The 57,671-nt window shown below is 70.5% G+C and carries 41 protein-coding genes (2 of these 41 running past the window's edge); 30 read left to right on the top strand and 11 right to left on the bottom strand.

Going from position 1 to position 57,671, the window contains the following annotated elements:
- The 5 genes from IPJ78_08210 to IPJ78_08190 all read left to right on the top strand — a co-directional run.
- On the top strand, positions 1-829 hold the end of the coding sequence (locus IPJ78_08210) for a hypothetical protein (protein MBK7906534.1). 1,184 nt of this gene lie to the left of the window's left edge; 829 of the gene's 2,013 nt are visible here — the last part of the coding sequence; the start codon falls outside the window, past its left edge; it ends in the stop codon at positions 827-829.
- A 153-nt stretch (positions 830-982) separates the two neighbouring features.
- The gene (locus tag IPJ78_08205; GenBank protein MBK7906533.1) at positions 983-1,618 is read left to right on the top strand and encodes a DUF5612 domain-containing protein; all 636 of its coding nucleotides are present in this window, start codon (positions 983-985) and stop codon (positions 1,616-1,618) included.
- A complete protein-coding gene (locus IPJ78_08200; protein ID MBK7906532.1) occupies positions 1,618-2,319 on the top strand; it encodes a hypothetical protein in 702 nt (233 codons plus the stop codon). The genes IPJ78_08205 and IPJ78_08200 overlap by 1 nt, the downstream gene beginning before the upstream one ends.
- A gap of 11 nt (positions 2,320-2,330) precedes the next feature.
- Positions 2,331-2,717, top strand: a complete 387-nt coding sequence (locus tag IPJ78_08195; GenBank protein ID MBK7906531.1) for a hypothetical protein — start codon at positions 2,331-2,333, stop codon at positions 2,715-2,717.
- A gap of 83 nt (positions 2,718-2,800) precedes the next feature.
- A complete protein-coding gene (locus tag IPJ78_08190; protein ID MBK7906530.1) occupies positions 2,801-3,748 on the top strand; it encodes a DJ-1/PfpI family protein in 948 nt (315 codons plus the stop codon).
- Between the two features lie 38 nt (positions 3,749-3,786).
- Here IPJ78_08190 and IPJ78_08185 read toward each other — a convergent pair whose 3' ends face one another.
- Positions 3,787-4,644: a hypothetical protein gene (locus IPJ78_08185; GenBank protein ID MBK7906529.1), complete on the bottom strand. Its 858-nt coding sequence runs from the start codon at positions 4,642-4,644 to the stop codon at positions 3,787-3,789.
- Between the two features lie 91 nt (positions 4,645-4,735).
- On the opposite strand from IPJ78_08185, the gene IPJ78_08180 reads away from it, so the two are divergent.
- Genes IPJ78_08180 through IPJ78_08165 form a run of 4 tightly spaced genes read left to right on the top strand, consistent with a single transcriptional unit; the run spans position 4,736 to position 11,476 of the window.
- Complete coding sequence (locus IPJ78_08180) at positions 4,736-7,240, top strand: discoidin domain-containing protein (GenBank protein MBK7906528.1); 2,505 nt, start codon at positions 4,736-4,738, stop codon at positions 7,238-7,240.
- Entirely contained in the window at positions 7,237-8,379 is a 1,143-nt protein-coding gene (locus tag IPJ78_08175; protein ID MBK7906527.1) for a galactose mutarotase, read from the top strand. Before IPJ78_08180 ends, IPJ78_08175 begins: the two co-directional genes overlap by 4 nt.
- Positions 8,376-11,006 (top strand): hypothetical protein, encoded by a 2,631-nt coding sequence (locus tag IPJ78_08170; GenBank protein ID MBK7906526.1) that lies wholly within the window; start codon positions 8,376-8,378, stop codon positions 11,004-11,006. The genes IPJ78_08175 and IPJ78_08170 overlap by 4 nt, the downstream gene beginning before the upstream one ends.
- Complete coding sequence (locus tag IPJ78_08165; protein ID MBK7906525.1) at positions 11,003-11,476, top strand: nuclear transport factor 2 family protein; 474 nt, start codon at positions 11,003-11,005, stop codon at positions 11,474-11,476. Before IPJ78_08170 ends, IPJ78_08165 begins: the two co-directional genes overlap by 4 nt.
- 41 nt (positions 11,477-11,517) lie before the next feature.
- On the opposite strand, the gene solA is transcribed toward IPJ78_08165, so the two are convergent.
- Complete coding sequence (gene solA, locus IPJ78_08160; GenBank protein ID MBK7906524.1) at positions 11,518-12,663, bottom strand: N-methyl-L-tryptophan oxidase; 1,146 nt, start codon at positions 12,661-12,663, stop codon at positions 11,518-11,520.
- A 42-nt stretch (positions 12,664-12,705) separates the two neighbouring features.
- Between solA and IPJ78_08155 the strand changes: the two genes are divergently transcribed.
- The 7 genes from IPJ78_08155 to IPJ78_08125 all read left to right on the top strand — a co-directional run bounded on the left by IPJ78_08155 (position 12,706) and on the right by IPJ78_08125 (position 20,498).
- Positions 12,706-13,611, top strand: a complete 906-nt coding sequence (locus IPJ78_08155) for a c-type cytochrome (protein MBK7906523.1) — start codon at positions 12,706-12,708, stop codon at positions 13,609-13,611.
- Between the two features lie 70 nt (positions 13,612-13,681).
- Positions 13,682-15,289 (top strand): phosphoglycerate dehydrogenase, encoded by a 1,608-nt coding sequence (locus tag IPJ78_08150; protein ID MBK7906522.1) that lies wholly within the window; start codon positions 13,682-13,684, stop codon positions 15,287-15,289.
- Positions 15,286-16,662, top strand: a complete 1,377-nt coding sequence (locus tag IPJ78_08145) for an FAD-binding oxidoreductase (GenBank protein MBK7906521.1) — start codon at positions 15,286-15,288, stop codon at positions 16,660-16,662. The genes IPJ78_08150 and IPJ78_08145 overlap by 4 nt, the downstream gene beginning before the upstream one ends.
- Complete coding sequence (locus IPJ78_08140; GenBank protein ID MBK7906520.1) at positions 16,655-17,341, top strand: HAD-IB family phosphatase; 687 nt, start codon at positions 16,655-16,657, stop codon at positions 17,339-17,341. The genes IPJ78_08145 and IPJ78_08140 overlap by 8 nt, the downstream gene beginning before the upstream one ends.
- A complete protein-coding gene (locus IPJ78_08135; GenBank protein MBK7906519.1) occupies positions 17,338-18,450 on the top strand; it encodes an alanine--glyoxylate aminotransferase family protein in 1,113 nt (370 codons plus the stop codon). Before IPJ78_08140 ends, IPJ78_08135 begins: the two co-directional genes overlap by 4 nt.
- Before the next feature lie 108 nt (positions 18,451-18,558).
- On the top strand, positions 18,559-18,939 hold the full coding sequence (locus IPJ78_08130; protein MBK7906518.1) for a BlaI/MecI/CopY family transcriptional regulator: 381 nt from the start codon (positions 18,559-18,561) through the stop codon (positions 18,937-18,939).
- Positions 18,936-20,498 (top strand): TonB family protein, encoded by a 1,563-nt coding sequence (locus IPJ78_08125; GenBank protein ID MBK7906517.1) that lies wholly within the window; start codon positions 18,936-18,938, stop codon positions 20,496-20,498. Before IPJ78_08130 ends, IPJ78_08125 begins: the two co-directional genes overlap by 4 nt.
- A 7-nt stretch (positions 20,499-20,505) precedes the next feature.
- Here the strand turns inward: IPJ78_08125 and IPJ78_08120 are convergent, their stop codons facing one another.
- Complete coding sequence (locus tag IPJ78_08120; GenBank protein MBK7906516.1) at positions 20,506-22,197, bottom strand: alpha-amylase; 1,692 nt, start codon at positions 22,195-22,197, stop codon at positions 20,506-20,508.
- Between the two features lie 130 nt (positions 22,198-22,327).
- Here IPJ78_08120 and IPJ78_08115 point away from each other — a divergent pair, with 130 nt between their 5' ends.
- The 7 genes from IPJ78_08115 to IPJ78_08085 are packed head-to-tail and all read left to right on the top strand — an operon-like array spanning position 22,328 to position 37,421.
- Complete coding sequence (locus IPJ78_08115; protein MBK7906515.1) at positions 22,328-24,805, top strand: glycogen/starch/alpha-glucan phosphorylase; 2,478 nt, start codon at positions 22,328-22,330, stop codon at positions 24,803-24,805.
- Positions 24,786-27,032, top strand: a complete 2,247-nt coding sequence (glgB, locus tag IPJ78_08110) for a 1,4-alpha-glucan branching protein GlgB (GenBank protein MBK7906514.1) — start codon at positions 24,786-24,788, stop codon at positions 27,030-27,032. Before IPJ78_08115 ends, glgB begins: the two co-directional genes overlap by 20 nt.
- A gap of 20 nt (positions 27,033-27,052) precedes the next feature.
- On the top strand, positions 27,053-28,321 hold the full coding sequence (glgC, locus tag IPJ78_08105) for a glucose-1-phosphate adenylyltransferase (protein ID MBK7906513.1): 1,269 nt from the start codon (positions 27,053-27,055) through the stop codon (positions 28,319-28,321).
- Entirely contained in the window at positions 28,321-29,802 is a 1,482-nt protein-coding gene (glgA, locus tag IPJ78_08100) for a glycogen synthase GlgA (protein MBK7906512.1), read from the top strand. The genes glgC and glgA overlap by 1 nt, the downstream gene beginning before the upstream one ends.
- Positions 29,803-29,804: 2 nt before the next feature.
- Complete coding sequence (gene glgX, locus IPJ78_08095; GenBank protein MBK7906511.1) at positions 29,805-33,383, top strand: glycogen debranching protein GlgX; 3,579 nt, start codon at positions 29,805-29,807, stop codon at positions 33,381-33,383.
- A 58-nt stretch (positions 33,384-33,441) separates the two neighbouring features.
- Entirely contained in the window at positions 33,442-34,713 is a 1,272-nt protein-coding gene (locus tag IPJ78_08090) for an MFS transporter (protein ID MBK7906510.1), read from the top strand.
- The gene (locus IPJ78_08085) at positions 34,710-37,421 is read left to right on the top strand and encodes a cyclomaltodextrinase N-terminal domain-containing protein (protein ID MBK7906509.1); all 2,712 of its coding nucleotides are present in this window, start codon (positions 34,710-34,712) and stop codon (positions 37,419-37,421) included. The genes IPJ78_08090 and IPJ78_08085 overlap by 4 nt, the downstream gene beginning before the upstream one ends.
- A gap of 47 nt (positions 37,422-37,468) precedes the next feature.
- Here the strand turns inward: IPJ78_08085 and IPJ78_08080 are convergent, their stop codons facing one another.
- The 6 genes from IPJ78_08080 to IPJ78_08055 all read right to left on the bottom strand — a co-directional run bounded on the left by IPJ78_08080 (position 37,469) and on the right by IPJ78_08055 (position 50,607).
- On the bottom strand, positions 37,469-37,819 hold the full coding sequence (locus tag IPJ78_08080) for a DUF4377 domain-containing protein (GenBank protein ID MBK7906508.1): 351 nt from the start codon (positions 37,817-37,819) through the stop codon (positions 37,469-37,471).
- A gap of 60 nt (positions 37,820-37,879) precedes the next feature.
- Complete coding sequence (locus IPJ78_08075; protein ID MBK7906507.1) at positions 37,880-39,733, bottom strand: cyclomaltodextrinase N-terminal domain-containing protein; 1,854 nt, start codon at positions 39,731-39,733, stop codon at positions 37,880-37,882.
- Between the two features lie 16 nt (positions 39,734-39,749).
- Positions 39,750-44,450, bottom strand: coding sequence for a glycoside hydrolase family 97 catalytic domain-containing protein (locus IPJ78_08070; protein MBK7906506.1), 4,701 nt, complete (start codon positions 44,448-44,450; stop codon positions 39,750-39,752).
- 2 nt (positions 44,451-44,452) lie between these two features.
- Entirely contained in the window at positions 44,453-46,000 is a 1,548-nt protein-coding gene (locus IPJ78_08065) for an alpha-amylase family protein (protein ID MBK7906505.1), read from the bottom strand.
- An 82-nt stretch (positions 46,001-46,082) separates the two neighbouring features.
- The gene (locus IPJ78_08060; GenBank protein ID MBK7906504.1) at positions 46,083-47,663 is read right to left on the bottom strand and encodes a RagB/SusD family nutrient uptake outer membrane protein; all 1,581 of its coding nucleotides are present in this window, start codon (positions 47,661-47,663) and stop codon (positions 46,083-46,085) included.
- A gap of 13 nt (positions 47,664-47,676) precedes the next feature.
- Positions 47,677-50,607, bottom strand: a complete 2,931-nt coding sequence (locus tag IPJ78_08055) for a SusC/RagA family TonB-linked outer membrane protein (protein ID MBK7906503.1) — start codon at positions 50,605-50,607, stop codon at positions 47,677-47,679.
- Between the two features lie 295 nt (positions 50,608-50,902).
- On the opposite strand from IPJ78_08055, the gene IPJ78_08050 reads away from it, so the two are divergent.
- The gene (locus IPJ78_08050; GenBank protein MBK7906502.1) at positions 50,903-52,102 is read left to right on the top strand and encodes an amidohydrolase family protein; all 1,200 of its coding nucleotides are present in this window, start codon (positions 50,903-50,905) and stop codon (positions 52,100-52,102) included.
- Positions 52,103-52,258: 156 nt separating this feature from the next.
- Here the strand turns inward: IPJ78_08050 and IPJ78_08045 are convergent, their stop codons facing one another.
- Positions 52,259-53,662 carry a CHAD domain-containing protein gene (locus IPJ78_08045; GenBank protein MBK7906501.1) on the bottom strand — a complete coding sequence of 468 codons (1,404 nt, stop codon included), beginning with the start codon at positions 53,660-53,662 and terminating at the stop codon, positions 52,259-52,261.
- 9 nt (positions 53,663-53,671) lie between these two features.
- The gene (locus IPJ78_08040; GenBank protein ID MBK7906500.1) at positions 53,672-54,439 is read right to left on the bottom strand and encodes a VOC family protein; all 768 of its coding nucleotides are present in this window, start codon (positions 54,437-54,439) and stop codon (positions 53,672-53,674) included.
- 63 nt (positions 54,440-54,502) lie between these two features.
- On the opposite strand from IPJ78_08040, the gene IPJ78_08035 reads away from it, so the two are divergent.
- The 6 genes from IPJ78_08035 to IPJ78_08010 form a co-directional block, all read left to right on the top strand.
- Positions 54,503-54,802: a hypothetical protein gene (locus IPJ78_08035; protein ID MBK7906499.1), complete on the top strand. Its 300-nt coding sequence runs from the start codon at positions 54,503-54,505 to the stop codon at positions 54,800-54,802.
- Positions 54,799-55,041, top strand: a complete 243-nt coding sequence (locus tag IPJ78_08030; protein MBK7906498.1) for a hypothetical protein — start codon at positions 54,799-54,801, stop codon at positions 55,039-55,041. The genes IPJ78_08035 and IPJ78_08030 overlap by 4 nt, the downstream gene beginning before the upstream one ends.
- 48 nt (positions 55,042-55,089) lie before the next feature.
- The gene (locus tag IPJ78_08025; GenBank protein ID MBK7906497.1) at positions 55,090-55,377 is read left to right on the top strand and encodes a hypothetical protein; all 288 of its coding nucleotides are present in this window, start codon (positions 55,090-55,092) and stop codon (positions 55,375-55,377) included.
- Positions 55,378-55,391: 14 nt separating this feature from the next.
- Positions 55,392-56,276, top strand: a complete 885-nt coding sequence (locus tag IPJ78_08020) for an NAD(P)-dependent oxidoreductase (protein ID MBK7906496.1) — start codon at positions 55,392-55,394, stop codon at positions 56,274-56,276.
- A 49-nt stretch (positions 56,277-56,325) separates the two neighbouring features.
- Positions 56,326-56,523: a hypothetical protein gene (locus IPJ78_08015; protein MBK7906495.1), complete on the top strand. Its 198-nt coding sequence runs from the start codon at positions 56,326-56,328 to the stop codon at positions 56,521-56,523.
- An 868-nt stretch (positions 56,524-57,391) separates the two neighbouring features.
- Positions 57,392-57,671 carry the 5' portion of a hypothetical protein gene (locus tag IPJ78_08010; GenBank protein ID MBK7906494.1) on the top strand. The gene runs 2 nt beyond the window's last position, so the window shows 280 of its 282 coding nt (coding positions 1-280); the start codon lies at positions 57,392-57,394; the stop codon is cut by the window's right edge — 1 of its three bases falls inside, at position 57,671.

Genomic DNA, 57,671 nt, shown 5'->3' with positions numbered 1-57,671 from the left:
GCGCCGCCTCGATGCGGTCGCCGACTCGAACTTCGCCTACTGGCACTCGGCCACGTTCAACAACGACGGCACCAAGCTCCTCTTCTCGGACGAGTGGGGTGGCGGTGGCGGCCCGAAGTGCCGCGCCGGCGACAAGCAGGAGTGGGGCTCGGACGCGATCTTCACGATCGAGAATGGCAAGCTCGTGTTCCAGAGCTACTACAAGATCCCGACCGTGCAGACGGAGCAGGAGAACTGCGTCGCCCACAACGGCTCGCTCATCCCGATCCCCGGCCGCGACGTGATGGTGCAGTCCTGGTACCAGGGCGGCATCTCGGTCTTCGACTGGACCGACGCGGCGCATCCGAAGGAGATCGCGTTCTTCGACCGCGGCCCGATCGACTCGACGCGCATGGTCAGCGGCGGCTCGTGGTCGGTGTACTGGTACAACGGTGCCATCGTGAGCTCGGAGATCGCGCGCGGCATGGACGTCGCCGAACTCGTCCCGAGCCCCTACATCTCGCAGAACGAGATCGACGCGGCCAAGACGGTGCGCTGGAACTACCTCAACGCACAGGGCCAGCCGAAGATCGAGTGGCCGGCGAGCTTCTCGCTCGCGAAGGCCTTCGTGGACCAGCTGGAGCGCGGCCGTTGCCTCTCGGCCTCGCGCGTGAGCGCGGTGCGCCGCGAACTGGCCGCCGCCGAGCGCGCGTCGGGGTCGGCCCGTGCCGATGCCCTGCGCAAGCTCTCCACCGAGCTCGACGGCGACCGCGCCGGCTCGTGCGACCAGCCGAAGGTCGACATGCTCAAGAAGGCGGTCAACGACCTGCTGTCGCCTGTGGCCATGTAGGGAGAAGGCTCAAGGTCGAAGGATGAAAGGGCCCCCGGGTCGCGTGAGCGGTCCGGGGGCGCTCTCCTTTCCCCGCCTCCCCTCGCGCGGACGCGGGAATAGATTCGTGGCACTCCTCTCCAAGGCCTTTCCGTGAGCGATCGACTCGGCATCATGCTCCGCACCGGCACCGGCCCGGGCATCCTGCACCAGCTCACCGGCGTGATCGCGCGCCATGCGGGCGACATCACGACCGTCGAGATCCTCTCGGCGCGCGAGACCGAGACCGCGGTGTACTTCGAGATCGAGGTGCCGGGCGCACCCGACGCGATGCTCGCCGAGCTCACCGCACTGCCGATCGTCCATGGCGCCGACCGTGTGGCGACGCTCCAGTCGATCTACGGCAAGCGGCTGATCATCATGGGTGGCGGGGCGCAGGTCGGTCAGGTGGCGATCGGGGCGATCAGCGAGGCCGACCGCCACAACATCCGAGGGGAACGCATCTCGGTCGACACCATCCCGCTCGTCGGCGAGAAGCCGCTCGCCGACGCCGTGCGCGCGGTGGCGCGACTCCCGCGCGCGAAGGCGCTCGTGCTCGCCGGCTCGCTGATGGGCGGCGAGATCGAGCAGGCCGTCCGCGACGTCCGCGCGCAAGGGCTCCTCGTCGTGAGCCTCAACATGGCCGGGTCGGTGCCCGACGCGGCGGACCTCGTCGTCACCGATCCGGTCCAGGCCGGGGTGATGACCGTCATGGCGATCGCCGACACCGCGAAGTTCACGGTCGCGCGGCTGGATCGACGCGTCTTCTAGTGCTCACCGCCCTCCGGCCGACGCGTGACGTGGTCCGCGAGGCCCTCGGGGTTCTGGTCTTCCGCGCCCCGTCGCGACGCATCGCCGACGAGTGGCAGCGATTCCTCACGTTCGGCCTCGGGACCACGTGGCTCGCGGGGATCGGCCGCTATTGGGACAATCCCCGCGCCGAGTGGTGGCAGTGGCTCGGCCTCGGCTCGGTCGCGTACGTCTTCGTGCTCGCCACGCTGCTCTGGGTCCTGAACGCCCCGCTCCGCCCCGCGCGGTGGTCGTACCGGAATGTCCTGGTGTTCGTGACGCTCACGTCTCCCCCCGCACTGCTCTACGCCATCCCGGTCGAGCGCTTCATGACGCTCGAGGCGGCACAGTCCGCCAACGCGTGGTTCCTCGCGGTGGTCGCGATCTGGCGTGTCGCGCTCCTCTTCTGGTTCCTGCGCCGGGTCGCGGGCCTCACCGGCGATGCGGTCACGGTGGGAACGCTCTTTCCGATGACCTTCGTGATCGTGACGCTGAGCGCGCTCAACCTGGAGCGTGCCGTCTTCGAGTCCATGGCGGGATTGCGGCGGACCGAGGTGCAAGGGACCGCGGCCGATGCGGCCTTCGCGGTCGTGGTGCAGCTCTCGCTCCTCTCGGTCCTGCTCTTCCCGATCTTCGGGCTCTATTGGCTCTGGCTCGTGGCCAAGGCGCGCCGACGCCCGTAAGTTCTCCGGCGATGCATCCCCTTCGGACCCGCCGTCCGGCCGCCGCGGCGGCCTTCGCGCTCTTCGCCCTCTTCTGGGCGGCGACGATCGCCGAATCGTGGTGCCCGATGCACTCGGCGCGTGTGGCGGCTGCCATGGACGCGACCGCGCCGGCGGCGCACCACGGCGTGCCGCAAGGGTCCCAGCCTTCCGCTCCGACACCGGACAGCGCGCCCGACGCGTGTCAGTGCCCCGGCGATTGCAGCGGGGCGGTCGTCGTGCTGGTGCCGCCGGTCGCGACCGTTCGCGGTGCAGTCATCGCCGAGCACCGCGCCCCGCTGAGCCTCGTCCCGCCGTTCCGCGGGGCCGCGCAGGACCAACTCCGCCTTCCCTTCGCCAACGGCCCACCGGTCGCCTAGCCGAGTCGCCCCCCGCGACCTCCGCTGGCCGCGCACGCCCAGTCCGGCGCCGTGCGCGCACACTCATCGACCGTTGGAGTCCCATGACGCACGATTCCTCGGGCGCGCCGCTCAGCCGGCGCGCCTTCGGCACACGCATCGCCCTTGGCGCCGCCGCGCTCGCGGCCACGCCCGACCTCACCCATGCGCTCGGCGAGTCCGCGGGCGGCGTTCACGATCCTTCCACCGCGGGCGCTGCGACGCCCGCAATGCCCGCGACTCCTTCGCTCGCGCAGGAACAGGACCCGATGATGCGCACGATGCAGCGCTTCGTCGACGACCTGGCCGACGGGAACGCGCAGATGAAGGAGCGTATCGCGCCAAGCAGGCCGCGGCAGATCGCGATGATGGCGTACCCCGGCATGTATCCGCTCGACCTGCTCGGCCCGCTCACCGTCTTCTCGGACCTGCTCAACACGAACGTGCATCTCGTCTGGAAGACGAAGATGGCCGTGCCGGCAGGCCGCGGCGTGGTCGTGAACACGATCCCGTTCGCCGAATGCCCGGAGGAGCTCGACGTGCTGTTCGTTCCCGGCGGCACCGTGGGGACGATCGGTGCCCTCGGCGACGCGCAGGTCCTCGACTTCCTCCGCGCCCGCGCGCCGAAGGCGAAGTTCGTGTCGAGCGTCTGCACCGGGTCGCTCGTGCTGGGCGCGGCGGGACTGCTCCGCGGCTACCGCGCGACGTCGCACTGGCTGGTGCATGACCTCCTCTCGACGTACGGGGCGACGCCGGTGAAGGAGCGCGTGGTGCAGGATCGCAACCGGATCACGGCCGCCGGCGTGACGGCGGGGCTCGACTTCGCACTCTATGTCACCGCGCAGCTCGCGGGAGAGAACTACGCGAAGGCGGAACAGTTGAACATCGAGTACGACCCCGCCCCGCTGTTCGACGCGGGGAACGAGGCCGGCGCCGGTCCGCTGGTGAGTGGCGCGATGCGGCGAATGTACGCCACGGCGCGACAGGGTTTCGAAGCGGCCGTGAAGCGCTGAAGGAGAACGGTCGGGGGCGGCGCGGCGCCGTCCCCGACTCAGTTCGTCCGCAGGTAGGTCTTGCCGTCGGCCACGATCCGGTCGCCCTGGATCTGGAGCTCCAACGCCGACATCCCACGCTGTCCGCGCACGACGAGCGTGGTGCCGATGACGGTGTAGGTCCCCTGATCGTTGGCCGCGCTCGCGCCGCCGGCCATGCCGCCCATGCCGGGAGTGGTGACGCTCACGGCCGCGGACGACGCGTACGCGAAGCGGCCCCGTCCGTCGAACTCGACGGTCTCCTCGGCGCTCCGGGCCGTGCTCCCGAGGACGCTGCTCCCGCCATCGGCGCGCCCGCTGTACGCCATCCATTTGCCTCGCAGGGCCGCGACCGCCTGCTGGTTGACCACCGGAGGACCTGCGACCTCGAGGCCTTGCACGACGGCATCGAGGGCGGGGGCCAGCGCCGTGGCACCGCCTGCACGCGCGAAGCCCAAGACGACGACGCCGCTCCCTTGCGACGAGAGCACCGCGATCACGCGCGACTGGATCGGCATGCCGCTGCGATCCTGCCCCATATAGTCCGCGGTCATCGCGCGCATCTGCCGCACGGTGGAGGCGACCGGCTGGCTCGCGGGCATCCCCGTGACGCCGAGGAGCTGGAAGGCCTTGGGGAGCTCGAGCGCGACCTCGTCGAAGGTCTGGTAGGGGCCGGCAACGACGTAGACGAGCAGGTCGTTCGTCGCGGGCGCGAGCGCGTGCACGCGCCCCTGTTGCTGGGTGATGCGCCAGCCGGCCGGCAGCGCGTAGGTCGCGTTCCAGCCCTCGAGGCGCGGCGCGGCGGTCTGCGCGACCGTCGCGGCCGGCAGGCCGGCGGTGGACAGCGCGATGAGGAGCGCGACGCGGCGACGGGACATGAAGCCTCCGGGTGTCCCCTCGAACATTCACCTCCGGGCCGGATGCGCAAGGTTGCGCGGGGCCACGGGGAGCGGAACTTAGGGGAATCCCATGCGCCCCTCCCCGCTCCGTCGCACGATCGCCGCGTTCGCCGTCGCCGCCTGTTGCGGCGGCTGCACGCGCGACACGGCCCTCCTCGACCATCGCGCCCTCCTCGAGCGCCAGACCTGGTGGGAGAACCGCGACTTCGAGTGGTACGAGCGGAACATCCCGTTCTTCGAGTCCCCCGACTCGGCGCTCGACGCCACGTACTACTACCGGTGGGAGCTCGTCACGCGGCACCTGACCTACGGCGATCCGACCACCGGATACACCTTCACGGAGTTCATCGACCGGCCGTTCTGGTCGGGGGCGTACGGCGGCATCAGCTGCCCGCTCGGGCACCAGCTCTACGAGGTGCGATGGCTGAAGGACCGGCGCTACACCGAGGATTTCGCGCGCTACTGGTTCGAGACGCCCGGCGCGCAGCCGCGCAGCTACAGCAACTGGTACGGTGACGCCGTCTGGGCGACCTACCTCGTCCACGGCGACCCTGCGTTTTTGCGCTCCTCCCTGCCCCACATGCTCGCGCAGTACGAGGGGTGGATGCGCGAGCACTGGGACGCCGAACACCGAATGTTCGAATGGGACGGCCTCCACGACGGCATGGAGGTCGGCATCAACGCGATGCAGACTGCCGACACCGTAGAGGGGGCACGCGGCTTCCGCCCGACGCTCAACAGCTACCTGTTCGCCGATGCGCTGGCGATCGCCCGCGCGGCGAAGAAGTTCGGGGACACGGCGACCGCCGCGGAGTACGCGGCGCGAGCCCGCGATCTCAAGCAGCGCGTGCAGGACGAACTCTGGGATCCGGCGCGCGAGTTCTTCCTGCATCAGGCGGCGCGGAGCGAACTGAACGGCATCCGGCGATTCGATCTCGTGTACGAATCGGGCCGTTACAAGGGCGACCGGCACGGCCGTGAGCTGCTCGGCTACGTCCCCTGGCAGTTCAGCCTCCCTGATAGCGGCTACGAGGCGGCCTGGCGGTTCCTGATGGACACGGCGCACTTCGCCGCGCCGATGGGCCCGACGACCGCCGAGCGAGGGGATCCGCTCTTCGCCGTCTCGCGGACCTGTTGCGTCTGGCGCGGCAACACTTGGCCCTATGCGACCGCGCAGACCCTCACCGCGATGGCGAACCTGCTGAACGGGTATCGGCAGTCGTACGTGAGTCGCGAGGACTACGCGGCGTTGCTGCTGCAGTACGCGCGAGCGCAGCGGAAGAACGGGCGTCCGTACATCGCCGAGGCGGCGGACCCGTTCACCGGCTCGTTCGACGGGCACGACACCTACTACCATAGCGAGCACTACTTCCACTCCAGCTTCACCGACAACGTGATCACCGGGCTGGCCGGGCTCCGACCGCGTGACGACGACACGCTCGAGGTGAATCCGCTCGTCCCCGCGGCGTGGGACTGGTTCGCGCTCGATGACGTGTCGTACCGCGGGCATCGGGTGAGCATCCTGTGGGACCGCGACGGCCGGAAGTACGGGCGCGGGACAGGGCTCAGTCTCTGGGTCGACGGCAAGCGGGTCGCGCGGCAGGACTCGATCGGCCGTGTCACCGCGTCGCTTGGCGCCCCGCTCCCGCTCACGCCGGTGGACCGTCCGGTGAATCTCGCAGTGAACAACGGGCGCGGGACCTTCCCGCGCGTGCGCGCGAGCTGGAGCGCGCCGCGGACACCGCCGCACTACCTCACCGACGGCCATGCGTGGTACGACCGCGAGCCACCCAACCGATGGACGTCGGTCGGTTCACCCAACGCGGCTGACACGGTCACGCTCGAGTTCGGGATCGTGCGGCCGATCGAGGAGGTCGCGCTGCACGTCATCGACGACGGAGAGGGGATCCGCGCGCCGGAGACGATGGAGCTCCAGTACCTGCGGAACCGCGACTGGGTCAAGGTGCCGCAGCAGCGTCGCGTGCCGACCTCGCCCGAGGGGCGACGCGCCACGCGCATCGGCTTCCCGAGGACCGAGACCGGCGCGCTTCGCGTGATCCTCACGCCCCGCGATGGCGCGGCCGTCGGACTGAGCGAGTTCGAAGCGTGGACGCGCGTGCCGGCGCGATTCCCGGGACCGGTGGCGCGCCCGATGCCGGCGATCACCGCCTCGTTCACGAACCCGCGCGACCCTGCGGCGCAGGCCATCGACTCACGCATCGCCTACACCCGCTACTCGCGGAACCGATGGTCGGCGTACGGCACGCCGAACCCGAACGACTGGCTCGAACTCGCATTCGAGAAGCCGCGCCGTGTCGATCGCGTGGAGGTGCATCTCGTCGCCGACGGGCGCGGCCTCGTCGCGCCGACGTCGATGACGGTGCAGGTCTGGGACGGCACGGCCTGGACCGACGTACCCGTCACCCGGCGCAGCCCCGAGCGGCCCGAGGCGTGGGCGCAGAACTCGCTCTGGATCGCGCCGGTGGAGACTTCACGCGTGCGCGTCCTCTTCGCGCACGCCGCCCCGGGCGCGACGGCCGTGACTGAACTCATCGTGTGGGGAGACGAACCATGAGACGACACTTCGACATCCTGCTGGCGACCCTGCTGGCCGCGGCCGCCTGCCGCGGCGCTGACGATCAGACGAGGAGCGGATCGGTGACACGCGAACCCTTCGGCGCGACGGCGACCGGCGAGGCCGTCGAACGCATCACGCTCACCAACCGCCACGGCGTCACGCTGCAGGCGATGACCTACGGCGCGATCATCACGACGCTCCGCGTCCCCGACCGCACCGGCGCGCTCGGGGACGTCGTGCTCGGCTACGATTCGCTCGCGGCCTACGAGGCGTCGTCGCCGTACTTCGGTGCGGTAATCGGGCGCTACGGCAACCGGATCGCGAAGGGGCGCTTCACCCTCGCGGGCCGCGAGCATGTCCTCGCGGTGAACAACGGCCCCAATCACCTGCACGGCGGGCTGCGCGGGTTCGACAAGGTGGTCTGGGCCGCGGAGACGTTCCAGAACGACTCCGCGACGGGCATCACGTTCCGGTACGTGAGCAAGGACGGAGAGGAAGGCTATCCGGGCACGCTGTCCGTCGCCGTGACGTACACGCTGACCGACGCGAACGCGGTGCGGATCGAGTACGAGGCGTCCACCGACGCGGCGACACCGGTGAACCTCACGCAGCACTCGTACTTCAACCTCGCAGGAACGGGGGACATCCTCGGCCATGAACTGACCGTCGCGGCGGATCGCTTCACGCCGGTGGACTCGACGCTCATCCCCACCGGTGAACTGCGCGCGGTCGCGGGAACGGCCTTCGACTTCTCCACCCCGCACGCGATCGGCGAACGGATCGGCGCGACCGAAGAGCAGGTGCGATTCGGCGGCGGCTACGATCACAACTTCGTGCTGACGCGGGCCGATTCCGGACTCGTCCGCGCCGCGCTCGTCCGCGACCCCGCCTCCGGCCGCACGCTGGAGGTGCTCACGACGGAACCCGGCGTCCAGTTCTACTCGGGCAACTTCCTCGACGGCACGCTCACCGGGAAGGGCGGCACGGTCTATCGACATCGGTCGGGGTTCTGCCTCGAGACGCAGCACTTCCCGGATTCGCCGAATCAGCCCGGCTTCCCGAACACCATCCTCGAAGCGGGGCGTACGCTGCGGTCGACGACGGAGTGGCGCTTCGGCACGGACGCCGCGCCGTGACACGCGAGCGCGTCGTGGGTCGTGGCGCGCACATGGCGATCGGCGCCATGCTCTGCGCGACCGCCGTCTGCGCGTCGGCCCTCCCAGTTCGGGCACAGCAGCTGCCGCGCGGGATCCCGAAGTTCGCCCTGCCAACCTCGCCGATCGACCTGACGGGGCCGGCGCGACCGGGCACCTACCTCGCCGACGTCGGTCGGCGGGCCGCGCTCTTCGGCGACGAGACCGGCGGGTTCGAGGCGTGGACGTGGCCGGTGAAGCTCGTCCGTGACCTCTCCTTCGCCTTCCGCATCCCGGAGTACGATGAGCCCATCGACGGGCGCGCGATCGCCCAACGAGTGGAGGTGCACCCGGGCTACCGGACGATCGTCTACTCGCACGCGACCTTCACCGTGCGCGCGCACATCGTCGCCGCGCTCGATGCGCCAGGCGCGCTCATCCTCCTCGACGTCGAGAGCGTGCGGCCGCTCGAGGTGCTCGTCCGCATGCACGCCGACTTCAATCTCCAGTGGCCCGGCGGGTTCGGCGGACAGCACATCGGCTGGAACGCGGCACGGCGTGGCTTCCAGCTCACGCAGGGCGGCGTGGAGCGGATCAACGGCGTCGTCGCCTCCCCGGCGGCCACCGCCGGGACGCAGCACGCCTCGCACGACGCACCGGCATTCGGGTCGCAGTTCCGGATGGCCATCGACACCGCCCTCGCCCGCACGCACTTCCTCCCGATCGTCATCGCCGGCGGGATCATGCCGCGCGATTCGGTCTGGGCGATCGCCGACCGGCTCGTCGCCGACGCGCCGCGGATCGTGGCGGAGAAGGCGGCGCACTATGAGCGGGTCCGCACGACGCAGGTGAGCATCCGCACGCCGGACGCCGCGCTCGACCGGGCCTTCGAATGGGCGAAGGTCTCGCTCGACCGCCAGCGCGCCTGCAATCCCGACCTCGGCTGCGGACTCGTCGCCGGCTACGGCAAAGCGGGCACCGGCAACTTCCGGCCCGGCTTCGGCTGGTACTTCGGCGGCGACGCCGCGATCAACTCGTTCGCGATGGACGCCCTCGGCCAGTTCGACCTCGTGCGCGAGGGACTCACCTTCCTCGGCACCTACCAGCGCGAGGACGGCAAGATCCCCCATGAGATCTCGCACGCGGCCAAGCACCTGCCCTGGTTCACGGACTATCCGTACACCTGGTACCACGGCGACACGACCCCGTACTGGATCCTCGCCTGCGCCGAATACTGGCGCGCGAGCGGGGATCAGGCGTGGATCGACGGGATCTGGGAGAAGCTGTTGCGCGCCTACGCCTGGTCGAAGCGCAGCGACACCGACGACGACGGCCTGATGGAGAACCCGACCTCGGGCGCGGGCGCGATCGAGGTCGGGAACCTGCAGGACGCCTTGCACACCGACATCTATCTCGCGGGGGTCTGGGTCTCGGCCCTCGGCGGTCTGCGCGACCTCGCGCGGGCCAAGGGAGACACCGCACTCGTCGGCGAACTGACCGCCCTGCACGCGACGGCGAAGCGAAGCCTCGAGTCCCGCTTCTGGATGGAGCCGAGCCAGCGCTACGCGTTCGCGCTCCTGAAGGACAGCGGTGGGCGCATCGCGCTGAACGACGCACTGACCGTCTGGCCCACGACCGCCATCGCGTTCGGCCAGCTCGACGGTGACCGGTCGCGCGCGATGCTGGCGCAGGTCGCGAGTGCGGGGATGACCACCGACTGGGGCGTCCGGACGCTCGACCGCCGTCATCCGCTGTACGAACCGCTGCACTACAACAACGGCGCCGTCTGGCCGTTCGTGACCGGCTTCACCGCGTGGGCGCACTACGCCGCGCGCCGGGGCTGGGCGGGCTTCGACCTGTTGCGCGATGTCGCGCAGACCGGCGATGACTTCGCCCTCGGCGTCCAGCCGGAGCTGATGTCCGGCGCCTTCTATCGACCGCTCGACACGGCGATGCCGGACCAGTTCTTCTCGACGTCGATGATCATCTCGCCGCTGCTGCGCGGGCTGCTCGGGTACCGCGCGGAGGCGTCGAGTTGTCGCGTCTGGCTCTCCCCGCAGCTGCCGGCGCATTGGGACTCGCTGACCGTCGAGCGACTGCCGGCGGGCTGCGGGACACTCGACGTGACGATGGTCCGTACCCGCGAGGGACTGACGCTCACGCTCCGGCGACAGGACGGCACGCGTCCGGTGACCGTCGCGCTCTCCCCTTCGTTGCCGCTCGGCGCGACGATCGACGCGGTCCGCGTAGACGGCTCGGCAGTTCGGTTCGGGACGGCGCGCACGCCGCATGACATCTCCCCTGTGCTCGACGTGGGCGTCACGGGCACGACGCGCGTGGAGGTGCGGCACCATGGCGGCCTCGAACTCGTCCCCGCCGACGTGCGCCCGGTACCCGGGGATCCCGTGACCGGCCCGCGGCTCATCGACCTGCGCCTCGAGGGCGCGACGCACGTCGTGACGCTCGAGGGGCGTGGCATCCAGCGGTTCCGGGTGCGTAGCACGTCGGCGATCCGCGTGCAGGACGGCGGGCGCCTCCTCCGACGCGACGGGGATCTGCATCTCATCGAAGTCGACCTCGGCGCGCGGGATGCGCGCCACCGAGTCCTCCTCACCGGAGCCATCCGTTGACGCATCCACATGCCGCGCTGATCGCCCGATTCTACGACGCCTTCCAGCGGCGCGACGCGGCGGCGATGGCCGCCTGCTATCATCGCGACGTGCACTTCACCGACGAGGTCTTCCCCGACCTGCGCGGGCCCCAGGCCGGCGCGATGTGGGCGATGCTCTGCGCGCGCGGGAAGGACCTGCGCGTGGAGCCGTCGGCGATCACGGCCGACGACGCGCAGGGCCGCGCACGGTGGGACGCCTGGTACACCTTCTCGGGCAGCGGCCGCCCGGTGCACAACATCATCCAGGCGGAATTCGGCTTCCGCGACGGCCTCATCGTGCGGCACGTCGACCGGTTCGACTTCCAGCGCTGGGCGCGTCAGGCGCTCGGCGTCTCGGGACTCGTGCTGGGCGGGACGCGGTTCATGCGCCGCAAGGTCCAGACGACGGCGGCGCGGTCGCTCGCCGTGTGGATGGCGGCACCGCGCTGATCAAGTCTCAGCGGGTCGATGGCCTCGAGCACACGCGAAGCTCAGGGCGCTCGGGCCAGCGCCGCCCGCCCAAGCCCGAACGGCGTCAGGTCGAACCGACTCGCCCCACCCTGCACCAGGTCCACGAGCACCTCCCCGATCGCGCTCGAGAACTTGAACCCGTGCCCCGAGCACGGCGACGCGACGATCACGCGGTCCGCGGCCGGGTGCCGGTCGATGATGAACTGCTCGTCCGGCGCGTTCGTGTAGGTGCACACGCCCGTCTCACGCAACGCCCCCGACGCCGCCGGCATGAACCGGTCGAGCAACGAGCGCAGGTGCATCGCCTCCGACGGGTGCACGACGCGATTCACCTCCGCCGGAGTCGTCGCCGGCCCATGGTGATGCAGTGCGACCTTCACGCCGTCGCCGGTGTCGGGGAACCCGTACCACATCGTCCCCTCCGTCACCTCGCCGAGGAATACCGGGAACCGCTCGGGGGCGAAGAGCCGTGCATCGCGCGCCGGCGCGAACCAGTAGAGCACGTTGCGTTGCACGGTGAGCGGCATCGCCAGTTCGCGGAGCAGCTCCTGCACCCACATGCCCGCCGAGATGACGAGATGCGAGGCGCGGTACGTCCCGCGCTCGGTCTCGACGACGACGCCATCACCCTCCTGTTTCCAGCGAAGCACGGGCTCGCGTCGATGGACCTTCGCGCCCAGCCGCTCGGCGACCCCGATCGCCGCGCCGATCGCCGCCTCGGGCGCGAGCATCCCCGCCCGGTGCTCGAGGATCCCGGCCCACCGATCGCTGACGAGGAAGGCCGGGAACCGCTGACGCATCTCGGCGGCGGTGAGGGACTCATAGGCGAGGCCGTGTAGTTCCGCGCTCCGCCGTGCGCCGGCGACCAACACGCCATCCGGTGGGCCGTAGCAGAGTCCGCCGGTCCGTCGATAGATCGTGACGCCCGACTCGGCCTCGAGTTCCGCCCACCGCTCGTACGCACGCTGCACCAGCGGCACGTAGACGGGGTCCTCGAAATACGCTTCCCGGATGATCCGCGACTTCCCGTGGCTCGAGCCCTGATCATGTGGCGGCGCGAAGCGGTCGAATCCGATGGCCCGCAGGCCCCGGCGGGCGCATTCGGCGAGCGTCTGGCTCCCCATGGCGCCCAGCCCGGCGACGATGACGTCGAAGTGCGCGGTCATCCCGGAGCTTGCCACCTCCGGGCCCACGCCGCAATGTCCGGCGTGCCACAGAACGCTCGCCCCCGGCTGTTCCTCGTCGTCCCCATCCTCGCGGCGGCGGTCCCGGTCGTCGCGCTCGCCGTCCTCTATGGGGCGAGCGAGTGGCGCCTGCGGCAGTTCACCACCCCCGCGACATACTCGCACGAGATCCGTGCGGACTTCGCCACGCGCAGCGCCGGCGAGCGCATCGCCCGCACCCGCGGCTGCCACAGCTGCCACGGCGCCAATCTCGAAGGGAAGGACTGGTCCGCCGAGTGGACCCGGATGGGGCGCGTGATCGCCGTGAACCTCGCCCGGTACGCGCGAGAGGAACCGCCGGAGGTCCTCGAGCGGGCGATCCGACACGGGATCGGACGGGACGGGCGCGCGCTGTACTCGATGCCCTCCTACAACTTCAGGTACCTGTCCGACGAGGACCTCGGGGCGCTCATCACCTACCTGCGTCAGCATCCCGTCTTCCCGGACACGCTCGGGGTCCCGTACCACTCCCTCGAGGTCCGCTGGGCGCTCGCCTTCGGCGACGAAGTGCAAGCGGCCGAACTGGTCACCGAGGTCCCGCCCCTGCTCACGTCCGCCACCGTCGATGGCCCGGAGATCGCCGGCGGCGAGTATCTCGCGATGACGGCGTGCAACGAATGCCATGGATTCGACCTGCGCGGGGGCGGCCCGGTCGAGGAGCGGACGCCCGACCTCGCGATCGTCGCCGCCTACACGCGGGAGGAGTTCGGCACCCTGCTCCGGACCGGCGTGAGCCGCGACGGCAGGAGCGAACTGCGCCTCATGAGCCGGACCGCCCGGAACCGGTTCGTCCACTTCACCGAACAGGAGGTGGACCGTCTCTACGCCTTCCTGCGGACGCTCGCGGCGCGTCCCATCGCGGTGAACGTGCCCTGGCGCTGGGGCGACTGAGAAGGCGCGATTCGTTCGGCAGGGTGCTAACTTCCGGGACGCCCCCCGCGCACCCATCGCCCCCGAGCGCGTGTCCCACCGACTGCTGGTCACTGACGAGATCGACCCTGACGGCCTCGCCCTCCTCCGGGCCGTCCCCTCGTTCCATGTCGACGAGGTCCCCACCCTCCCCGCCGACGAACTCCTCCGCCGCATCGGCGACTACGACGCCATCATCGGGCGGAGTGCCACGCGCATCTCGGATGCGCTCCTCCGCGCGGGAACGCGGCTCCGCGTCGTCGGCCGCGCCGGGGTCGGCGTTGACAACATCGCGCTCGACTCGGCCACCGAACTCGGCATCGCGGTCATCAATGCCCCCGCCGGCAACACGGTCGCGGTCGCCGAGTTGTTCTTCGGCGTGATCATCGGCCTGCTGCGCCATCTGCCGCGCGCGCAGTCGTCGATGCATGAGGGACGTTGGGAGCGCTCGGCGCTCATGGGCTCCGAACTCCGCGGAAAGGTCCTCGGGATCGTCGGCCTGGGACGCATCGGGTCCGCCGTCGCCACGCGCGCGCGCGCCTTCGGGATGGAGGTCGTGGCCTTCGACCCGTACATCCCGGACGACCGGTTCGTCGCGATGCAGGTCCGTCGCATGCCGACGCTGGAGTCACTGCTCTCCGCCTCCCAGTTCTGCTCGCTGCACGTCCCGCTCACCGACGAGACCAAGGGGATGATCGGGTCGGCGGAACTCGCGATGCTGCGGCGCGGCGCGATCATCGCCAACCTCGCGCGCGGCGGCATCATCGACGAGGCGGCGCTGGCCGAGGCGCTGCGGTCCGGGCACGTCGGCGGGGCGGCGCTCGACGCGTTCTCGAAGGAGCCGCTCACCGGCGAGCACGCCTTCCGTGGCGTCCCCAACCTCCTCCTGACGCCGCATCTCGGCGCCTCCACCGTCGAAGCGCAACGCAACGTGGCGGTCGACGTCTGCGAGGCGGTGCGTGACGCCCTGCTGGACGGCGAGCTCTCGCGCTCGATCAACGTGACCGGCGGCCCCGACGACTGGCGCGCGCTGCAGCCGGCGTTGGTCGTCGCGCGGCGCATCGCGAGCGTCGCCCGCGCGCGCCTCGCCGACCGCGGCGCGCGCGCGGTGGACGGCATCACGCTCAAGACCGGCCCCGAACTGGTGTCGTCGCGGCGCGTCCTCCTCTCGGCCGCGGCGGCGGGCGCGCTCGAGGGCGCGGTCGAACACGACCGGCTCAACCTGATCAACGCGCGCGCGATCGCCGCCGCGCGCGGCATCGAACTCTCGGTCGCCGAGGGCGGGGATGCCCCGCATCCGCGCGCGATCGAGGTGCGCCTGCATGCGGGTGGCGAGGAACTCCGCGTGGGCGGCGTCGCCTCGGGCGACGGCCCGCCGCGCCTCACGCGCATCGGCCCGTACCACGTGGATGTCGCGATGAAGGGGCAGCTCGTCGTCCTCACCAACCACGACGTGCCCGGCGTGATCGGGCGCGTGGGCACCGCGCTCGGTGATGCGCAGGTGAACATCGCCGAGTACCACCAGGCCCGGCTCGCGCAGGGCGGCGAGGCGCTCGCGGTGATCGCCGTCGACGGCAACGTCGGCGCCGAGGTGCGCCGCGTGCTGCTCGCCCTCCCCGACGTGCTCACCGCCACCGTCGTGCAGTTCCGCGACGCGTGAGCACGATCGTCCGCGACCCGGCGGTGCTCGAGGGCTACGCGCGCGACGCGTCGGGCCTGAAGCACGTGCCCGAGGGCCTCGCGCGGCCGGGCTCGCGCGACGAGGTCGTCGCGTTGCTGCGGGAGACGGCCGCGACCGGCACCGCCGTCACGCCGGCCGGCGCGCAGACGAGCACCACCGGCGCCTCCATCGCGCGCGAGGGGATCCTGCTCTCGATGCGCGCGATGGACCGCGTCCTCGATGTCGACGTCGCGAACCGCACCGCGCGCGTGGAGCCCGGTGTCCTGCTCGGGGCGCTCAACCACCAGCTGCACGCCGACGGCCTCTTCTTCGCCCCCGATCCGACCAGCGACGAGACCTGTTCGCTCGGCGGCGCGATCGCGTGCAACGCCTCCGGACCGCGCACCCTGATGTACGGCGCGACGCGCGCCCACGTGCGCGCGCTCACCGTCGCCCTCGCCGATGGCAGCGTGCGCGAGTTCAGCCGCTCGCGGGTGGAGAAGAACACCGTCGGGTACATGCCCACGCACGACCTCGTCGACTGGTTCGTCGGCAGCGAGGGAACGCTCGGCGTCGTCGTCGCGGCCGAACTCGCGCTGCTCCCCCGCCCGGAGCGCGAGACCGGACTCGGCATCCCCTTCCCCGGGCCGGGTGAGGCGATCGCGTTCGCGCGCGCCGCGCGCCGCTCCCGGAAGATCGTGCCGCGCTGCCTCGAATACTTCGACGCCGAGGCGTTCCGGATCGCGCGCGGCGGCGGCCATGGGGCGGCGACGGCCAGCGGGTGGGGCCAGGACGGCCAGGTGATGCTCTACGTCGAGGACTGCACCGACGGCGACCTCGAGATCAACGAGTGGCTGCTGCTCGCCGAGACGTATGGCGCGAGTGATGCCGACGTGCGCGTCTTCGAGGGCGAGGCGGCGATCCGCGAGGCGCGCCGTCTGCGCCATGCGGTCCCGGCGGCGATGCACGAACGCACCGCGAAGTTCCTCGCGCGCGGTGGACGTCGCATCTCGACCGACTGGGCGGTGCCCATCGAGAAGGTCGAGCAGGCGATCCTCCTCGCCAACGGGTTCGCCGTCGAGGCGGGACATCCGCCGGCGGTCACGTACGGGCACATCGGGAACGGGCACCCGCACCAGAACTGGGTCGCGAAGGACCCCGACGAGGTCGCCTCGCTCGAACTGGTCGTGGAGCGCACCCTGCGCGCAGTGATCGCGATGGGCGGCACTGTCGCCGCGGAACATGGGATCGGCAAGCTCAAGGCCCGGTGGCTCGGCCTGCAGGCGGGACCGGAGCAGGTGGCGATCATGCGCGCGACGAAGCGCGAGTTCGATCCGGCTGGGCGGATGGCGCCGGGCAACATCCTTGGCTGAAGGCGTCGCGCCCTTCCCGCCGCGCACCGTGGTGCTCGACGCGGATTCGACGCTGGCCGGCATCGAGGGCATCGACTGGCTGGCCGAGCGCCGACCGGCCGCGGTGGCGACCCGCATCGCAGAGCTCACGAGTGCCGCGATGGCCGGCACGCTCCCGCTCGATCAGGTGTACGCCGAGCGCCTCGCGGCGGTGGCGCCGGGCCGCGCGGAGCTCGACGCGCTCGGCGACGCCTACGTCGCCGCGGTCGCGCCGGGTGCGGTCGAGTGCGTCTCGGCACTCATTGACGCAGGCATCCGACCCCTCATCGTGAGCGGCGGGCTCCGCCTCGCTTTGCTGCCCCTGGCGGCGCACCTCGGCATCCCGGCGTCGGACGTGCACGGCGTGGAGCTCCACTTCGCAGCGGATGGCAGGTATGCCGACTACGACCGCGAGAGTCCGCTGGCCTCACAGCGGGGCAAGGCGACACTCGTCGCCGCGCTCCTCGCGACGGGCGGACTCGACCGTCCCTTGGTCGCGGTGGGCGACGGCAGCACCGACCTCGTCATCCGGACCGAGGGGGTCGCCGACGCGTTCATCGCCTTCACCGGCTTCGTCGCGCGCGACGCCGTGGTGCGCGGTGCCGACTTCCAGTGCCACACCTACGAGGGCCTGCGCGCCCTCCTGCTCCCTTCCACATGACCCACACCGGCGAGTTCGGCACCTTCTTCCTGCCCGGCCCCACCGAGGTGCGCGCCGAGGTGCTCGAGGCGATGCTCCTCCCGATGCTGCCGCACCGCGGCGCGCGGTACGAGGCGCTGCATGCTCGGATCGTCACCGGGCTGCAGCAGGTCTTCCGCACGCAGCGACCGGTCTATCTCATGAGCTGTTCGGCCACCGGCGCGATGGAGATGGCGATCCGCGGCGCCCCCGAGGGGCCGATCCTCTCGCTCGTGAACGGGGCCTTCTCGGAGCGCTTCGCGCGCATCGCGCAGTCGTGCGACCGTTCGACGCGCGTCCTCTCCGTCCCGCTCGGGGACACGCCGCATCTCGAGCAGGTGGAGGAGGCGCTCGTGGAGGGGGGCGCCGGGGGTGCCCCGTTCGCCGCGGTCACCGTCGTGCACTCCGAGACGAGCACCGGTGCGCTCACCGACATCCACGCGATCACCGAGCTCGCGCATCGCCATGGCGCGATGTGCCTCGTGGACAGCGTCACCGGGATCGCGGGGACACGCGTCGAGACCGACGCCTGGGGACTCGACTTCGTGCTCACCGGCTCGCAGAAGGCGCTCGCGCTCCCGCCGGGCCTCGCCTTCGCCGTCGCCAGCGAGGCCTACGTGCTCCAGGCCAGCAACGCGCCGTCGCGCGGGCGCTACCTCGACGTCGTCGAGTACGAGGAGTTCGCGCGCCGCTCGCAGACGCCCAACACGCCGGCGCTCTCGCTCCTCTACGCCGCCGAGTGCCAGCTCGAGCAGATCCGGTTCGAGGGGATCGAGGCCCGCTGGATCCGGCATGCGGAGATGCTCGCGCGCACCGAGCGGTGGGTGGAGCAGTTGCGCGGCGACGGCATGGACATCGGGTACCTCTGCCGCGCCGGCGAGCGCTCACCGACCGTGAGCACGCTCACGCTCCCGGAGGCGATGACGGCGAGCGCGGTCGTGAAGCGCGTGGCCGAACTCGGTTTCGTGATCGGGACCGGGTATGGCGCGCTCAAGGAGAAGACTATCCGTATCGGGCACATGGGCGACCACTCGGTGGACACGCTAGAGCCGTGCCTCGAGGTGGTGGAACGGACGCTGCGGGGGCGGTAAGCGCAGGCCGCGTCGGGCGACTACTACGGCGATAGTTGACAAGGCGGACCCCGGGTCGCATGCTTGTACTATCCGCGTAGTACTTGCCCCGCCCCACCGGAGGTCCCGATGGATGATGTCTCGCTCGGCAGCCGCGAACTCGACGTGATGGCAATCCTCTGGGAGCATGGCAGCGGGACGGTCGGCGAGATCCACGAGCGGCTCGACGCCGACCTTGCCTACACGACCGTCCTCACCATACTGCGCAAGCTCGAGACGAAGGGCCTGCTCCGCCGCGAACCCGAGGGACGCGCGCACCGCTATTTCCCGAAGGTGAAGCAGCGCGCCGCTCAGAAGTCGGCGTTGCACCGGATCCTCGCCGGATTCTTCGGCGGATCGCCCGAGGCGCTCGTCGCGCATCTCGTTGACGACCATGACCTCGACCCCGCGGAGTTGCGTGCGCTCGCGGCGCGGATCAGCAAGGCCGCCACGGGGAGAAGAACGACATGATCGCCACGTGGATGATCGCGGCGACCCTCTTCGGTGTGGGCTCCGCCGTCGCGGCGACGGCCCTGGATCGAGCATTGCGGTTGATCGGCCGTCAGGCACGCATCGTTTGGCTCATCGCACTCGCTGCGACACTCGGCTGGCCGCTGCTCGCGCCCCTCCTCTTCCGCCCGGTCAAGTCCGCCGCGGCGGTGCGCATGGCGGGCGGAGGCTTGCCGGACGCTGCCGCCGCGGGGATCCCGACGCTGGCGGCGGCACCGAGTCTCACGGTGACGGCGCGCGCACTGCTCGAACGCTTCGACCGCCCGCTCGCGGTGCTCTGGGGCGCGGCCACGCTGCTCCTGCTCCTGCGTGCAGGCCTCTCCATGCGCGCCTTGCGCCGGCTCGCCGCGCTGGCCGAACCACGCCGCATCGATGGACAGTCCGTTCTCGTGTCGTCCGCAGCGGGCCCCGCGGCGTTCGGCATCCTCGCGCCGCACATCGTGCTACCCCGCTGGTCGCTCGACCTCGAGCCCGAGATGCGGGAGATGGTGCTCCGCCATGAACGGGAGCACCTCGCGGCGTCCGATCCGGCAGTGTTTACGCTCGCCTGGCTCGTCGCAGCGCTGATGCCGTGGAATCCCGCGCTCTGGCACATCGCGCGACGGCTCCGCGTCGCGACCGAGCTCGACTGCGACCATCGAGTGCTGCAGCAGGGCACGGATGCGCAGCGCTACGCCAGACTCCTGCTCCTCATCTCCCAGCGCCAGACGCCGGCGGCGTTCGCCGCGCCGATGGCCGGGTCGCCATCAACGCTTCACGAGAGGATCTCCGCCATGCACGCCACACGTCCCGCTCAAGCGCCTCTTCGCGTCGCTACGCTCGTCGCCGTCGCCCTCGTCGCCGGGATGATCGCAGCGTCCCCTGCACTGGCGAGCGAACTCGCCGTCGCCGCGCGCTTCCTCCCGAAGGCTCCGGTCGCGCCGCAGACGCCCGGGCCGGGATCAGCACGCCCCGCAAAGCCGACTCGCGTGAGCGAACCGAACAGGGTCCGTGAACTGCCGCTGGTGGTGGTGAGCCCCGACCGCTCGGTCGAGGTGCCGTTCCAGCAGCCGCCACGGCGGGCGGTGGCGGACACGACCAAGCGGCCCGCGGCGCGGCGCGACAGCGCGCGGGTCGCCGCGGACTCCATCGCGAAGCGAGCCGGCTACGTCGACTTCAAGGTGGACACGCAGGTGGTGTTCGCGCCGGGCGGGTCGCCTTCGCCGAGCTACCCTGACATCCTGCGCTCGGCAGGTGTCTCGGGCGAGGTCGTGATGCAGATCGTCATCGACACGAGTGGTCTGCCGCTCCCGACGACGCTCAAGGTGGTGCGTAAGTCGCACGATCTGTTCGACGCGAGCGTGCGTGCCGTCGTCCCTCAGATGAGGTTCGTGGCGGCCACCGTCGGTGAGCAGAAGGTGCGGCAGCTCATCCAGCTCATCTATCGGTTCGAGTTCGCGGGTGCATCGCCTTCGCCAGTACCGCTCATCTCGCCGAACCTGCGCAGCTTCATCATCACGGTAACGGCGCCACCGCGATGAGTGCCGCTCAACGCACACGGAACACGAACACCGTCTGCCGCGGCATGACCTCCATGGGCGTGTAGTCGCGGAACGAGCCATCCGCCGCCACCGGGATCGCGGTGGCGCGGATGGGGCCGCCCGACGCGGCGTCGGAGACCCAGCGCGCCTTCCCCGGCCCCGTGAGCAGGTCGAGCGGCGCATTCGCTCCGGGCGGGAGCGACGCCGCACCGGCGGAGAGCTTCAGTCCGCGCAGGTGATCGACCCCGACGTTCGCGACCACGAGCACCGCCTCGTCCCCGGCACGACGGATGAACGCGACGACATCCGGCGTGTTGCTCTCGACGAGGATCAGCGTGCCCTCGGCGAGTGCACGCACCTCGCGGCGCGCGTGGATGAGCGTCGCGTAGAGCCGGTGCAGTGACTCCGGATCGCCCTGCTGCGCCCCGACGTTGGCGCGCAGCGAATCCGCGGCGAGCGGCTGCCACGGCGTGCCGCTCGTGAAGCCCGCGTGCGGCGCATCCATCGTCCACGCCATCGGCGTGCGGATCAGCTCATCGGGCTTGTCGCCGGTCATCCCCAGCTCCTCGCCGTAGTACACGAACGGGAGCCCGGGCATCGTGAACTGCAGCACCGCCGCGACCTTCGCCTTCGCGAGGTCGCCGCCGAGCACCGTCGCGGTGCGCGGTTGGTCGTGGTTGCGGAGGAACGGGGACCAGCGCCAGGCGGGGACCGAGTAGGCGAGCCGCATCGCCGGCGCGACGATCCCCGTCCCGCGGCCGTCGCGCACGCCGGCCAGGATCGAGTCGCCGATCTCGAACGCGAAGTAGCCGTCGAGCTGGTCGCCGTAATACGTGAGCAACGCCGCGGTGCTGTCGAACACCTCACCGATGGTGAACACCCCGGGCTTGGTCCGCATCAGGTGGGCCTGATAGTCCCGCAGCACCTGGTGGGTCCCCGGCGTGTCGTCGGCCTGGCCGTCAGCCTCGACGAGGAATTTCACGGCATCGAGGCGGAATCCATCGACGTCCATCTCCGTGAGCCAGTATGTCGCGACCCGCCGCATCTCCTCGAGCGCGTCAGGGTCCTCATAGTTCAGGTCCGGCATCCCCTTCCAGAAGAAGCCGTAGTAGTACTCGTCGCGGAGGGGCGACGTGTGCCAGTTGTCGCCGCCCCACTTGTTCAGCGGCCCCTTCTCGGGCTGGAACCGGAAGAGGCGACGCTCAGGCGCCGCCGGATCGGCGAGGGCCTTCTGGAACGCCGGGTAATCGCTCGAGACATGATTGAGCACCATGTCCACGAGCACGACCATTCCGCGACGGTGCGCCTCCGCGACGAATCGCTTGAACTCGTCGGTGGTCCCGTAGTCGCGCTCGACCGCGTAGTGATCCACCGGGTCGTACCCGTGATAGCTCGGGGCTTCGGCGACCGGCATGAGCCAGAGGCACCGCACGCCGAGATCGCTGCGCGTGGCGGGGTCGCCATCGTTCAGGTAGTCGAGGCGCGCCGTCAGTCCCTTGAGGTCGCCCATCCCGTCCCCGTCCGAATCGGCGAACGACCGGACGAAGATCTCGTAGCAGGTGGCCCCGCTCGCCCACGTGGGCGGGGTCCGCGCGAGGTCCTCGGGCGGCGTGCAGGCGAGGGTCGCGGCCAACAGGGCGGCACCGGTCGCGGGGCCGAACGGCCGGCCGGCGAACGCGGAGAAAAGGCGAGTCTTCACCTCGGGTACATTAGCTGTCCACCGGGTGGTTCCGACAGTGGAAAATGTGGGTCGGACAGGGCGCGGACTGGCGATTCCGTGGCCATATTTCCGTCAGCGAATTCGTCGGTCGTCCTCCCCCCGCTCCACCATGTCCTCGAGTCCCAGCGCTCCCTCCGCATCGATGCCTGCCCCGGCAGGCCCGGACGCCGTCGCCGCCTTCCGCGCGACCGTCGTGAACAAGCTGCTCTACTCCGTCGGCAAGGACACCGCGCACGCGCGCGACCGCGACTGGTACGTCGCCACCGCGCTCGCGACGCGCGACCAGGTCACGGGCCACTGGATGGAGGCGACCCGCCGGACCTATCGCGAGGGGCCGAAGCGCGTCTACTACTTCTCCCTCGAGTTCCTCATCGGGCGGCAGTTGATGGACGCCCTGGGCAACCTCGGGCTCACCGAGGTCGCGCGTCAGGCGCTCAAGGAGCTTGGCGTCGATCTCGACAAGCTCCGCACCCTCGAGCCCGATCCGGGCCTGGGCAATGGTGGCCTCGGCCGTCTCGCGGCGTGCTTCATGGAGAGCATGGCGACGTTGCAGGTGCCGGCCTATGGCTACGGCATCCGCTACGACCACGGGATCTTCCGGCAGCAGCTGCGCGACGGGTGGCAGATCGAGCTCCCCGAGGAGTGGCTCTCCGCCGGTTTCCCGTGGGAGTTCGAGCGCCCCGAGGTCGCATACCCGATCGGCTTCGGCGGCCATGTGGACGTCGTCGACGGGCCTGATGGCAAGCCGCGGTCGGTCTGGCATCCCGCCGAGTCGGTGAAGGCGGTCGCGTACGACACGCCGATCACCGGCTGGCGCGGCGTGCACGTGAACACGCTGCGGCTCTGGTCGGCGCGGGCGATGGACCCCATCGATCTCGCGGACTTCAATCGCGGCGACCACGTCGGCGCACTCGCCGATCGCGTGCGCCTCGAGGCGATCTCGCGCGTGCTCTATCCGAGCGACGACACGCCGGCGGGGCACGAGCTCCGCCTCCGGCAGGAGATCTTCTTCGCGAGCGCCTCGCTGCAGGACCTGCTCCGCCGGCATCTCCGCCAGTACGGCGAACTCACGTCGCTGCCGGACCACGCGGCGATCCAGCTGAATGACACGCACCCGGTCATCGCGATCCCCGAGCTCATGCGGCTCCTCGTGGACGTGCACGGGATGGCCTGGGACGCCGCGTGGGAGATCACGCGGTCGGTGTTCAACTACACCAACCATACGCTGCTCCCCGAGGCGCTCGAGAAGTGGTCGGTCTCGCTCATGGAGGGGCTGCTGCCCCGCCACATGCAGATCATCTACCTGATCAACGCCGAGCACCTCGACGCGCTGCGCGCGCGCGGCGGGGCCGAGCCGCGCCAGCTGGCGACGGTCTCGCTCATCGAGGAGAACGGCGCGCGGGCCGTGCGCATGGGGAACCTCGCGTTCCTGGCGGCACACAAGGTGAACGGCGTCTCGGCGCTGCACACCGAGCTGATGCGCCAGACGGTCTTCAAGGACTTCCACGCGCTCTACCCGACGCGGATCGTCAACAAGACCAACGGCATCACCTTCCGCCGCTGGCTCTTCGAGGCGAACCCCGGCCTCACGGCGCTCATCTCCGACACGATCGGACCGGCGTTCAAGGATGACCTGGAGCGGCTCCGCGACCTCGAGCCGTTCGCCGACGACCCCGACTTCCGCGCCCGGTACGCCGCCGTGCGCCGCGCCAACAAGGTCGCGCTCGGGCGGATCGTGACCGACACGCTCGGGACGCGCCTCGATCCGGACGCGCTCTTCGACGTCCACATCAAGCGCATCCACGAGTACAAGCGGCAGCTGCTCAACATCCTCGAGACGATCGCGATCTACAACGCGATGCGGGCGCGACCGCAGGATGACTGGGTGCCGCGCGTGCGGATCCTCGCCGGCAAGGCCGCGGCGGGCTATCACACGGCGAAGCTCATCATCAAGCTCGCGAATGACGTGGCGAAGGTCATCAACCGCGACCCCGTGATCCGTGACCGCCTCAAGGTGGTCTTCCTCCCGAACTACAACGTGAGCCTCGCCGAGTCGATCATCCCGGCGGCGGACCTCTCGGAGCAGATCTCCACCGCGGGGATGGAGGCGTCGGGCACCGGGAACATGAAGCTCGCGCTCAACGGCGCGCTCACCATCGGCACGCTCGACGGCGCGAACATCGAGATCAGCGAGCAGGTGGGGCGCGACAACGTCTTCATCTTCGGGCTGCTCGCCGCCGAAGTGGCCGAGCGCCGGCAGCAGGGTCTCGACATGACGCAGACCATCGCCGCGTCGCCCGCGCTGCGGCAGGTGCTCGACGAGCTCGCCCAAGGCGTGTTCTCGCCCGACGACCGGGGCCGGTACCGTCAGTTGGTCGAGAACCTGCGGCACTTCGACCACTTCATGGTCTGCGCCGACTTCGACGCGTTCCACGGCGCGCAGTACGAGGTCGGGAAGCAGTGGCGGCAGCCGGACCTCTGGTGGCGCAAGGCGGTCCTCAACACCGCGCGCATGGCCTGGTTCTCGTCGGACCGCACCATCCGCGAGTACGCGTCCGAGATCTGGAATGCCGAGCCGCGGCGATAAGCCGGCCGCGCCGAAGAAGAAGAAGGCCGTCGCCAGGAAGGCGCCGGCGAAGCCCACGCTCGCGCCCGAGGTCGTGGACGCGCTCGTGGCGGGGACGCACGGCGATCCGTTCGGCGTCCTCGGCATCCACAAGGTCGGACGCGGCCATGTCGTCCGCGCGTTCATCCCCGGTGCGGAGTCGGTCGAGGCGATCGACGCGGCCGAGCAGGTCATCTCGCGCCTCGAGCGGCGACACGATGACGGCCTCTTCGAGGGGCGCATCAAGGGCCGGCTGCGCTACTGGCTGCGCGCGCATCGCGGCGACGACCACTGGATCATCGACGACCCTTACGCGTTCGGCCCCGTCCTCGGCCCCATGGACGACTGGCTCCTCGGCGAGGGGACCCACGCCCATCTCTACGAGCGGCTCGGGGCGCACCTCGTCACGCACGAGGGCGCGGTCGGCGTGCATTTCGCCGTCTGGGCGCCCAACGCGCGGCGCGTGAGCGTCGTCGGCGACTTCAACGAGTGGGACGGCCGGCGGCACGTCATGCGCCTGCGGCACGGCACCGGCGTCTGGGAGATCTTCGTCCCCGGCCTCGCCGAGGGCACGCTCTACAAGTACGAACTGACGGCGAACGACGGGTCGCTCCTGCCGCTCAAGGCGGACCCCGTGGGATTCGCGGCGGAGCTGCGGCCGAGCACGGCCTCGCGCGTCTTCGACACCTCGCGGCTGTGCTGGACCGACCACGAGTGGATGGCGCGGCGTGCCGACGGCGACCGGCGACGCGCGCCGATGAGCATCTACGAGGTGCACCTCGGGTCCTGGCGCCGCGGGGACGGCGAGCGCTGGCTCACCTACGACGAGCTCGCCGACCAGCTGGTGCCCTACGTGAAGGAGATGGGCTTCACGCACGTCGAGCTGATGCCCGTCAACGAGCACCCGTTCGACGGCTCGTGGGGCTACCAGCCCGTGGGGCTCTTCGCGCCGACGTCGCGGTTCGGCGACCCGGCGGCCTTCGCCCGCTTCGTCGACCGCTGTCACGTCGAGGGGATCGGCGTCATCATCGACTGGGTGCCGGCGCACTTCCCCAGCGATGCCCACGGCCTCGCGCGCTTCGACGGCACCGCGCTCTACGAGCACGAGGACCCGCGGCTCGGGTTCCATCCCGACTGGAACACCCTCATCTACAACTTCGGGCGCCGCGAGGTGGTGAACTTCCTCGTCGCGAACGCGCTCTTCTGGCTCGACGTCTACCACATCGACGGCCTCCGCGTGGACGCGGTCGCGTCGATGCTCTACCTCGACTATTCGCGGAAGGCGGGCGAGTGGATCCCCAACCGCTTCGGCGGGCGGGAGAACCTCGAGGCGGTGGAGTTCCTCAAGCGCATGAACGAGACGGTGTACGCCCGCTTCCCCGGCGCCTTCACCGTGGCCGAGGAGAGCACCGCCTGGCCGGGCGTCTCGCAGCCGACCTTCAACGGCGGGCTCGGCTTCGGCTTCAAGTGGAACATGGGGTGGATGCACGACACCCTGCAGTACATGGCCGAGGACCCGGTGCATCGCCGGTGGCACCACGACAAGATGACCTTCGGGCTGGTCTACGCCTTCACCGAGAACTTCATCCTGCCGCTCTCGCACGACGAGGTGGTGCACGGCAAGCGGTCGTTGCTCGACAAGATGCCCGGGGACGGCTGGCAGAAGTTCGCGCAGCTGCGCGCGTACCTCGCCTTCATGTGGGCGCATCCCGGCAAGAAGCTGGTCTTCATGGGCGACGAGTTCGGCCAGGGGAAGGAGTGGGACCACGAGCACTCGCTCGACTGGCACCTGCTCGACGTCGCCTGGCATCGCGGCGTGCAGGCGCTCGTGAAGGACTGCAATGCCCTGCTCCGCGCGGAACCGGCGCTGCATGCGCGCGACTGCGAGGGGGAGGGATTCCAGTGGATCACCGTCGACGACCGTGACAACTCGGTCCTCGCGTGGGTCCGCTACGGCGGCGAGGGCACGCGGCCGGTCGTCGCGGTGGTCAACATGACGCCGGTGCCGCGGCCGGCGTACGCGATCGGCGTGCCGTGCGCGGGACGCTGGCGCGAAGCGCTCAACACCGACTCCGCGCTCTACGGCGGGTCGAACGTCGGGAACGGCGGGAGCGTCCATGCGCGGCAGGAGGCGAGCCACGGCCTCCCCTGCTCCGCGACGGTCGCGCTCCCGCCGTTGGCGACGGTCTGGCTGGTCCACGAAGGCTGAGCCCCATCCCGGAGAGCTCCATGTCCGACAAGGTGACCTACTCCACGCCGATCTCCCGCTCCACCATGGCCTACGTCCTCGCCGGCGGGCGGGGCTCGCGCCTCATGGAGCTCACCGACCGGCGCGCCAAGCCGGCGGTCTACTTCGGCGGCAAGTCGCGCATCATCGACTTCTCGCTCTCCAACGCGCTCAACTCCGGCATCCGCCGCCTCGCGGTGGCGACGCAGTACAAGGCGCATTCGCTCATCCGCCACATGCAGCGCGGCTGGAACTTCCTGCGCACGGAGCGCAACGAGAGCTTCGACATCCTGCCGGCCTCGCAGCGCGTGAGCGAGGACAAGTGGTACATGGGCACCGCCGACGCCGTCTTCCAGAACATCGACATCATCGACGGCTACGGCCCCGAGTACCTCCTCATCCTCGCCGGCGACCACGTCTACAAGATGGACTACGAGCGGATGCTCGTGCAGCACGTGAACTCCGGCGCGGACGTCACCGTCGGGTGCGTCGAGGTGCCGCTCGAGGACGCCAAGGGCTTCGGCATCATGCACGTCGGCGCCGACGGGCGGATCCTCGACTTCTTCGAGAAGCCGCCGCAGCCGCCCGAGATGCCCGACAAGCCGGGCTGGGCGCTCGCGAGCATGGGCATCTACGTCTTCAAGCGCACCTTCCTCAACGAGCAGCTCCGGCGCGACGCCGCCGACCCGGACTCATCGCGCGACTTCGGCAAGGACATCATCCCCTTCCTCGTGAAGCACGGGAAGGCCGTCGCGCACCGCTTCACCGAGAGCTGCGTGCGCGGCCGCGCCGAGAACGAGGTCTACTGGCGCGACGTCGGCACCATCGACGCGTACTGGGAGGCCAACATCGACCTCACCGACGTCGTCCCGCAGCTCGACATCTTCGACAAGGAATGGCCGATCTGGACCTACGGCGAGATCACGCCCCCCGCCAAGTTCGTCCACGACCTCGACGGCCGGCGCGGCGAGGCCATCTCCGCGCTCGTCTCGGGCGGCTGCATCGTCTCCGGCGCCGTCGTCCGCCGCTCGCTCCTCTTCACCGGCGTGCAGGTGCATTCGTTCGCCAACGTCGAGAACGGCGTGATCCTGCCCTACGTCGACATCGCGCGCGGCGCGCGCCTCAAGAACGTGGTCGTGGACCATGGCGTGCGCATCCCCGAGGGCCTCATCGTCGGCGAGGACCCGGTCCTTGATGCGGCACGGTTCCGACGGTCGGCCGGCGGCGTCTGCCTCATCACGCAACCCATGATCGACCAGCTCGGCGCCTGATGTCCGACCGCACGATCCGCGTCCTCTCCGTCGCGTCGGAGGCCTACCCGCTCGTCAAGACCGGCGGGCTCGCCGACGTCGTCGGTGCGCTCCCGCGGGCGCTCGCGCGCGAGGACGTCTCCGTCCGGACGCTGCTCCCCGGCTATCCGGCCGTGCTCGCCGCGATGGGCGACGCGCGCGTGGTCCACGAGTACCGCGACCTGATGGGCGGCCCCGCGCGGCTCCTCGCCGGCGAGGGGGGCGGCCTCGACCTCCTCGCCATCGAGGCGCCGCACCTCTATCGCCGCACCGGCAATCCGTATCTCGACGCGCAGGGGCGCGACTGGAGCGACAACGCGCTCCGCTTCGGCGCGCTCGCGCGCGTCGCCGCGGACATCGGCCGCGGGCTCCTCCCCGACTCCGTGCCCGACGTCCTGCACGCGCACGACTGGCAGGCCGCGCTCCTGCCCGCCTACCTCGCATACGAGGACGGGCCGCGGCCGGCCACCGTCCTCACGATCCACAACCTCGCCTTCCAGGGCCAGTTCCCCGCCGACCTGCTCGAACCGCTGGGACTCCCGCCACGCGCGTTCCACGTCGATGGCGTCGAGTATTACGGCGGCATCGGCTACCTCAAGGCCGGCCTCGCGCTCGCCGACCGCATCACGACCGTCTCGCCGACCTACGCCGCCGAGATCCGCACCAACCTCGGGGGCATGGGACTGGGCGGCCTGCTGCAGAAACGCGGCGACGCGGTCTCGGGGATCCTCAACGGCATCGACACCGACGTCTGGGATCCGGCGCACGACGCGCATCTCGCGGCCCCGTTCGATGCCAAGCGGCTCGCCGCGCGCGCGATCGACAAGGCCGCCCTGCAGGCGCGGCTCGGGCTCGACGCGGCGCCGAAGGCGCTCCTCTACGGCGTCGTGAGCCGACTCACGGGGCAGAAGGGCATGGACCTCGTCCTGCAGGCCCTCCCGACGCTGCTCGCGCAGGGGGCCCAACTCGCCGTGCTCGGCTCCGGCGAGCCCGCGCTCGAGGCCGCCGTGCTCGACGCGGCGAAGGCGCACCCGGGGCGTATCGCCGCGGTGATGGGCTACGACGAGTCACTGGCGCACGCCATCCAGGGCGGCGCCGACGCGCTGCTCGTGCCGTCGCGCTTCGAACCCTGCGGGCTCACGCAGCTCTGCGCGCTCCGCTACGGCGCGATCCCCGTCGTCGCGCGCACCGGCGGCCTCGCCGACACGGTCGTCGACGCCAACGAGATGGCCCTCGCCTCGAAGATGGGGACCGGTGTGATGTTCTCCCCGGTCACCGTCGAGGCGCTCGCGCACGCGCTCGAGCGGACCGCCGCGATCTTCGCCCAGCCGACGGCGTGGCGCGCGCTGCAGAAGCGCGCGATGGCCACCGACGTGAGCTGGGCGCGCCCAGCCAAGCAGTACGCCCAGCTCTACCGCGCGCTGCTCGCCGAGCGCGACCTCCTCCAGGTCAAGGCCGACTGACCATGGCCCGCGTCCTCCCCGGGAGCCCAGCGCCGCTGGGGATGACGCTGACGGAACGCGGGGCGGAGTGCGCGGTCCACTCGCAGTACGCGACGCGCATCGAGGTCTGCCTCTTCGACGACGCCGGGGAACGCGAGGTCGCGCGCATCCCCCTCCTCGACCGCGTCGGCTCGGTCTTCCATGGAACGATCGACGGCGTCACCTCGGGCACGCGCTACGGCCTGCGCGCGCACGGGCCCTGGGCGCCCAACGAGGGACACCGGTTCAATCCGACGAAGCTGCTCGTCGATCCCTACGCGCGCGCCCTCGACCGGCCGTTCACGCTCCATGCCTCACTGCGCGGGCAGCTCCCCGACGGCACCCGCGACGAATCGGACAGCGCGGCGCACGTGCCCAAGGCGATCGTGCTCCCCGCCCGGGACGCCTGGCTGCGCGGGTACGAGACGGCGCGCGGCCGACGCGCGACCGCAGGACGCCGCCCGTCCCACGCGTGGAGCGACTCGGTCATCTATGAGATGCACCTGCGCGGCTTCACCCGGCAGCATCCCGACGTGCCGGCGCATCTCCGCGGTACGGCCGCCGGACTCGCGCACCCCGCCGCGATCGAGCACCTCGTCAGGCTCGGCGTCACGGCGGTGGAGCTGCTCCCCGTGGCGGCCGCGATCGACGAGGGGCATCTCGCCAAGGCGGGGCTCGTCAACTACTGGGGCTACAACACGATCGGCTGGATGGTGCCCGATGCGCGCCTCGTCCCCGACGGCATCGGCGAGCTCCGCGAGTGCGTGACGGCGCTGCACGAGGCGGGGATCGAGGTCCTGCTGGACGTGGTCCTCAACCACAGCGGCGAGGGCGATGCCTTCGGTCCCACGCTCTCGCTGCGCGGCCTCGACAACGCGACCTACTATCGGCTCGTCGACGGTGATGCCGCACGCTACGTGAACGACACCGGCACCGGGAACACGCTCGCCCTCGACCGCGCCCCGGTCACGCAATTGATGCTCGACACGCTGCGGCACTGGGCGGAGTGGACCGGCGTCGACGGCTTCCGCTACGACCTCGCCGCGACCCTCGGACGCCGTGACCGCGGCTTCGACCCGCACGCACCGCTGCTCGACGCCATCACCGACGACCCGATGCTCCGGGCGCTGAAGCACATCGCCGAGCCGTGGGACATCGGCCCCGGGGGCTACCGCCTCGGGGAGTTCCCGTCCTCCTGGGGCGAATGGAACGACCGCTATCGGGACCGCGTCCGGCACTTCTGGCGTGGCGACGGCGAGTACGTCGGCGACCTCGCGACGCGCCTCTCCGCCTCGCCGGACCTCTTCGCCGGCCGGCGACGTCCCCCCTCGCGGTCGGTGAACTTCGTCACGGCCCACGACGGGTTCACGCTGCGCGACCTCGTGAGCTACGAGCGGAAGCACAACGAGGCCAACGGCGAGGGTAACCGCGACGGCACCAACGCGAACCACTCGTGGAACCACGGTGTCGAGGGACCGACGGACGATCCCGCGGTGCGCACCGCGCGCGCGCGCGACGTGCGCGCCCTGCTCGCGACGCTCCTCCTCTCGCGCGGCACGCCCATGCTCACCATGGGCGACGAGCTCGGGCACACGCAGGGCGGCAACAACAACGCGTACGCGCAGGACAACGCCACGACCTGGCTCGACTGGGATGGCGCCGACCGGGACCTCGCCGCCTTCACGGCGCGCCTCATCGCGCTCCGCAAGGCACAGCCGGCATTGCGCGAGGATCGCTGGCTCACCGGCACGCCGCGCAGCGCCGGCGAACCCGACGACGTGCGCTGGCTGCATCCTGACGGCCACGAGATGTCGTACGAGGACTGGTCGTCCGGACGCGTACGGACGCTCATCGCCGACCTCGCCGGCCCCGACGGATCGCGCCTGCTGCTCGCGCTGCACGGCGGCGCGCATGACGTCCCGATGCGACTCCCGGCGCCACGGCCCGGACGACAGTGGCATCAGCTGCTCGATACCGCGCGGACGCACGACGACCAGCCCGACGGCGTCGCCCCGCACGAGATGGCCCTCACCCTCCATGCCCGTTCCGTCGCGCTGCTCCTCGAGGAGCCGACGGCGGAGACGGCAGACACTCCCATGGCCTTCCCCCGCACCGCGGGCGTCCTGCTCCATCCGACGTCCATTCCTGGTCCCTGCGGCATCGGCGACCTCGGCCCCGATGCCCATCGCTTCGTCGACGTGATGGCCGCCAGCGGCATCAAGCTCTGGCAGGTCCTCCCCATCGGGCCCACCGGGTACGGCGATTCCCCGTACCAGTGCTTCTCCGCCTTCGCCGGCAACCCGATGCTCGTGCACGTCCCGGGGTGCGAGGGGGACTTCCCCGCGCACCAGGTGGACTGGGGGGCGGTGATCCCGCGCAAGCGCGCCGCGCTCCGCGCCGCGACCGACGCCTTCAAGCCGGACGACGCGTATCGCCTCTTCACGAGCGAGCAGGCGTGGTGGCTCGAGGACTACGCGCTCTTCATGGCGCTCAAGGAGGCGCACGGCGGCGTCCAGTGGACGCAGTGGGACCAGGGCGCCCGCCGGCGCGACCCGGCGGCGCTCGAGAGCTGGCGCACCCGGCTTGCCGTGGAGATCGAGCATCATCGCCGCGTGCAGCACCTCTTCTTCCAGCAGTGGGGCGCCCTGCGCGCGCGCTGTGCCGCGGCGGGCATCCGCATCATGGGCGACCTGCCCATCTACGTCGCGCACGACTCCGCCGACGTCTGGGCCGAGCCGAAGTACTTCAAGCTCGACGACCGCGGCCGGCCGCTCGCGCAGGCCGGCGTGCCGCCCGACTACTTCAGCGCCACCGGCCAGCTCTGGGGCAACCCCATCTACGACTGGGACGCGATGCGCGCCGACGGCTTCGCTTGGTGGATCCGGCGCATGCGCGCGATGTTCGCGCACTTCGACGTCGTGCGCATCGACCACTTCCGCGGCTTCGAGGCCTTCTGGGAGGTGCCGGGCCAGGACACCACCGCGGTGAACGGCCGCTGGGTGAAGGCGCCGGGCGACGAGCTGTTCACGGCGATCACGCGGGCGCTCGGTCCCCTGCCCATCGTCGCCGAGAACCTCGGATTGATCACGCCGGAGGTCGAGGCGCTGCGCGCGAAGTTCGGCTACCCGGGGATGAGCATCCTCCAGTTCGCCTTCGGGTCGGACGGGAGCGCGAACGACTTCCAGCCGCACACGTATCCGCGCAGCCGCGTGGTGTACACGGGCACGCACGACAACGACACGACCGTCGGCTGGTGGCACTCCACACCGGGCGGCGGCTCGACCCGCACGCAGGCCGACATCGACGCCGAGCAGGCGTTCGCGCGTCGGTACCTCGGCACTGACGGGTCGGAGATCCATTGGGTGCTCATCCGCGCCGTGCTCGCGTCGGTCGCGGACACCGCGCTCATCCCCATGCAGGACCTGCTCGGCCTCGGCTCCGAGGCACGCATGAACCTCCCCGGTCGACAGGGTGGCAACTGGGGATTCCGCTTCACGTGGGACCAGCTCACGCCGGACATCCCCCGCCGGCTGCGCGAGCTGGTGGACCTCTATCAACGCTAGCACGCGAGGCCACATGGCAGCGAACACCACGCCGACCAAGATCTCGACCATCTGGAACATGAGCTTCGGCTTCCTGGGCATCCAGTTCGGCTGGGGGCTCCAGATGGCGAACATGAGCGCGATCTACGAGTACCTCGGGGCCAAGCCGGACGAGATCCCGATGCTCTGGCTCGCGGCGCCGCTCACCGGGCTGCTCGTGCAGCCGATCATCGGGCACATCAGCGACAACACCTGGCACCCGCGGCTCGGGCGCCGGCGGCCGTTCTTCCTCATCGGCGCCGTGCTCAGCTCGCTCGCGCTCATCGCGATGCCCAACTCGAGCTCGCTCTGGATGGCCGCCGGCCTCCTCTGGATCCTCGACGCGAGCATCAACATCTCCATGGAACCGTTCCGCGCCTTCGTCGCCGACCTGCTGCCGCAGCAGGAGCGCACGCGCGGCTTCGCCATGCAGTCGTTCTTCATCGGCGCGGGCGCGGTGATCGCCTCGGCGCTGCCCTGGATGATGACCAACTGGTTCGGCGTCACGGGTGCGAGCGCTGGCGGCATCCCCGTGACGGTGAAGCTGTCGTTCTACGTCGGCGCGGCGGCGTTCTTCGGGGCGGTGCTCTACACCATCCTCACGACCCCCGAGAAGCCGCCGGTGGACATGGCCGCGTTCGCGGCGAAGAAGAAGGCCGGCGCCGGCATCGGCAACGTCGCGAAGGAGATCATCGACGCGATCACGCACATGCCGGAGACGATGCGGCAGCTCGCCCTCGTGCAGGTCTTCACCTGGCTCGGGCTCTTCTGCATGTGGCTCTACTTCGGCACCGCGGTCGCGACCGGGGTCTTCGGCGCCGCGGACGCGAGTGACCCGCGCTACCAGCAGGGGATCGAGTGGGCCGGCCTCTGCTTCGGCGCGTACTCGCTCGTCACGTTCTTCTTCGCACACTTCCTCCCGCCCATCGCCAAGCGCACCGGCCGGAAGGGCACCCACGCGCTCTGCCTCCTCGCCGGCGCGGCGGGCCTCATCTCGGTGCGCTTCATCCACGACCCGAACATGCTGATGCTCTCCATGCTCGGCGTCGGCATCGCGTGGGCGAGCACCCTGTCGATGCCCTACTCGATCCTCGCCGGCGCGATCCCCGAGGGCAAGACGGGCATCTACATGGGCATCTTCAACTTCTTCATCGTCATCCCCGAGATCGTCGCCGCGCTCGGCTTCGGCTGGGTGATGAGCAACCTGCTCGACAATGACCGCATGGCCGCGGTGACCGCCGGCGGCGTCTGCATGATCATCGCCGCGCTGCTCGTCACCCGCGTCACCGACAAGGGGGAGGCGGCGGCGTGACGACGCACCGGACGCTCCGCGCCGCGTTCGCGGCGCTCGCACTCGCCCTGTCATCGGCAGGGATCACGGGGCCGCTCGCCGCACAGGCGGGCGGCCCCGCGCCCGTCGTCGAGAAGGTCGACCCGCCCAGCTGGTGGGTCCCGAGCACCGTGAACCCGGTGCGCGTGATGATCCGCGGCAAGCACCTCGCCGGCGCCACGCTCGCCTGTGGGCGGCTCACCTGCACGAACCTGAAGGTCAACGCCGCCGGCACCTACGTCTTCGCCGACGTCCGCATCCCTGGCACCGCGTCACCGGGCAAGTATCCGCTCACGCTCCGCACCGCCGCCGGCACCGCCGACGCGAGCTTCGAGATCACCGCCCCGCTCCCGCGCCGCGGCCGCTTCCAGGGCTTCGGCAGCGACGACGTGTTCTATCTCGTGATGCCCGACCGGTTCGCGAACGGCGATCCGTCCAACGACGATCCCGCCCGCTCGGCGGGGATGCACGACCGCCGGCAGCCGAAGTACTACCATGGCGGCGACCTGCGCGGCATCCGTCAGCGGCTCCCCTATCTCAAGTCGCTCGGCATCACCGCGCTCTGGCTCAACCCGGTCTACGACAACATCGACCGCATCAGTCGCATCGAGACGCCCGCCGGGCAGGCCGACTACCACGGCTACGGCGCGGTGGACTTCTACGGCGTCGAGGAGCACGTCGGCGACCTCGCCGAGTATCGCGCGCTCGTGGACGACGCGCACGCGCTCGGCATCAAGGTGGTCGCCGACATGGTCGCCAATCACACGGGGCCGTACCACCCGTGGGCGCAGGACCCGCCGACGCCGACGTGGCTGCACGGGACGCCCGAGAACCATCCGAACAACACCTGGCAGACCTGGAGCATCGCCGACCCGTACGCCTCGCCCGAGGTGACGCGCGAGACCATGGACGGCTGGTTCGTCAACATCCTCCCCGACCTGAACCAGGACGACCCCGAGGTCGCGCGCTACATCACGCAGAACACGCTGTGGTGGGTGGCGATGACGGGGATGGACGGGATCCGGCAGGACACCTGGCCGTACGTCCCGCGCCGCTTCTGGAGGCCGTGGATGGCGGCGATCAAGCGTGAGTTCCCGGCACTGCGCGTCGTGGGCGAGGTGTACGACGGCGATCCGGCGATCCTCGCGTTCCACCAGGGCGGCGTGACGCAGTGGGACGGGATCGACGCCGGCGTCGACGCCCTCTTCGACTTCCCGCTCTTCTATCCCATCCGGGGCGCCTTCGCCGAGGGCCGCTCGGTGCGCGGCCTCGCCGAGACGCTGGCGAAGGACCGGCTCTACAAGGATCCGTCCTCGCTCGTGACCTTCCTCGGCCTCCACGACGTGAGCCGCTTCATGGGCGAGCGCGGGGCGACGATCGCCGGGCTCAAGCTCGCCTACACCTTCCTGCTCACCACGCGCGGCGCGCCGCTGCTCTACTACGGCGACGAGATCGCCCTCGAGGGCGGGAACGATCCGGAGAACCGCCGCGACTTCCCCGGCGGCTGGCGGGAGGACGCGCGCAACGGCTTCGAGGCCAGCGGGCGCACGGCGGAGCAGCAGGAGCTCTGGACGCATATCCAGCGCCTCCTCGCGTTGCGTCAGGAGCGGCGCGACCTGCGGGGTCCCGCCACGCAGAACCTCGTCGTCAGCGACCAGCTGTACGTCTATCGGCGCGGCAACACCGTCGTCGCGATCAACAACGACACCGCCGCGGTGCTCGCACGCATCCCCATCGGCATGCTCGGTGCCGACCTGCTCGGCGGCTGCGGCGCCCCCGCCGGGTCGGGGCTCGCGGTGGAGGTGCGCATCCCCGCGCGCACGGGCTGCCTCCTCCCGGTGACATCGGTCGCGGTGCCGGGCCCATCGTTGGGGGTCACGGGGCGACGCGTCGTGATCCCGACGTTCGAGTCGAAGCACGTGGAGGGGCGCCAGGTCGAGATCTGGCTCCCGCCCGGCTACGTCCGCGGTGACACGACGCGGTACCCGGTGCTCTACATGCACGACGGGCAGAACGTCTTCGACCCGGCGACGAGCTACGGCGGCGTCGATTGGGGCGTGGACGAGACGATGACGCGCCTCATCGCCGAGCGCCGGATCCGCCCGGCGATCGTCGTCGCGGCCTGGAACACGCCGAAGCGCGCGCAGGAGTTCATGGCGGAGAAGGCCATCCCGCCGGGCGCCGACAGCGTGTCAGCCGGAGCCGGCCGCTATCGCTTCGGTGGTCCTTTCCTGGCCGACGAATACCTGCGCTTCCTGGTGGAGGAGCTCAAGCCCTACATCGACCGCACCTACCGCACGCGCCCGGGCCGCGCCGACACCTACGTGATGGGCTCATCCATGGGCGGCATCATCTCGCTCTACGCGGCGGCCGAGTATCCGCAGGTGTTCGGGGGGGTCGGGGCGGTGAGCACGCACTTCCCCGTCGGCGACGGGAGCGTGATCGACTATCTCGCGCGCACGATGCCGGCGCCGGCGTCGCACCGGATCTGGATGGATCGCGGTACCGCGACGCTCGACGCGACGTATCCGGCGTTCCAGGCGCGGGCGGACTCGGTGTTCCGGGCGGCGGGGTATCGCGAAGGGCCGGGCTTCTCGACGAAGGTCTACGATGGCGCGGCCCACGACGAGCGGTCGTGGCGGGTGCGGTTGAATGAGATCCTGACGTTCCTGCTGGGGAGAGACGGATGAAGGCGGAAGGAAGAAGGTAGAAAGCACTTCTCCGACCGCGTCGGCGATCAGCCGATGCGGTCGGCGGCGCCTTCGGGCAGCGCTCGCCAGATGATGCGGCGCAGTCGGTACCGACGGTCCGACGCATCGGCAGGGATCGGCGAGGAGCGGCGGATGATCTCCACCTCGATCGCGTACGCGTACCCGGGTTCCGGGAGGAACCCTTCGATCCCGCCGTAGAAGAGCGTCCACTCGGCGTTCTGGTCAAGCCGGACCTGCAGGCAGGTCATGGGCCCGACGCCCATGCAAGGCACGGTCAGGTGCGACACGAACACGGTCTCGACGAGGCGCGGCATCACGCCGCGCTCCGGCGCGCAGCCCGCTAACAGCACGACAAGGACCATCCGGGCGATTCGCATGTTGGTCGCTCAGCCCCGCGCGTGTGTTCTACCTTCCGCCTTCCGCCTTCCGCTTTCTGTTCAGTACCCGCAGGCCGTCCTCGCCGTCACGACGACGACGCCGTCCGCGCCCTCCCGCGTCACCGGACCGCACCCGCCGATCACCGCCGGCCCCGTCGCGCCGAGTCCCGGCACCCGCAACGTGATCGGTGCGGACGCGTTGTTGATCACGACCAGCGTCCGTCCTCGCCGATAGACGAGCTGCTGCTCCTGCACGAGCAACTGCTCGGTGCGGACCGACGCGAGTTCCGGCCGCTCGCGCCGCAGGCGCGCGAGGGACTGGAGATGCACGAAGATGCGCTGCTCGTCCGCGGTGCGGCCGCTCGCCTCGAACGCGTTCCGCGCGTCGCCGCTCCACCCGCCGGGGAAGTCGCGCCGATTGTCCGGATCCTCCCCGCCGCCCAGCCCGAGCTCGTCGCCATAGTACAGCTGCGGGATCCCGCGCGTGGTGAAGAGGAAGGTGTAGGCCATCAGCAGGCCGTCGACCGTCGCGCCCGGACCGTCCATCAGGCGCGCCATGTCGTGATTGTCCGACACCGTCACGAGTCGCTCGGGATGGTCGTAGAGCCGGTCGCGCGCGAGCATCTGCGCGAGCTCGCGCACCGGACCGCCGCGCATGAACGCGCGCCGCATCACGCCCTGCACCGGGAAGTCGAACAGCTGGTCGACGCCCGTGCGGATCCCGTCGAAACCGGTCTTGCTCCCTTCGAAGAACGCGACGAGCGCCGGGTCCCACTGCAGCACCTCGCCCACGACGGTCATCTGCGGGTACTCGCGCTTGATCGCGGCCATCCAGGGCGTCCAGAAGCTGCGCGGGACGTACGGCCACGTGTCCTGCCGGATCGCGTCGAGGCCGGTCTTCCCGGCCCACCAGAGCGTCTGCTGGATGAGATACCGCTCGACCTCGGGATCGCGCTGGTCGAAGTCGGGGAGGATCCCGGCGAACCAGCCCCGCAGCGTGGAGTCCTGCACCGCCGCGGCCCCGTGCGGATCGGCGAGGGACTCGACGCGCCAGTTGTTGGGCAGGTGCTGCGCCGGCGTCCCCGCGAACCAGGTCGGCGTCGGCGGATCCTGCGCCCACACGTGCTCGGGCCCGGTATGGTTCGCGACGAGGTCCATCACGACCTTCATCCCCAGCGCGTGCGCCTCCTCCACAAGGCGACGATACGTCGCGAGGTCGCCGAAGTGCTCATCCACGGCATAGAGGTCGGTGGGGCCGTAGCCGTGATAGTCGGTGTAGCCGTTGGGGCCCCACGCGGGGCGCCCCCGATGCGCGATCGTGTCGACGTTGTCCTGGATCGGCGTGAGCCAGACGGCGGTCACGCCGAGCGACTTGAGGTACGGCAGGCGCTGCCGCACCCCTTCGAGGTCGCCGCCGTGGTAGAAGCGCATGTCGTCGCGGCGATGGAGCCCGCGCGAGCGGGCCGGATCGTCGTTCGCGGGATCGCCGTTCGCGAAGCGGTCGGGCATGATCAGGTAGAGCACGTCGCTCGGCCCGATCCCCTGGAAGCGCCCGGTGCGCGCGAGTGGCGCGTGCACCGCGAACTCGAATGGCACGCTCCCCGCCCCCGTGCGGACGGTGACCGGATACGCCCCCGGCGTCGTGGCCGGCGGCACGGTGACGTCGACGAAGAGGTTGGTGCCCGTCGCGCTCACGCGCACGTTCGCGCAGCGGAGCGCGCCGCAGGTCACGCGCGCGCCCTCGAACCCGCGGCCGCGCACGAGCAGGCGCACCGGATTGATGGAGTGCCCCACCCACCAGTCGGGCGGCTCGACCTTGGTCACCACCGGTTGCGCACCCGCCGGACCGGCCGCGCCAGCGATCAGGACTGCAGCGAAGAGCCGTCGCACGGTGTACGAACGCAGTTGGCGCATGCTTCGGGTCCCCGCCTCAGGGCGCATCGGGCAGCCGCGTGACCCGCACGCGATGCACGTCCGCCGCGTTGATCGTGCCGTTCATGTTCTCGTCCCGCGGGTCCCACCGCAGCGAGAGCGTCTGCACGCCCCGCGTCAGCGTGAGCACCACCGGATTGCTCCAGCCGCGCTCGCTCCAGCTCCCCGCCCCGCGCTGCGGCATCACCACCGCGCCCGTCGCGAGGCCGTTGAGGAACAGCGTGCGCACCGCGGCCTTGTCCTCGGTGTTCACCGGCCCGTTCCCGTTGGAGTACCAGACGTCCACGGCGTACCGCCCAGGCTCCGTCACGGTCGTGCGGACGGTGATCGGTGCGCCGGCACGCTCGGTGCGCACCGACGCGCCCGTCGGGGTCGGGGCGAGCAGGCGCTCACCCGCCGGCGCGATCACGCGCACCGGTTCGCTCAGGAACGATCCCGTGCCCGCGGAATCGACGGCCTCCACCTGCCACTCGGCCAGCTGCATCGTCCGCGGAATGGGGCGACGCCGCGTACCCAGCGTATCCACCGGCTCCCCGTTCACGTGCACCACATATCGCGCTGCGCCCGGCACCGTGTCCCATTCGAGGACGGCGGCGGTCGCCGTCCCGCCGAGCCGCGCGCGCGGCGTCGCCGGCGCGAACCGCACCCCGCTCGACTGGCGCGCGACAGCCTCGGTGCGACAGGCGCGCACCTCGATCACCACCGCGTGCGCGCCGATGAGCGATGCCGGGATCGCGACCTCCTGACCCGCGTCGAGCGGGAGCGGTGCGCCGTCGAGCGTGGCACGGTAGCCGCCGCACGCCGCGCTCGCGCGCACCCGGATCTCGAGCGTCGCGCCGCGATACCGAACACCGCGAAGCACGCGCTCGGTCCGCGCCGCGCCGTCCGCCGGAAGAAGCGAGTGCGGCACCGCGGGTGCCAGCACCAGTCGGTCCCGCTCGAACCGCATCCCGAAGAGCACGCGATACTGCAGCGCGAGAGTCCCCGCCACGCTCCACAGCTGGCGGTCGCTGTTCAGCGCCGTCCCTTCGAAGTGGCCCGTCTCCGCGACGAGGTTCTCCTTGTTGGTCAGGAAGAGCGCTGGCGCGCGCACGAGCGTGCGATACCCGAAGTCCACCGCCGCGTCGCTGCCCACGCGCGCGGCCGCCCACGTGGAGTACGCCGCGACGAACGGCCAGATGGTCGCATTGTGGTAGAACGGCTCGCCCGAGATGAACGGCCAGAAGGTCGGCGTGCCGAAGTCCACGCTCGGCGCGAAGAGCAGCGCGGCGCCGGCCGAGTCCGCCGCAGCGCCCTCGGTGAGCACCAGCAGCGCCTCCCCGAGCGCCTCGTAGCGCGGCGAGCGCGCGAGCGCCGTGCGCCCGTACAGGAACTGCGCATGCCGCTGCAGCTCCGGCATCCAGAACTCGCGCGCGATGCCATCGCGGATCCCGGCCGCCGTCCGCTCCCACTGCGCGATCTCCGCGGCCGGCCGGCCCAACGCGCGCCCCATGTCGGCCAGCACGCGATACGCGCCGTGATGCACCGCGTTCGTCCCGAGCGCGAACCCCTGGTAGATGTCCGCCGGCTGCATCCACCGCGGATAGCTCTGCTCGCGCCAGTCCTCGAAGCTCGACTCGCCGCGCACCAGTCCCGTCGCCCGGTCAAGCGCCACGTGCGCGTCGGCGGCGGCCGACCGCTTGATGATGTCGTACGACGACCGCAGCCAGGCGGTATCACCGGTGACCGCGTAGACCTCCCACGCCGCGAGCGCCCAGGTCATCCGGTCCGTCGAGACGGGCCACGACCCGCCCGTCCCCGTGTCCTGGATGATGCGCCCCTGCGCATCGACCTTCTTCATGAGCGAGACCTTCACCGCGTCGGGCACCACGATCGCGAGCGAGAGCAGGGCGCTGAGCGAGACGTCGCGCGTCCAGACGCCCGGCCACTTGGCCCCGGCGGCGAGCGCCCCGTCCTCGCGCACGAGCTGCGTCAGCTCCTCGAGCGACATCCGGTACGTCGCGTCGACGAGCGGCTCGGGCGAGACGAGCTCGGGGAACCGCGAGAGGTCGGCGGTGCGCGTCCAGATCGCGCGCCCCTGCGCGTCGAGCGGCCGCAGGTACTCCGTGCGGAACGGGAGCGTGGCCTCGAAGATCCCGTCCCCGTCGGGGTCGGTGAGATCCTGCGGCGCACCTGCGGGCACGGCGTTGATGTCCCACACCAGCGGCCCGGTGTCCCCGATCGCCGTCACGCGCGAGAGCGCGCGGATGGTGTCGCCGAGCGGCGGCTTGTACCACCCGCGCGTGCGGATCGCATCGCGCACGGTCCGGAGGTCGAGCCGGATGGTGACCGCTGCCTCGCCATCCTCTCCCTCGCCCGCGTCCTCGGGACGCGGGAGCAGCGGCTTCGGCTCCACCGCGAACGCGTACAGCGGCGTCGCGACGCGACCGGTGCGCGGCCGCAGGTTGATCGTGTGCTCGATCCCCGGCGGGAACTCGTTGTCGCGGCCGTTCAACGCGAACTTGAAGTGCACCTCGCGCGCCGCGCGCGGATACGTGGAGACGATCGTGTCGCGGCCGAGCGCGCGGGCCACGAAGCCCCCTTGCCGCACCTCGTCCGGGCCGACGCGGAACGGCGACGACGGATCGAGCGCGGAGCCGGCCGGACGGAGCCGGATCGCCTGCCCGCCGCCGCGCGCCATCCGGATGCGCAGCGTGTCGCGGGCGGTCAGGGTCCGCTGCGTGATGCTGATCGCCGTCGGGTTCGCGTCCCACGAGGCATCGGCCGCATCGGCGTACACGTCCGCGGCGAACGAACGCCCCGCCGGCAGGAAGTCGAGCGGCACCGCGATCTCGCGCGACTCCTCGTCGGTGATCGCGCCCACGAACCACTCGTCGCGCCCCTTCGCCCGCCGCGCCACCACCACGTCATCCCCGATCCGCCCGTGCAGGACGCGCGTCGTGTCCCAGTCCACCGCCACGTCGCGGATGAACTGGAAGGCCGCCTGCCCGGCGTAGTTCTCGGGCAGGTCCGCCGCCATCTGCACGGGGCTCGGGATCACCACGTAGAGCGCCAGCTGCCGCGCGAGGGTCGAGCGCGGCCGCGACTCCTGCGGCGTCCGCGGCACGTTCGTCCCGCTCCGCGACACCGTGAGGTTGAACACCCCCGGCGTGAAGTCCATCGGGCCGGCGAGGAACCGCGTGAAGAAGAGGATCGTCTCGTGCTCCGGCGGATTCCCGCCCTCCCCGCCCCACGCGTTGAACTCCATCCCCCGCGCCCCCTCGCGCGAGAGCATGTTGGGCCAGGTGCGCCGCTCGCCGGTGTCCTTGATCGGCTCGTGCATCACCACGCTGATCCCGTGCCGCGCCGCGGTCTCGATCACCCGCCGGTGGTGCCGCACCATGTACTGCGACTGGTGGGCATGCCCGCCCGGGTTCACCGTGTCGCCCACGTACCCCGTCTTGATCACCCGCACGCCCAGCCGCTCGTAGAGCGCGAACGCCGAGTCGAGCTGGCGCTCGTAGTTCTCGACGAAGCCCCCCGTCTCGTTGTGCACGATGAGCGCGACGCCCTTCTCGCGCGCGTAGGCGGCGAGCCCCGGCAGGTCGTAGTCCGGGTAGGGCCGGGTGAACGAGAAGCCGTCCCCCTGCTTCATCCAGTCCACGTCCCAGCCCACGTTCCATCCTTCCACCAGCGTGCCACCGAGGCCGTTGGCCGCCGCGAAGTCGATGTACTGCCGCGTGTTCGCCGTCGTCGCGCCGTGGATCGGGCCCTGCCCCCACGTCATCGTGTTGACGTGCATCCCCCACCAGATCCCGTCGTACTTCATCGGCGTGATCCAGCGCGTGTCCGCGATCCGGCTCGGCGGGTTCAGTCGCAGCGAGAGCGTGCTCGGCGCGAGGTCCTCCGGCCGGTCGGCCAGTTGCACCGTGCGCCAGGGCGTCTGGAACGGCGTGCGGCCCTTCACCGCCGCGCCGTCCTTCCACTTGGCCAGGGACGCCGTGAGCGTGCGCGACTCGCTGCGCCCCTGCAGGTACATCCCCGCGTAGTCCACGAGGTCCGCCTCGTGGATCACCGCGTGCAGTCCCGACGAGGCGACCAGCGTGAGCGGCGTGTGCACCAGCCGGAGCTTGCTCACCGGCCCCGAGCTGAAGAGCATCTCCGCGCGGTCCGGCGACGACACGTCCGCCGGGATCCACCACGCCTTCATGTCCTCGGCCATCGCGAACTCGGTCCGCTCCTCCATGATCTCGAACTGCCGGAGGTTCGCCTGCGCGGGAAGCTCGTAGCGGAAGCCGATCCCGTCGTCGAACACGCGCACCACGAGCCAGAGCTCGCGCCGGAGCCCCGCGAGCTCCACCGCGTGCACGCGCACTTCGCGGAAGCGGTCCCGCACCTCGCGCACCTCGCCCCACGGGAGCGTGAAGGTGTCGTCGAACTCACGCTGGGCCGTCTCGGTGATCCGCATCCCCTCGCCGAGGGGCGGCCCGTCGCGGAAGGTGAAGCCGAGCGCGGAGGGCGTCACGACCGGACGACCATCGCGCGTGGCCTGCCAGGTCAGCTTCCCCTCGCGGTCGGCGATGGTGACCACCGTGCGACCGTCGGGCGAGCGGACCATCGTGCCGGCGGGCTGCTGCCGCGCGGCCACGAGGAACAGGAGCGCGGCACCGAGCGCGGCGCTGATCGCGGCGGTCCGGCGGGCAGAGGTCGGGAGTCGCATGGTCAGAGCTTGTCGGCCGTGAGGAGCACCACCGCGGTGAAGGCGGGGATGGAGAGGCTCGCGACGCCACCGGCATCGATGGTGACGGTCGTGCCGGCGCACGCGCCACCCACCTTCCCGCCCGTGAGGAGGTCGCAATACGTCCCGGCGGCGAGCGAGGTCGTGACCGTGCCGGTCGTGACGGAGGCGCCGTTGTTGATCGCGACGAACCCGGTGGTGCCGCGCGAGAAGGCGATGAAGTTCGCGTTCAGGGTGGCGTTCGCCTGCCGCGCCTGCCCCGCCGTCGCCGCGCGGAAGCGGATCATCGCGCCGAGGAGCGGGTCGCGGTGCTCGCAGACCCACTGCCCGTCCGGCGTGTTCGGGATGTCCGCCGAGCAGCTCTGGCCGGCGGCGGTGCCGTTGCCGGCGGGCGGGCCGGCGTCGCGGCTCGCGCCGGACGCCTGGTCGAACGCGTACGACGACATCACCATCGGATACCCGTACGGCTCGGCGAGCATGAAGACGTAGGCGAGGCGCTGCCGCTGCCACGAGTCCCAGGTGACACCGCCGCTGCGCTGCGTGTCGTGGTTCTCGAGGAAGACGAGCGCCTTGTTGCTCGGCATGAGCGACCAGTTGACCTCGCTGAAGGTCATGAGGTCCGCCACCTGCTGGCCGCCACTGTTCATGAACTTGTCGCGGATGCCGCGATACTTGAACTCGGAGAGATCGGAGCCGCTCCCGCCGTGGAAGCCGAGGCCGTAGTAGTCGGTCGCCTTCACCCCGGCGTCACCCATGTCGATGACCTCGAGGAAGAAGTACGGCACCGGATCGCCGCTGGCGATGACGGCCCGATTGAGCTTGGTGACGATGCTGTCGAGCTGGACCGGCTGGATGTGCTTCGCCGCGTCGATGCGGAAGCCGCGCACGCCGATGTCCACGAGGTCGGCGAGGTACGCCACGATCGCGTTCTGCACCTTCGCGCTCCCGGTGGAGAGGTCGGAGAGCCCCACGAGTTCGCAATCCTGCACCTGCGCCGCGTTGGTCCAGTCGGAGATGCCGCACGGCAGGTGGAAGTCGCCGGCGTCGTAGAGCCCGGGATAGTTGTACTTGGTGTAGACGGTCCCGTTGGTGCCGGTGCCGTTGCCGGCGGTCATGTGGTTGATCACCGCATCGACGTAGATGTCGACGCCCGCGGTGCGACAGCGCGCGACCATGTCGATGAACTGCGCGCGCGTCCCCGACCGGTTCTGCGCGAGGGAGTAGCTCACCGGCTGGTAGCGCGTCCACCAGGCACCGCCGCCGATGTGCTCCTGCGGCGGCGAGACGAGCGCGGCCCGATAGCCCATGGGGCCGAGGTGCAGCTCGCATTCGCGCGCGATGTCGGCCCAGGCCCACTCGAAGAGCTGGACCGAGACGTCACCGGCCGCGGCGTGCCCCGTGGCGGTGTAGGTCTGCGGGAGGGTCGGTCGGGTGACGGGGCCTGGATTGACCGGGCCGGGGCCTGTGCCGCCGTCGGAGCCGCCGCCGCAGGCGGCGAGGGACAGGGCGACCAGCAGGAACGGGATGCGCACGGGACCTCGGATGCGACTGGGGGGAAAACGCGACGCCCGGCCCGAGATGGTCCTCGGGCCGGGCGTGCGCGTCCTACATGGATCAGTACCCGGTGTTCTGGGTCAGCTTCTTGTTGGCGATGAGCTCGCTCGCCGGGAGCGGATAGAGGTCACGGAACGCCTGCGTGCCGGCGCCCGCGGCCGCGCCGCCCTTGAACGTCCAGACGGTGCCCGCGCCGGTGAAGACGCCGAAGCGGATCATGTCCTGACGGCGATGGCCTTCCATGTACAGCTCGCGGGCGCGCTCGTCGAGGACGAAGGCGAGCGTGAGCTCGGGGGCCGTGATGTTGCCGGTCGCGTTGCCGTACGCACGCTGACGCAGGTCGTTCACGTAGGTGAGCGCCTGGCCGGCCGTGCCGCCGCCGCCACGCAGCTGGAGCTCGGCGTACATGAGGTACACGTCACCCAGACGCCACATCGGCACGTCCGTGTCGACGAACTCCTGGTCCTGCCCGTTGACGCCGCCGGTGGTGCGGTTGGAGTACTTCGGCGCCGCGGTGCCCTGCTCGAAGTTGAACATGTCGGTGATGTTCGCCTGGTTCATGTTCGCCCAGAACTCGGCACGACCGTCGGCCGCACCGGCACCGATCGCCGGGAACTTCGCGCGCGTCTCGGGACGCATGCGGAGGCCCCACCAGCCGCCGTTCAGGCCGAAGTTCGCGTTGTTGAGCGGGCCACCGACGTTCGCGTGGGCGAGGAAGGTGGTGCCGCCGTAGTTGCGCATCCGCGCCCCGTCCTGCGGGATCGCGAAGATGAGCTCCGGCGAGAGGTGATTGTCCGGCGCGAACATGCGGCGGTAGTTCGGGTCGAGCGAGTAGGCGTTCGACGCGATGATCGCCTGCACCTCGGTCATCGCCTCGGTGTAGCGGGTGGCGCCCGTGTACACGCCGGCGTTCATGTAGGTCTTGGCGAGCAACATCGACACCGAGCCCTGGTCGACGCGGCCGTACTCGGCCGCACCGATCGCGGGGAGTTGGTTGCGGATCGCCGTGAGCTCATCCACCACGAACTGGTAGATCTCGGCGCGCGTCGCCTGGGCGGGCGGCTCGGAGACCGTCGTGTTCTCGTCGACGAGCGGCACCGCGCCGAAGAGGTCCATCGCATGGTAGTAGCTGAGCGCGCGCAGGAAGCGCGCCTCGGCCCGGTACCCGGCGATGTCGGTGCGGAGCTGGCCGGCCACGCCGCGCTGGTCGAGCTTCGCGTTCGACGTCTCGCGGAGCAGCACGTTCGCCATCGCCACCTGGAAGTAGATCCGGTAGTACATGGCGTTGAGGAAGCCGTTGGACGACGACCACCCCTGCGTGTTGAGCTCGCTCAGCGCTTGGTCGCCCCAGGCGATGATCGCGTCGTCGGTCGGCAGCGTCTGCATCTGCCAGTAGAGACGCCAGTACTGCGAGAAGCCTTCGTCGATGCCGGAGATGTCCGGCGAGCCGCAGCAGCCCTGCTGGCCGGTGACGGCGAGGCCGGCATAGACCTTCGCCAGCAGCGACCGGTACGCCGAGGGCTCGGAGAACACCGTCTCCGAGTTGATCGTCGACTTCGGCGCCACCGTCGGGTCGGTGCAGGCCGTGCTCACGAGGAGCGCGGCGCTGGCGACCAGGATCGTACGGAAAGTCCTGTTCATTGGTGGTGGGGGGTTAGAAGGCGAAGTTCGCGCCAAGGGTGAACGTGCGGGAGAGCGGGAACAGGTTGTTGTCGATGCCGTTCAGGCCGGCGAGCGGGTCGACGCCCGAGTACTTGCTGGTGGTGAACACGTTCTGGATGGTCCCGAAGACACGAACCGAGCGCGCGCCGTAGAGGTTCCGGAAGGTGTAGGCCGCCGAGACGTTGTCGAGGCGGAGGAACGAGGCGTCCTCGACGTAGTAGTCCGACTGGTACTGCGGGTTGATGAACCCGGTCTCGAGGACCGACGCGTGCCGGTTGGTCGGCGCGGCGCCGTTCAGGCCCGAGTAGTGGCCGAGGGTCGAGGCCATGTTGTTGTAGACGTGGTTGCCCAGGTACATGCGGGCCGTCGCCGAGAACTCCCAGCTCTTCCAGCTGGCCTGCGACGTGTGGCCGATGATCAGGCGGGGCGCCGGGCTCTTGAACGGCCGCAGGTCCTCCTGATTGATGATGTCGTCGCCGTTCTGGTCGACGTACATCGCGGTGTCCGGGTTGGCATCGGTCACCGGCTTGCCGTTGGGCTGCTTGCGGTGCTGGTACACGTAGAACGCGTTCAGCGGCGAGCCCGGCTGCAGCACCTGGATCGTGCGACCCACGCCGCCGGCGATGCCGCCGGTGAGGATCTGGTCCGTGTCATCGGCCGAGATCGAGGTGATCTCGTTCTTGTTCGTCGAGATCGCGAAGCCGGCCTCGTAGCGCCAGCCGCCGCTCGAGCGGTTGTCGACGACCACGGCCGAGAGCCCGAGTTCGAGGCCCTTGTTGTTCATCGAGCCGATGTTCGTCGTCACGAAGTTGCCGACCGTCGTGCCGGCCGCGACCGGCACCGAGAAGATCAGGTCCTTCGTGTCCTTGTTGTAGTAGTCGAGCGTGCCCGTGACGCGGTCGTTCCAGAAGCCGAAGTCCACGCCGAGGTTCGTCGAGGTCGTCTGCTCCCACTTGATGTTCGGGTCCACCGCGCTCGGACGGAGCGTCGAGACGAAGGTGTTGCCGAACTGGTAGGTCGCCTGCGCGCCGCCCGGGGTGTACGTCGGGACGTAGAGGTAGTTGCCGAACGACTGGTTGCCGTTCACGCCCCACGAGAAGCGGAGCTTGAGGTCGGACATGAACGCCGCCTCGGGGAACCACTCCTCGTCCAGGATGCGCCAGGCCGCCGCGAACGACGGGAAGACGCCCCACTGGTTGTCCGCACCGAACCGCGACGAGCCGTCGCGACGGATCGACGCGGTGAGGAGGTACTTCTCCTTGATCGTGTAGTTCGCGCGGGCGAAGAACGAGATCAGCTTCGCCTCGTCCACCGAGAGGTTGTTCTGCGTGCGGCCCGCCGTCGGGATGCCGTTGGCGCCGAGCAGGTTCGTCGTGAGCGACTCGGCCCAGAACGAGGCGTAGTCACCCTTCTGCTGCTCGTAGGTGTAGCCCGCCGTCGCGTCGATGCGGCTGTCGAGGAGCGACAGCTTGGTGTTGTAGTTGCCGAAGAGCTCGAACACCGTGTTGACCTGCCGGGGCAGGTTGCGGTCGATGCGACCACCGCGGCCGCTCTCGAGGTCCTGCTGCGAGGTGCTCGGCGAGAAGAACGTCCGGCTCGAGGTCGCGTAGTCGTAGCCCGTGCGCATCGTGGCCGAGAGGCCGTCGATCAGGTCGGTGAAGAACCACTTGGCCTCGACGTTGCCGACGCTGCGGAAGGTCGAGCCGTCATCCGACTGCTGCGCGAGGTCCGCGAGCGGGTTGTTCGCGCCGAGCGGGTTCGCCCACTGGAAGTAGACGCCGTTGTTGACGGGCAGCTGCGTCGGGTCCATCGCGATCGCACCGCCGAGCACGCCGCCCGGGGTGTAGAGGTCGTCGTTGCGCGTGCCCTTGAAGTTCGCGCGCAGCTCGAGCCGGTCACGCAGCAGCAGGTCGGAGTACGTCGCCGACGCCGAGACGCGGCGCGAGTTCGTGCCGGCCAGCACGCCGTCCTGGTTGAGCAGGCCGAGCGAGAGGCGGTAGCGCATGTCGTCGCGGACACCGGACACCGCGAAGTTGTGCTCCGCGCCGCCCGCCGAGCGCAGCACGCGGTCGAGCCAGTTGGTGTTGCTCGTGCCGAGGAGGCCGACGTTCGCCGGCGCGTTCGCCGTCACCGCCGTGCGGAACTGCGCCGCGTTCAGCAGGTCCGGCTGCGCGATCACCTGCGACGAGGAATAGCTGGACGAATACGAAAAAGCCGGTTCCGAGGAGGAACCGGACCGGGTCGTGACCAGGACCACGCCGTTGGCGCCGCGCGACCCGTAGATCGCCGTGGCCGACGCGTCCTTGAGGACGGTCACTTCCTTGATGTCGGCCGGATTCAGGAAGTTGAGCGGGTTGCGGCCGGAGGAGAGGCCGCCGCCGACGTTGAGCGGCACGCCGTCGACGACGAAGAGCGGCTCGTTGGAGGCATTCACCGACGTGCCGCCGCGGATGCGGATGGAGATGCCGCCGCCCGGCTCGTTGTTGTCGATGACCTGCACGCCCGGGACCTTCGCCTGGATGAGCTGTTCCGCGCTCACCACGCGGCCCGGGTTGAAGTCGCGCGACGTCACGGCCTTCACCGAGCCCGTGTTGTCGCGCACGTCTTGCGTGCCGTAGCCGACGACCGTCACGCCGGTCACCTGGATCGCCGTCGCGCGGAGCGTGAAGTCGACCGTCTTCGACTCGCCCGCCGCGACCGTCACCGTCGCCGAGTCGGCCGCGAACCCGATGCGCTTGGCGCGCACCTTGTACGTGCCGGGCTCCACCTGGATCGTGTAGCGGCCATCTTCGCGGGTCGGCGAGACACGACGGAAGCTCGTGCTCGAGACCTCCACATCGGCCCCGACGATCGCGAGATTGCCGTCAGCGGACCGGACGATGCCCGTGATCCGGGCTGACTGTGCGAGCGCCGGCTCGCTCACACAGAGGGCTGCGACCAGCGTAAGTACGCCGAACCGCCACATGGAACTACTCCTGGGTAATTGAAGGGGGGTTTCTTCGCACTCCCTCACGCCGCGCCCAACGAACTGCGACCGCGCAGTCGTTATAGTTGAGGCGGAACGAGGGGGAGAGAGCGTCCTGAGTATCGGGCCGCCTATCCTAGCGTGTCAAGAAGGTAACGTCGAATTTCTCGTTGGACAAAGTCCGGTATTCCGGTACAAACGATGCCGTATTCCCTTACGGAACCATGGTTCCCATCGCCCTGAGCCCACGCCCATGAAGCCTGCCGTCGCCCTGCTCGGACTGCTCCTCCCCGCCCTCGCGGCCGCCCAGCCCGGCATGGGCCAGGGGGGGACCCGCATCGAGCCCGGACAGGAATGCCCGGCGAACATGACGGAGATCCGCCCCCGCCTCTGCCAGGCGCCCACCCTCCCGACCCCGTCGATCCTCGACTATCGGCCGCGGAACACCCTCGTGGCGGCGGAACACCTCGTCCCCCGCGCGAAATACCCCGCCATCGACTACCACGGTCACCCGACCGGCCAGCAGCTCGGTTCGACCGAGGGCTTGAACGGCCTCGCCGACGACCTCGACCGGATCGGCGTCCGGGTGATCGTCGCAGCGAACAATGTCCGGGGGGAGGGGCTCACCCGGCAGGCGGGGCTGGCGGCCGCCACCCCCCGCATGCGCGACCGCATCCGGTTCCTCACCGGCATCGACTTCACCGGGGCGGGCTCCCCCGGCTGGGCCGAGCGGGCCATCGCCGCCCTCGAGGCGGACGCCAAGGCCGGCGCCGTCGGCATCGGCGAGATCGGCAAGGGATTCGGGCTCTCCAACAAGAAGGCCGACGGCACCCGCCTCGCCATCGACGACCCCATCCTCGATCCCGTCTGGGCCGCCGCCGCCCGCCTCAAGCTGCCCGTCTTCATCCACACGGCCGACCCGGCCGAGTTCTGGCAGCCGATCGACAACAAGAACGAGCGCTGGCTCGAACTCGCCCTCTTCCCCGGGCGGCGCTACGACCCGGCGGTCAATCCGACCTTCGAGGCGCTCAATCAGGAGCGCGACCGGATGGTCAAGCGCAACCCGCGCACGACCTTCGTGCTGGCGCACATGAGCTGGTACGCGAACGACCTGCCGCGCCTCTCTCGCATGATGGACGAGATGCCGAACACCCTCGTCGAGGTCGGCGCCGTGCTTTACGACATCGGCCGCCAGCCGCGCGCGATGCACGACTTCTTCGTGAAGTACCAGGACCGCATCCTCTTCGGGAAGGACTCCTTCCAGCCCGAGGAGTACCCGTACTACTGGCGCGTCTTCGAGACCCGCGACGACTACTTCGAGTACTACCGCGACTATCACGCGAGCTGGAAGCTCTACGGGATCGACCTGCCGGACGAAGTCCTCAAGAAGGTGTACTATCGTAACGCGCTCCGGATCACCCCGGGGATCCCGCAGGACGGGTGGCCGCGGTAGCCCCACGCCCGCACGCGCACGAACGAACACGGGGGGACACGCCGATGGCGCGTCCCCCCGTGTCGTTGGCCGGACCCCCTTCAAGGAACCGGTTGCCTTGCTGCTTGAGTATCGGTACCCGGCGGGCCGGACTTGAGTTCCCCGCGATCCGCCGCCCTACCGCGCCAGCACCGCGTTCACGAACCCCCGCTCCTCGGTCACCTCGCGCACCACGTACGGCGCGAGCCACTCCGGCACCGTCACCTCGGTCTCCGTGCTCGGCAACTCCACCTCGGCGAGCACGAGCGCGCGGTCGGTGAAGACGTCGATCGCCCACACCCGGTCGCCGTCGGGGATGAGGTGCCGCCGCTTGAGCACGCGGCGGCCGGCGGTGAGGGGCCAGAGCGCGGCGAAGAGCGACCGCGTGCACTGCTCCTCCACCTCGATCCGCGCGAGCCCCTTCCCGCCCTTCACCGTGCGGTAGTGCTTCACCGCGCGGCCCTCGCGCGCGCGGCGCACCCGCTCGATGAGCTTCTTCCCCGGGAGATAGCCCTGCTCGAGTCGCTGGAGCCGTCCCGGCGGGAGCGTATCCGGGACGCCGGTCAACAGGTACTTCCGCTCCACCTCCATCCCTTGCGTCCCGCGCGCCGCCAGCCAGTCAGCCACTTCGTTCAGCGCGGCGAACAAAGCCGTCGTGCCGCCGGACAGCCATTCCTCGGCGAGCGCGGTGTACCGGTCGGCGCTGCGCTGCTCGATGCGCGCCATGATCGCGCGCAGGCCCTGGCGGATGATGACCCGCGGTGCCCGCGGGGCGGCCGCGTGGACGAGACCGAGCCAGACGGAGTCGTCGTGGTGGTCGCCCAGGAGATCCTGCAGGACCTTGAGGCGGATGAGGCAGGCCTGCGCGCCGGGCACCGCGGCCGCGACCTGCTCCAGCGCGTAGCGCAGGCGCTTCCCGGCGATGCGCGCCCGATGGATCGCCTCGTGGTCCTCCGCTCCGTTGACCGCGGCGAGCCGCCGCTGCAGCCGGGACGCCGACGACCGCACGAGCGACGACATCGCCGCGGCGAAGGTCTCGCGCTCGGCGCCGCGCACGACGTCGTGCGGCACGTTGTAGCGCGCGAGATGCTCGTCCAGCAGGACCATCGCCGCCTCGAGGTCGCGGTCGAGCTCCGCGAGCAGGTCGCGTTCGGCCTCGCGCTTGAGCCGACCGATCCGAGCGAGCATCCAGTCGGCCGCTCCCCGGTGCTGCGTCGCGAGCGTCGCACGCGCGCCGGTGAGCCACTCGGCGAAGACCTCGTCGTCGCGGCTCGCGTTGGTCGCGTGCGCGAGCCGGCGGAGCAGCTTGTGGCCCCGCCTGGGCGCCAGCGCGCCGGGGAGCACCGCGTCGCAGAGCAGCCAGCTCCGCAGGCGCCGCACCGCCACGCGGAAGTCGTGCAGGGCTTCGACGTCCGCCGGATCGTCGAGACGCGGGCGCGCGGCGCGGACGCGACCCTGCAGGTCGATCGCGATCAGGCGCGCCGCGCGCTGCGCATCCTCGTCGAGCAGGAGGTCGAGGGCGGGCAGGACGGGGGCGGTCACGCGCCCAATCTATCGAGAGTACTGCATCACGCAGAACCCGACGCCCTGCGGCGAGATGATGCCGCAGAACCGGCCCACGCCCGGCGCCTCGCTGATGGGCATCGCGAGCGTCCCGCCGAGCGCCTCGGCCTGCTGCGCCGCCCGCTCCACGTCGTCGACCGTGAAGTAGGTGCACCAGAAGGGCTTGAGGTCGCCCATCTCCGACGTGCGCGCCATCATGCCGGCGACGAAGGCGTCGCCCTGCTTGAACGTCACGTAGTCGAAGCCGGGCATCTTCATGATCTCGAAGGTCCAGCCGAAGAGGTCGCAATAGAACCTCGTGTCGCGCACGAGGTCGTCGCTGACCTGCTCGAACCAGCTCATCGCGCCGTGGACCGCCCCATCCACGTCACCCGGGGGCGCGGAGCGGAGCTCCCAGAGATCGATGTTGGCGCCGCTCGGGTCGTGCCCGACGACCATGCGGCCGTTGGTGCCGACTTCCATCGGGGGGAGCGCCGTGCCGCCCAGCGCGTTCATGCGCGCGGCCATCGCGTCGGCGTCGGTCACGCGGACCATCACGCCGATGACGGGCTGCTGCCCGGCCGGGTTGCCGGGACTCCGGAGATCGAAGAGGCCGCCCTGCCGATGGCCATCGACCTCGATCAGGTAGCCCATGCCGGGCATCTCGGGGAATCGCCAGCCGAGGAGCGCCGAGAAGAAGGCGCGCGTGCCGTCGAGGTCGGGGGAGATGATGTTGATCCAGCAGAACTCGCCGGGCTCGCGGGGGCGTGGGGGCATGGGGCGTTCGCGGGTGGATTGGGGGCGCTGGCGCCGCGGGGCGCGCCCATTCAGTATGCAACCATGCATCCCGACCCGCATCTCGCGCTGCGCGAGCGCGTCATCCGCGGCGTGCTCGAGGGCCCCGGGCACGCCGAGCCCGCCCTGCGCGCGGCGGCCTTCGCGCGCGGCGCGCTCCCCGACGACCTCGCCACGCTGGTCGATCGGATCCACGCGCATGCCTATCGCGTCACCGAGGCCGACGTGGGGCGCGGCCAGTCCACCCGCGGCGACGACGCGATGTTCGAGGTGATCGTGAGCGCGGCGCTCGGCGCCGCGAGCGCGCGCCTCGCCGCCGGACAGCGGGCGCTGGAGGAGGCATGAGACTCCAGCGTGTCCACCGGGGGCATGGCCTCAAGGACAAGCTCCTGCTCGCCATGATGCGCGTGCTCGCCGGGCACGCGCCCGGCGTGGTCCGCACCCTGCTCTATCGCAAGGAGTACTTCGGCCGGCCGTTCAGCGCGCTCACGCAGCAGGTGATGCGCGGCCCGAGCGAGTGGAGCGTGGGGGAACGCGAGATCTTCGCGGCCTTCGTCTCCAGGATGAACCAATGCGTCTTCTGAACCAACGCCCACTCCGCGGTCGCGGAGACGGCGCTGGGCAAGGGGACGATGGGCCCGATCCTCGCGGACTACCGGACAGCCCCGATCGGCGAGCCGCTCCGGGCGACGCTGGGGCTCCTCGCGAAGTGCACGCTCGATCACGAGGCGCTCACGGCGGATGACGTGCGCGCGGTCCTGGCGCACGGCGTGAGCAAGGCGGCGATCAACGACGCGATGAACGTCGCGTTCCTCTTCAACATCTACGACCGCCTCGCGGACACGCTCGGATGGGAGCTGCCGAGCGAGGCGTACTATCCCAAGGCCGGGGTGCGAATGCTGACCCACGGCTATCTCTAGCGGAGCGCAGTGACATGAGCACGATCGCATTCATCGGGACGGGATTGCTGGGCGCGGGCTTCGTCGAGGCGGCGTGCGCGCGCGGCGACACCGTGCGCGTCTGGAACCGGACGGCGTCGAAGGCGCAGGCCCTGACCGCGTTCGGCGCCATCGCGTGCGCTTCTCCCGCGGAGGCGGTGACGGGGGCCGAGCGCGTGCACCTCGTGCTCCCCGACGACGCGGTGGTCGCTGACGTGATCGGGGCGCTGCGGCCCGGGCTCGCCGCTGGCGCGGTGCTGGTCGACCACTCGACCACGCTGCCGGCGCTCACGGCCGCGCGCGCGGCGGCGCTGCAGGCCGAGGGCATCGCATACCTGCACTGCCCGGTCTTCATCGGCCCGGCGGCGGCCCGCGAGTCGAAGGGGATCATCATGGTGTCGGGGCCGGAGGAGACCTTCGAGCGGGTGCGTCCGGCGCTCGAGCGGCAGGCCGAGACCGTGCGCTATCTCGGCGCGCGCCCCGACCTCGCGGCGGTCTACAAGCTCGTCGGCAACGGCCTCCTGCTCGGCCTCGCCGGGTTGATCGCCGACGTCTTCTCGGTGGCCGCGGGGAACGGCGTCCCGGCCCCCGACGCGCTCAAGGTGCTCGACTTCTTCAACCCGGCCGGGATCATCCAGGGCCGCGGGAAGAAGATGGGCGCCGGCGACTTCACCGCGTCCTTCGAGCTGACGATGGCCCGGAAGGATGTGCGCCTGATGATCGAGGCGGCCGGCGACCTGCCGCTGGCGATGCTGCCGGGGATGATGGCGCGGATGGATGCGCTCATCGCGCGCGGCTACGGCGCGCAGGACACCGGGGTGATCGCGGTGGACGCGGTGGAACGGGGCCGAAACCCCGCGGCGGCGGCCGGGCGTAGTTGACCCAGGCACCCAGCCCGACCCGGCGGACCCTTTCAGCGAGCAGCCAGCCATGACGAAGACCGACCTGCAGCTCTACACGCGGACCGACCTCGAGAACGCGGCGACGAAGGGCCAGGTGATCGGCTGGGTGCAGGGGGCGGGCGGGTTGCTCGTGCTCGGCGTGGTGTTGAAGTTCGTCGGGCTCGTTCCGCTGCTGGTCGTGGGGGGTGTGGCGGCGTTCCTTGTGGTGCGGGCGCTGCGCAAGTAGGGTGCGCGCGCGGGCTGGCTCGGAGGCCACCTCCCCCGCCTGCGGTATCGGTCGAACACCGCAGGTTCCGATGCGTGCACCAGCAGGTATCGCGTCGTGCACCCCGAGGTATCGCGTCGTGCACCCCGAGGTATCGCGTCGTGCACCCCGAGGTATCGCGTCGTGCACCGCAGGTATCGTGTCGTGCACCCCGAGGTATCGCGTCGTGCACCGCAGGTATCGTGTCGTGCACCCCGAGGTATCGCGTCGTGCACCGCAGGTATCGTGTCGTGCACCCCGAGGTATCGCGTCGTGCACCCCGAGGTACCGCGTCGTGCACCCCGAGGTATCGCGTCGTGCACCGCAGGTATCGTGTCGTGCACCCCGAGGTATCGCGTCGTGCACCCCGAGGTATCGCGTCGTGCCCCGCAGGTATCGTGTCGTGCACCCCGAGGTATCGCGTCGTGCACCCCGAGGTATCGCGTCGTGCACCCCGAGGTATCGCGTCGTGCACCCCGAGGTATCGCGTCGTGCACCCCGAGGTATCGCGTCGTGCACCCCGAGGTATCGCGTCGTGCACCCCGAGGTATCGCGTCGCGCACCGCAGGTATCGCGTCGTGCACCTGTAGGTATCGGGTCGTGCACCTGTAGGTATCGGGTCGTGCACCTGTAGGTATCGGGTCGTGCACCTGTAGGTATCGGGTCGTGCACCGCAGGTATTCGATCGCGCACCTCTAGTGTTGCGATCGTGCATCAAGGGGGCTCGACTCGCGCATCGCAGGTATTGATCTGAGCACCGTAGGTTTTGAATCGCGCACCGCTACCTCTCGCTTCAGCGATCGCCTGGATTTTGGCCGCGCGACACACCTTCACGCCTCGGAGGACGCCGATGTTCGGTTTGAGCGGGATCGAGGGCTTCTTCATGCTCGTGCTGACGTTCCTGCCGTACCTCATCGGCGCGGTCGCGCTCTGGATCGGCTGGCGATTCGTGCGGTTGCGGGAACGTCAGGCGCTCGAGGCCCGCGCCGAGCGGCAGCTCGAGCAACGCGTCCAGCTCCTCGAGGAGATGTTGACCCGGATGAGCACGCAGGTGGAGCAGGTCACGCAGGGCCAGGAGTTCGTCGCGAAGCTCCTCGAGAGCCGGGCGAAGGAGCCGCCGCGCGCCAGCT

Source organism: Gemmatimonadota bacterium, assembly GCA_016714015.1.
GTDB lineage: Bacteria > Gemmatimonadota > Gemmatimonadetes > Gemmatimonadales > Gemmatimonadaceae > Pseudogemmatithrix.
This window is presented reverse-complemented; position numbering and strand designations above follow the sequence as displayed.

Excerpts from the sequence above, each read along its gene's own strand:
- IPJ78_08205 (MBK7906533.1), top strand. The coding sequence starts at position 983 with ATGCTCCGCACCGGCACCGGCCCGGGCATCCTGCACCAGCTCACCGGC.
- IPJ78_08195 (MBK7906531.1), top strand. The coding sequence starts at position 2,331 with ATGCATCCCCTTCGGACCCGCCGTCCGGCCGCCGCGGCGGCCTTCGCG.
- IPJ78_08190 (MBK7906530.1), top strand. The coding sequence starts at position 2,801 with ATGACGCACGATTCCTCGGGCGCGCCGCTCAGCCGGCGCGCCTTCGGC.
- IPJ78_08185 (MBK7906529.1), bottom strand. The coding sequence starts at position 4,644 with ATGTCCCGTCGCCGCGTCGCGCTCCTCATCGCGCTGTCCACCGCCGGC.
- IPJ78_08180 (MBK7906528.1), top strand. The coding sequence starts at position 4,736 with ATGCGCCCCTCCCCGCTCCGTCGCACGATCGCCGCGTTCGCCGTCGCC.
- IPJ78_08175 (MBK7906527.1), top strand. The coding sequence starts at position 7,237 with ATGAGACGACACTTCGACATCCTGCTGGCGACCCTGCTGGCCGCGGCC.
- solA (MBK7906524.1), bottom strand. The coding sequence starts at position 12,663 with ATGACCGCGCACTTCGACGTCATCGTCGCCGGGCTGGGCGCCATGGGG.
- IPJ78_08135 (MBK7906519.1), top strand. The coding sequence starts at position 17,338 with ATGACCCACACCGGCGAGTTCGGCACCTTCTTCCTGCCCGGCCCCACC.
- IPJ78_08130 (MBK7906518.1), top strand. The coding sequence starts at position 18,559 with ATGGATGATGTCTCGCTCGGCAGCCGCGAACTCGACGTGATGGCAATC.
- IPJ78_08125 (MBK7906517.1), top strand. The coding sequence starts at position 18,936 with ATGATCGCCACGTGGATGATCGCGGCGACCCTCTTCGGTGTGGGCTCC.
- IPJ78_08115 (MBK7906515.1), top strand. The coding sequence starts at position 22,328 with ATGTCCTCGAGTCCCAGCGCTCCCTCCGCATCGATGCCTGCCCCGGCA.
- glgB (MBK7906514.1), top strand. The coding sequence starts at position 24,786 with ATGCCGAGCCGCGGCGATAAGCCGGCCGCGCCGAAGAAGAAGAAGGCC.
- glgC (MBK7906513.1), top strand. The coding sequence starts at position 27,053 with ATGTCCGACAAGGTGACCTACTCCACGCCGATCTCCCGCTCCACCATG.
- glgA (MBK7906512.1), top strand. The coding sequence starts at position 28,321 with ATGTCCGACCGCACGATCCGCGTCCTCTCCGTCGCGTCGGAGGCCTAC.
- glgX (MBK7906511.1), top strand. The coding sequence starts at position 29,805 with ATGGCCCGCGTCCTCCCCGGGAGCCCAGCGCCGCTGGGGATGACGCTG.
- IPJ78_08090 (MBK7906510.1), top strand. The coding sequence starts at position 33,442 with ATGAGCTTCGGCTTCCTGGGCATCCAGTTCGGCTGGGGGCTCCAGATG.
- IPJ78_08080 (MBK7906508.1), bottom strand. The coding sequence starts at position 37,819 with ATGCGAATCGCCCGGATGGTCCTTGTCGTGCTGTTAGCGGGCTGCGCG.
- IPJ78_08075 (MBK7906507.1), bottom strand. The coding sequence starts at position 39,733 with ATGCGCCAACTGCGTTCGTACACCGTGCGACGGCTCTTCGCTGCAGTC.
- IPJ78_08070 (MBK7906506.1), bottom strand. The coding sequence starts at position 44,450 with ATGCGACTCCCGACCTCTGCCCGCCGGACCGCCGCGATCAGCGCCGCG.
- IPJ78_08060 (MBK7906504.1), bottom strand. The coding sequence starts at position 47,663 with ATGAACAGGACTTTCCGTACGATCCTGGTCGCCAGCGCCGCGCTCCTC.
- IPJ78_08050 (MBK7906502.1), top strand. The coding sequence starts at position 50,903 with ATGAAGCCTGCCGTCGCCCTGCTCGGACTGCTCCTCCCCGCCCTCGCG.
- IPJ78_08040 (MBK7906500.1), bottom strand. The coding sequence starts at position 54,439 with ATGCCCCCACGCCCCCGCGAGCCCGGCGAGTTCTGCTGGATCAACATC.
- IPJ78_08035 (MBK7906499.1), top strand. The coding sequence starts at position 54,503 with ATGCATCCCGACCCGCATCTCGCGCTGCGCGAGCGCGTCATCCGCGGC.
- IPJ78_08030 (MBK7906498.1), top strand. The coding sequence starts at position 54,799 with ATGAGACTCCAGCGTGTCCACCGGGGGCATGGCCTCAAGGACAAGCTC.
- IPJ78_08025 (MBK7906497.1), top strand. The coding sequence starts at position 55,090 with ATGGGCCCGATCCTCGCGGACTACCGGACAGCCCCGATCGGCGAGCCG.
- IPJ78_08020 (MBK7906496.1), top strand. The coding sequence starts at position 55,392 with ATGAGCACGATCGCATTCATCGGGACGGGATTGCTGGGCGCGGGCTTC.
- IPJ78_08015 (MBK7906495.1), top strand. The coding sequence starts at position 56,326 with ATGACGAAGACCGACCTGCAGCTCTACACGCGGACCGACCTCGAGAAC.